The following is a 55,802-nucleotide window of genomic DNA, read 5'->3' on the forward strand; positions in this document are numbered from 1 at the left end:
TTGCCCCTGATAGCGGTGTGCCAGTCACAGCAGTACCAGCTGACACGCCCTCATCGGGGGCAAGTCGAATCGTCGCACCGCACCTCCCACATTTAGAATTATTGTCGGCTTACCTATCCGTTCGGTCAGTAGCGGAAAAAAAACGTTTCAGCGTAGCCTGCTCCCCGTGATCAAAGGAGGAGATTGCTATGTCTGAAGCCCAGGCGATTCGTTATGAGAACACCGTGCCACGCAGCATGGTGCACCGCGCCGCCGTCAGCGAAGTGTTTCTGACAAGTGCGGAACGGGTGAAGGAACGTCACTTTCGTTGCAGCGCACAACTGCCGCGCACCCATAGTTATTTCAGTGAACATACCCACAGCGCCGCGCACTACGACATGTTGTTATTGCTCGAAGTGTTCCGCCAGGCGTCGATCTATATTTCCCATGCGTTCCTGGAGGTGAGTGCCCAAGCCAAGTTTATTTACTTGGACAGTGTCACTCGCATGGCCGACCGTAGTGCGTTGATCGTCGGGGACCGCCCGGCGTCGGCTGAGATCGATGTACATGTGGTAGACGAATATCTGCGCCATGGCCAGCGCAGTGGCGTGACGTTGAATATGTCGTTGCACATCAATGGTGAAGTTGCCGCGCATCACGAACGCATGAGCATCCGATGGATCAGTGCTGCGGCGTGGAACAAGATGCGCGCGCGCGCCCTTGCGGCGATTCTCGCTGATGCCGACCCGTTGGCACAGCGTCCCCCGCCGTTGTGCCCCTCTGTGGTGGGGCGCCAATGGTTGAATAACGTGGTACTCGGTCGCGATCTGGAGCAGGGCGTCACACGCCTGGTGGCGCCGTTGATCGTCGACCTCAATCACCCGGCAATCTTCGATCATCCCCTGGACCATATCCCCGGCATGTTGCTGTTGGAAGGTTTCCGTCAAGCGGCCCTGGTGGTCGCGGACCGGCAGTTGCAGGCCAGCGCCGAGCAGTTGCTGTTGTCCCGTTGCCATGTGGTATTTGCCCGCTTTGGCGAGTTCGGTTTGCCCACGCGGGTGCGCGCCGACTTGGGCTCATTGGCGCGTGAAGAGCACGGCCGTATCAGCCTGAGGCTGGATGTGGAGCAGGGCGGTGCGGTGATCGCCACGGCCGAGCTCGAGTTACTGCCCGTTGCCACCAGTCAGCCGCTGACGCTGGTGGCAGGGGGTGTCCAATGAGCGATTTGAAGTTCGTCTGGTTCGATTTTGGCGGCGTGTTGTCGCCACCCATCCCCGCGCTGTTCGAGCAATACCAGGCCAAGACCGGCCTGGCGCCACGGGTGTTGCAACAGGCCATGCGTGATGTGGCCGATGACCTCGGCGTGCCGATGTTGGCGCCGGTGGAGAGCGCGTTGCTCACCGAACAAGAATGGGGTCAGCGCCTGGAGCAGGCGCTGCGTCGCCGTTATCCGCAGATCGACCTGAGCCGCGCACGCTTGCAAACCTTCGGTGAACAATGGTTCGCCGGCGTGCCGGCCAATGCGCCGTTGGTGGCGGCCGTGCGAGCGCTTAAACGTGCAGGTTGGCGGGTCGGCATCCTGACCAACAACGTGGTGGAGTGGGCGCCGTACTGGCGCGCGATGGTGGGCCTGGACGAGGTGGTCGAGCTGATTGTCGATTCCAGCCAGGAACGCACCCGTAAGCCGCAGGCCGCATTTTTCCAGGTGGCCATTGAGCGTTCCGGCGTGGCTGCCAAGCACAGCCTGTTGATCGACGACGTGCTGGAAAACATTGAAGCCGCCGCCGCGCTGGGCTGGCAAGTGCTGCATTTTACCGACAACCATCAGGCCATCACCCAGTTGCAACGCCTGACGGGCGTCAGCCTGTTGCAGCCTGTAGGGGAGTCTGCCTGATGCCTGTCGCCGTGATTGCCGACCCCCGGGTTACCGTCGCCGGTATTCCCAATCTGGATGCGCCGCCGGCCTATCAACCCGCCAGCCTGGCGGCCAATGGCCTGTCGAGGATATTGCTGCCCAGTGGCCATCTGGCGTATCACCTGACCCGTTACGAACACGTGCAGGCCTTGTTGCTGGATAACCGAGCGAAACGCGGCCCGTGCAACCAAGAGGGCGGCGCGAGTTTCCTGCCGACCATTTCTCCGCCGGAACTGTTGTTGAACAGTGACTTCCCTGAGCACGGGCGTCTGCGCAAAGTGGTCGCCCGGGATTTTAGCCCCAGTGGCGTGGAGGCGCTGCGCAATAAAACCAAGCAGGTCATCCACCAGCGCCTTGACGCGCTGCAACGCCAGGGCGACGGCGCAGACCTGTTTACCCAGGTGCTCGACCACATCCCCTCCATCGTGAGCTGCCATTTGCTCGGTGTTCCCTTGGGCGACCGCGCGTATTTCCGGCCGTTGGGCCATGCCGTGCAAGTGGCCTCGTCTGCCGATGTGCCCGAGTTGCTGAACCAGTTCTGGGGCATCTATGACTACCTGACCGACCTGGTCACCGGCGCGCGCCCGACCTGCCAGGACGGCATGATCCAGCGTTTAGTCGCGGCGCGGGCCGACAGCGAGCCACCGCTCACCGACCAGGAACTGGTGGGCGTCCTGCTGGGGGTACTGATCGGTGGCGACCAAAATGCCCTCTCGGGGCTGAGCAAGGTGGTGTACACCCTGTTGGCGGCGCCGCCGTTATGGCAGCAATTGGTGGACGATCCGGGGTTGATCCCGAATGCCGTCGAAGAGCTGCTGCGGCTCATTCCCCTGGGGACTATTTCGATCTTCCCGCGCTCGGCCAGCGCCGACCTGGAAGGACCCTGGGGGCTGATTCCCGAGGGCAGCAGCATCTACGCCGATGCGTTCGCCGCCAACCGTGACCCGGCAGTGTTCTCAGACCCGTTGACGATTCGCCTGGACCGTAACGAAGCGCGGCATCTGCAGTTTGGCTACGGCCTGCATAACTGCATGGGCGCGGCGTTGGCGCGCATGGAAATCACCACTGTGGTGCAGATCCTCGTGCAACGCTTTCCCAACCTGCGCCTGGCGGTACCGGCCGACCAGGTGCCCTGGGTCAACGGCATCATCCTGCGTCGTCCGTCCGGCTTGCCGGTGCACGATTTCACTTCATCCTGACTCTGCGTTCTGACTGTGGAAGGCCCCATGAAAAACTCGTTTTCCGATACGGCTCTACTCACCATTATCCTGCTGGCGATTTTCGTCGTGCCCAGTTCCATCTCCGGCACGGCGTTGGCCCTGCCGGCGATTGGCGCGGATATCCAGGCGCCGTTGACCAATCTGCAATGGGTGGTCAACGCCTTTAACCTGGCGTTTGCCTGCTTCACTTTGGCGTGGGGCGCGCTGGCGGATCGGCTTGGGCGCAAGCGCTGCTTTGTGGCGGGTGCTTTCTTGTACGTGACGGCCTCGGTGCTGTCGGCGGTAGCCGAGAATGCGTGGCTGCTGGATGCGGCACGAGGGTTGGCCGGGGTTGGCGCCGCGGCAATTTTCTCGTGCGGCATTGCTATTTTGTCCACCCACTTCGATGGCCCGGCACGACTGCGTGCGTTTGCCTTGTTCGGCACCGTGGCAGGGCTGGGCGTGAGCCTGGGTCCGACCTTGTCCGGCCTGTTGCTGGACAGCGTCGGCTGGCGCGCAATTTTCTGGTCCCATGCGGTGACCCTGTTGATCGTGTTGGTGGGCAGTCCCCTGATCACCCGTGACCGTGCATTGGCGGCACGCACCGCGCGGTTTGACGTGCCAGGCGCCACCTTGTTTATCCTCGCGTTATTGGCGTTGATGGTGGCCATCGTGCAGGGCTCGCAATGGGGCTGGACCAGCACGGGCGTATTGGGCCTGGTGGTGTTGGCGGGAGTGTTGTTGGTGGTGTTTACCCGGCAGGAACGACGTCACTTGCAACCGATGCTCGACCTGTCGTTGCTGGCGAGCGGCCCCTTCGTGGGGCTGGCGTTGGTCACTGTGGCTGCGTCGGTTGGCTTTGTGACGTTGCTGACGTACTTGCCGAGTTATTTGTTTGGCGTGCTGCAATTAAGCCCCACCCATGCGGGGCTGGGGATGTTGCTGTTGACGGTGCCGATGCTGTTTTGCCCGATTCTGGCAGGCAAGTGGGCGGCGCGCGGGGTATCGGCCATCGGCATTCTCAAGGCCAGCCTGGTTGCGTTGCTGGTGGGCGTGGTGACACTGGCATTGATCAGCCAGGTCGGCGTGGCATTGTGGCAATTGGCGTTGCCGTTGTTGCTGGTGGGCATCGGCATGGGGCTGTCGGCGGGGCTGGTGGATGGCCTGGCGTTGAAGACCGTGCCCGCACAGAAGGCCGGGATGGCCGCAGGGTTGCTCAACACGTTCCGCCTGGGCAGCGAGGCAATTGCCGTAGCGTTGTATGCCTCACTGCTGGCGACATTGCTCGACAGCCAGCTGCGTGACGCCTTGAGTCACTTGGCGCCCGATTCCGCCACGCTGCAACGCTGGATCGACGACGTGGCAGCCGGCAACCTCACTGGCTCCCTGCAAGCGTTGAGCAGCGAACAGGCCGCCAACGTGCATAGCCTGTTTATCGGCGGGTATGACAGTGCCTTTCACGGCGTGCTCTGGGTGTTGGCGTTTGTTTTGCTGGTGCTCACCGTTGTGGTGAGCTGGCTGGTGCGACCGCTGCGGCAACAAGAGCTTGTCGAGGCGCAATTGGCTACGTGAGTTTGAAATGCGGAGCCTTTGGGAGGGGGCTTGCCCTAATGCCAGTCAGTTAAGAGATGACAGGAGCAACAGAAAGCCGCTCATCTGCTGTTTCCTTAACTGACAGGCATTAGGGCAAGTCCCCCAATCGTTGACCGAGTCGATCAGTAGAGTTGCGGCACGATCAACTCCGGCGGTGTCGGGCTGCGGGAATATTCCTCGTGCCGCACGCGCTGCGGCAGTTCGATCACCGGCAGTTGCACTTCTTCATAGGGCATCTGGTTCAACAGATGGTTGATGCAATTGAGGCGCGCCTTCTTTTTGTCATCGGCCTGCACCACCCACCACGGTGCCTCGGCGATATGGGTACGTTCCAGCATGATCTCCTTGGCCTTGGTGTAGGCCTCCCAGCGCCGACGGGACTCCAGGTCCATGGGGCTGAGTTTCCACTGTTTAAGCGGGTCGTGGATGCGACTGAGAAAGCGCAGGTGTTGTTCCTGGTCGGAGATGGAGAACCAGTACTTGATCAGCTGAATGCCAGAGCGGGCCAGCATGCGTTCGAACTCCGGCACGGTGCGGAAGAACTCTTCGTACTGGTCTTCATTGCAAAACCCCATGACCTGCTCGACACCCGCGCGGTTGTACCAGCTGCGGTCGAACAGCACGATTTCCCCAGCGGCGGGCAAATGCGAGACGTAACGCTGGAAGTACCACTGGGTCTGTTCACGGTCATTCGGCGCGGGCAGGGCGGCCACACGGCACACCCGAGGGTTGAGGCGTTGGGTGATGCGCTTGATGACACCGCCTTTACCGGCGGCATCGCGGCCTTCAAACAGGATCACCACTTTGTGCCCGGTCTTGACCACCCAGCTCTGCAATTTCACCAGCTCACCCTGTAAACGGAACAGCTCGCTGAAATAAATCCTGCGCGCGGCTTTCTCCGGGCTTTCGCCCACATGATCGTCAAACAGTGCGTTGAGGTCGTGCCCGTCTTCGGACAGTTCCAGCTCCAGCTCTTCATCACTGTGATCAAGCAGTTCGCGGTGAATGCGCTGCATCAAGGCGTCTTCTATAGAGGACATGGGCGGAGCTCGCGTGGTGGGGGATGGCAAAGTCTTAGTCGCAATTTGTTACGAACCAATGACATCAAAATGCCCGGTTGTGGCGGTAGAGGGGGACAAACAGGCGTTCTGCCACTGTGCATTCATAAAACCGTAACAAGAATGTTGCAGAGTGCCCGAGCCCGAAATTCACAAGGATTTTCCTGAATGAAACGTCTGATGAAGTCTGCTGCACTCGCCGTCGCGGTTTCTCTTGGTGCCTCCCCGGTGTTTGCTGCCGAAAGCATCCGCCTGACCGGCTCCGGCGCGAGTTTCCCTGCACCGATCTACCTCACCTGGTTCAAAGATTTCAGCAAGAAGACCCCTGGTGTCACCGTTGACTACCAATCCAAGGGCAGTGGCGCAGGTGTACAGGACTTCCTGAACAAGACCGTTGACTTCGCGGCCAGCGACTCGGCCATGAAAGACGAAGAAATTGCCAAGGTGGCCGAAGGCGCACAGTTGCTGCCAATGACCGCTGGTGAAATCGTATTGGCCTACAACCTGCCGGGTAACCCTAAAGGTCTGAAACTGCCACGCGACGTCTACTCCGACATCTTCCTGGGCAAGATCACCAAGTGGAACGATCCAAAGATCGTTGCTGCCAACCCGAACCTGAAACTGGGCGACACGCCGATCACCGTCGTGGTACGTGCCGACTCCAGCGGCACCACCGCGGTGTTCACCAAGCACTTGTCGGCGATCAACGCTGACTTCAAGAAGGACTTGGGCGAAGGCAACACCGTCAACTGGCCTGCCACCGACAAGTTCATCAAGTCGCCGAAAAACGACGGCGTGACCGCCACCGTACGCCAGACCCCCGGCGCTATCGGCTACATCGAGTACGGCTTCGCCAAACTGGCCAAGGTTGACTTCGCCGAGCTGCAAAACAAGGCCGGCCAATACGTGGTGCCGAACGCCGAAAGCGGTGCCGAAGCACTGGCTGCGGTGAACATGCCGGAAAACCTGATCGCCTGGCTGCCAGACCCGGCAGGTGCCAAGTCCTACCCGATCACCACCTACACCTGGATGATCTTCCGCAAGGACAACGGCAACCCGGCCAAGGCCAAGGCCATGCGTGACATGGTTGAGTACAGCCTGACCGAAGGCCAGAAAATCGCTGACTCGATGGGTTACATCCCACTGCCGCCGTCGGTAGTCGATCAGGTTCGCAAAGCGTCCGCCAACATTAAGTAAGGCTCGCCAAGCTTCTCCCGGTGTGGGCTGAGCGCCATGCCGGGAGGGTTTTCCTCCTGTTCTGGAACTCGTCCATGACCACACCCTTTGTCGTACCGGTAAACCCGGATTCTGCCTGCCAGCCACCGTCGACCAAAGACTTCCTGGTTGACCGCACCTTCCGTGCGGTTGCACGCATCGGCGTGGTGCTGGTACTGGCGCTGGTTTTCGCGCTGGTGTTCGAAGTCGGCCGCAAGGCGCTTCCAGGCATGGAAAAACACGGTCTGGACGTGATCTTCGGTAGCGTCTGGGACGTTAACCAAGGCAAGTACGGCATTCTGCCGGCCATTTGGGGCACGCTGTACAGTGCCTTTATCGCGTTGCTGATCGCCGGCGTTTTCGGCGTCAGTATGGCGATCTTCCTCACCCAGGATTTCCTGCCGGCAAAACTGGCGGCGGTGTTTCGCACCATCGTCGAACTGCTCGCAGCCATCCCCAGTGTCGTCTACGGCCTGTGGGGTATTTATGTGGTGATCCCGGCCATTCGCCCGCTGACCGCGTGGCTGAACAGCGAACTGGGCTGGATTCCTTTTTTCGGCACGTCCCTGAGCGGGCCCGGCTTGCTGCCGGCCGCGCTGGTACTGGCCATCATGATTCTGCCGACCATCGCGGCGGTATCCCAGGACGCCCTGACGGCGGTCCCGATGAAAACCAAGCAAGCGGCCTACGGCATGGGCACCACCCACTGGGAAGCGATTCTCAAGGTGATGGTGCCGTCGGCGGCCACTGGCATCTTCGGCTCCCTGGTGCTGGGCCTGGGCCGCGCACTGGGTGAAACCATGGCCCTGGCCATGTTGGTGGGCAACGCGAATACCATCTCGCTGTCGCTGTTTGCCCCGGCCAACACCCTGGCGGCCTTGCTGGCGCTGAACTTCCCCGAAGCCGGCCCGAACGAGGTCGAAGTGCTGATGTATGCCGCCTTGGTGCTGATGTTCATCACGCTGCTGGTGAACGTCTTTGGCTCGATGATCATGCTCTACGCGCAACGGGGTCAAAAATAATGACGAACCTGACTTCCCCTATCAAAGCCATGCCGAGCTTGCAGCGCAGGTTCGAAGGCCGCGCCCTGCGCAGCCTGGTGCTGACCACGCTGGTGTGGGCCGGTGCGGTGGTGGCCAGCGTGCCGCTGATCTCCGTGCTGTACATGCTGATTACCCGGGGCGGTGCGCGCCTGAACCTGGAAGTGTTCACCGAACTGCCGCCCACTGGTTTCGAGACCGGCGGTGGCTTCGGTAACGCCATGGCGGGCACCTTTGTGATGGTCGGCATCGCGGCCGCCATCGCCGTACCGGTGGGCATCATGGCCGCCGTGTTCCTCGCGGAACTGGGGCCGGACAGCAAGTTGGCCAACGCCGCACGCTTCGCCGCCAAGATGCTCACGGGCCTGCCGTCGATCCTGGCCGGTGTCTTCGCCTACGCCCTGGTGGTGATGACCACCGGCACCTACTCGGCACCCGCCGGTGGTGTGGCACTGGCGGTGTTGATGCTGCCGATCGTGGTGCTGACCGCTGAAGAGTCGATGCGCATGGTGCCCAAGATCATGAAAGACGCCGCCTACGGCATGGGCTGCACGCGCTCCCAAGTGATCTGGAAAATCGTCTTGCCCACCGGCCTGCCGGCGATCCTCACCGGTGTGATGCTGGCCGTGGCTCGCGCCGCTGGCGAAACCGCGCCGCTGCTGTTTACCGCGCTGTTCAGCAACTACTGGATCTATCACGACGGCAGCCTGGCGGTGATGAACCCCACGGCCTCCCTGGCGGTGCTGATTTACAACTTCTCCGGCATGCCGTTCGACAACCAACTTGAGCTCGCCTGGGCGGCCTCGTTGGTGCTGGTAATGATCGTGCTGGTCGTGAATATCGTGAGCCGTATCTTCGGCAAGCCAAAGTACTAAGAAAGGGAGCATCTGAATCTTGAACGCCTCTACTGCGCAAATAGCCGCTCCGTTTATCACCGACTCGCCTGTGGTCATGGACTGCAAGCTGGACAAGATTTTCTACGGTAACTTCATGGCCGTGCGTGACAGCCATGTGCCGATTGAAAAGAACAAGATCACCGGGTTTATCGGCCCGTCCGGTTGCGGTAAATCCACCGTGCTGCGCAGCCTCAACCGCATGAACGACCTGGTGAAGGGCTTCCGTTTCGAGGGCCATGTGCACTTCCTCGGCCAGGACGTCTACGGCAAGGGCGTGGACCCGGTGGTGGTGCGCCGCTACATCGGCATGGTGTTCCAGCAGCCCAACCCGTTCTCCATGAGCATCTTCGACAACGTGGCCTTTGGCCTGCGCCTGAACCGCTACAAGGGCGACCTGGGCGACCGCGTCAAGCACGCGCTGCAAGGCGCCGCGTTGTGGGACGAGGTCAAGGACAAGCTCAAGGTCAGCGGCCTGTCGCTGTCCGGCGGCCAGCAGCAACGCCTATGCATCGCCCGCGCCATCGCCACCGAGCCGGAAGTGCTGTTGCTCGACGAACCGTGCTCGGCACTCGACCCCATCGCCACCCGCCGTGTCGAGGAGCTGATGGTCGAGTTGAAAAAGGACTACACCATCGCCCTGGTGACCCACAACATGCAGCAGGCGATCCGTGTGGCCGATACCACGGCGTTTTTCTCGGTGGATATCTCCCAGGGCACCCGTACCGGTTATCTGGTGGAAATGGGCCCAACCACCCAGATTTTCGAGAACCCACGTGAACAAATGACCGGGGACTACATCAGCGGCAAGTTCAGCTGATCCCGCCTTTCATCGTTTTTCAGGAATGCCAATGACTGCAACACGTCGTCTTGATCTGACTGCGATTGAACGCGCACTGCGTGAAGTGCAGGGGCGTTTTGCCGCGCTCAGCCGGGACTTTACCGAGCCCCGTGACCCGTTGACCGACGAGGTGTTGCAGAATGTACTTGAAGGCTATGCCCTGATTGACGACTATGTCGCGCGGGGTGTCGACCTGTTCGATCTGCAGCAGTTGAACCTGATGCTGGAGATCAACGCCACGGTGCTGTGCGGCAAAGACCCGGTACGTCGGCTGGAATACGCCCCGCACCTGGCCGCCACCGAAGAGCGCTTCTTCAACAACGTTGAAGGCGGCATCAAGGACTTGCACAGCTGGTACTGCAGGCACCACAACGAGTCGGTGTGGAAGCGCGCCGCCGGGGTGTATGTGCGGGTACTCAGCAAGCCGCAGTTGTTTATCGAAGGCAATCACCGCAGCGGTTCGCTGATCGTCAGCTACCTGTTGATGCGTGAAGGGCTGCCGCCGTTTGTTCTGACGCTGGACAACGCCGAGGGTTACTTCAATCCGTCCTCGGTCATTCGCAACTCCGCCAAGCATGGTGTGAAAGCTTTGTACGAATTGCCCAAGATCAAGAAAAAATACGCTGCGTTCCTGGAAGATAACGCACCTGACCCGGCGCAGTTTTTCTTGAAACACGCCCCGCTGTCTGTGTATCGGAGTGGTATTTGATGGGAAGTCATTCAGTGCTCGACACGCTGCACAGCACGATCCACCGACCGCGCGTGCGCATCTCGTTCGATATCGATGACACCCTGGCGTGCCAGCCGCACCACAGCGCCGCTGAAGACAGCACGCTGCCCGATTGCGTGCATCGCTGGCTGGGCGAGCCGTTGCGCAATGGCACCCGCGCTTTGATCCGCGAACTGCGTCGCCAGAACTGCAGCATCTGGGTCTACACCTCGTCGGGGCGTACCCCGGTGTATATCCGTCGTTGGCTGATGCTGTATGGCATTCACGTCGATGGCGTGGTCAACAGCGTGCGCCACAGCCAGGCCCTGACGGAACGCGGGCTGGTCAACGCCCCGTCAAAACTGCCGTCGGCGTTTGATATCGACCTGCACGTGGATGACTCCGAAGGTGTGCACCTGGAAGGCCGTGATCACGGTTTCCGCGTGGTGGTGGTGCGCCCGGATGACGAACAGTGGGCGCAGCGCGTGTTGGAGGCGGTGGCTCACGTACAGGCGCAGTTGGCTTGGCAGCAGCAACCGCGCCGTAGCGCACCTTCTACGCTTGGGTGGCATCCGTCAGCTGAGCGCCCGTCAAACCTTGCAGCTCAGCAAAGCTGAGCCCCGGGACCATCTCGATCACTTTCAGGCCGGCGTCGGTCACATCGATCACGCACAGGTCTGAGTAGATACGGTCCACACAGCCCATGCCCGTTACCGGGTAGCTCAACTGCTCGACGATCTTCGCGTCGCCCTGGCGCGTCACGTGTTCAGTCACCACAAACACTTTTTTCGCACCGATGGCCAAGTCCATCGCACCGCCCACGGCCGGGATGGCGTCGGGTTCGCCGGTGTGCCAGTTGGCCAGGTCACCGTTGCTGGCGACTTGGAAGGCACCCAACACGCAGATGTCCAGATGGCCGCCACGCATCATCGCGAACGAGTCGCCGTGGTGGAAAAAACTGCCACCCTTGAGCATCGTCACGAATTCTTTACCGGCATTGATCAGCTCCGGGTCCTCTTCGCCTTTAGGCGGTGGCGGGCCGAAGGCGAGCAGGCCGTTTTCCGAATGCAGGAAAATATCCTTGTCGGCGGGCAGGTAGCTGGCGATTTTGGTCGGCAGGCCGATGCCCAGGTTGACGTAGGCGCCTTCGGGGATGTCCTGGGCCACGCGTTGGGCAATGGCGTCGCGGGTCAGTTTTGTGTAGGTCATGGCTCAAGCCTCCGTCGCTGATTGGGCGGTGTCGACGCGCACCACGTGCTGCACGAAAATGCCAGGGGTGACGATATGTTCCGGGTCCAGCGCGCCGAGTTCGACGATCTCGCTGACCTGGGCGATGGTGGTGCTGGCGGCCATCGCCATGATCGGGCCAAAGTTGCGCGCCGACTTGCGGTACACCAGGTTGCCCCAACGGTCGCCCTGGTAGGCTTTGATCAAGGCAAAGTCGGCCTTGATCGGGTATTCCAGCACATAGTGCTTGCCGTCGATCTCACGGGTTTCCTTGCCCTCGGCGAGCAGGGTGCCGTAGCCGGTGGGCGTGAACACCGCGCCGAGGCCAGAACCGGCGGCCTGGATACGGCAGGCCAGGTTGCCCTGGGGCACCACTTCCAGCTCGATCTTGCCGGCACGGTACAGACCGTCGAAGACCCAGGAGTCGGCCTGGCGCGGGAACGAGCAAATGATCTTGCGCACTTGCCCGGACTTGAGCAGCGCCGCCAGGCCATAGTCGCCGTTGCCCGCATTGTTGCTGACCAGCACCAGGTCGCGGGCACCGTGTTCGATCAGGGCGTCGATCAGTTCGGCAGGCTGACCGGCAGGGCCGAAGCCGCCAATCATGATGGTGGCGCCGTCGTGGATCTGGCTGATGGCGGCCTTTACGGATGTATCGGTTTTATCGAGCACGGGGCCCTCCTGAGCGTGTTCTGGAATCGTTGGTTCAGACCGGCGCAAAGCCGACGGTCATGCCGCCACAGACGTACAAGGTCTGACCGGTAATAAAGCCGCTGCGTTCATCGAGGAAAAACGCGGCGGACTGCGCCACGTCTTCCGGCAGGCCAATACGCTTGAGCGGGATCGAATCGATGATCTTCTGCGTACGCGGCGCACCCGGCGGGTTGGCCTTGTTAAATAGTTCGGTACTGATTGGCCCTGGGCCGATGGCGTTACAGGTGATGCCATGCTCACCCAGTTCCAGCGCCCACACCCGAGTGAAACCCAGCAGCCCGGCCTTGGTGGCCGCATAGGCGCTGCGCAGGTCTTTGCCCAGCGCGGCGCGGGACGACACGTTCAGCACCCGGCCAAAACCGGCGTCCTGCATGCCCGGCAGCACGGCTTGCAGGCATTGCAGGGCGCAGCGCAGGTTCAGCGACACGGCCAGTTCCAGCTCGGCCAGGGTTTGCTTCTCGACGCTGGCGGGTACGACGATGCCGACGTTGTTGACCAGGCGGGTAATCGGCCCGCCCTTGAGGGCTTCCTGCAATGCCTCGGCAGTGGCTTCCGGGGAAGACAGGTCGGCGATGATGCCATCGCCCACACGGTCGATGACCACCGGCTCGTAACCCTCGGCGCGGCAGCGTTCAGCGATGGCGGCACCGATACCCGAGGCGCCGCCGGTGATGAGTACGCGTTGTTGAGTCATGGGGATTCCTTAGGCCAATGCCGATGTCGATTTGCTTGCCGGCGCTTGGACGGCTTCGCTCTCAGTAGGGGACTGCACGCCAATCCGCGAGATCAGCATCAGTGCACAAACAATGGTGATGACGACGTGGGTGACGGCCAGCGCGATCACCGGCACGATGGTGCCCGTCAGGCCAAACAGGAACTGGCCGACAATCGGTGTGGTGCCGGCGAACAACATGCCGCACAGCTGGTAGCACAGCGAGATGCCGGAGTAGCGCACGTTGGCCGGGAACGCCTTGACCAGGATGCCGGCCATCGCCGCGTAGTACATCGAGTGCGGAATGGACGCCAAGGCCATGCCAAACATCGCCCAGCCCACCGAGCCGGTGTCGATCAACCAGAACATGATCGGCATGGCGATGATTTCCGGCAGCAGCATCCACAACACGGCTTTTTTCAGGTCGATGCGGGTGGCGAGCAGGGCGCCGAACGGCTGGATAAAGAACTGCACCAGAATCGCAAAGGAAATCACACCGAGGAAGGCGGTGCGGTCAAAACCGACCGAACTGACCGCCCAGGACAGCGCGAACGTCGTCTTGAAGTAGGTGGCCGACAACGCGATCACACACGCACCCACGCCCATGGCAATGATCGTCTTGTGATTGCGCAGCAACTCGGCAATTGGCAGCTTGACCACTTTATTCTGCTGCTTGAGCGCTTCCATCTCGGGTGATTCTTCCACGTTCATGCGGATAAACAGGCCGACCAGCACCAGCACCGCCGAGAACAGGAACGGCACACGCCAGCCCCAGCTCACAAACTGCTCATCGGGCAGGGTGGAGCAGGCGAGGAACGCCAGGGTCGCCAGCAGGTTACCGGCCGGTGAGCCTTGCTGCGCAAACGCTGCGTAGAAAATCCCCTTGCCCTTGGGCGCATGTTCCGAGGCCAGCACTACGGCACCGCCCCATTCGCCGCCCATGGCGATACCTTGCAGCAAACGCAGGAACACCAGGGCAATAGGCGCCGCGATACCAATGGTCTGGTAAGTGGGTAACAGCCCAATGGCGGTGGTGCACACGCCCATCAGCATCAGGGTGATGACCAGGGTTTTCTTGCGACCGATCTTGTCGCCCATATGGCCGAAAATGATCCCGCCCAATGGGCGCGCCAAAAAGCCGATCCAGAAGGTGGCGAAGGCCGCCAGGGTGCCGGTGAGGGCCGATGTTGCGGGGAAGAACAGCTTGCCCAGCACCAGCGCGGCAGCGGTGCTGTAGGCGTAAAAGTCATACCACTCGACGGTGGTACCAATGAAGGACGCGATGCCGGCTTTCTTGGCTTTTCGCGCTTTTTCTTGCTCTGTGTCGTGATTCACAGTGTGTCTCCGATTATTTTTATGTTGGCGTATTCAGGCAGATGTCACAGGGTGCTGGCAGGCAGTGACGTCTTTGGGTATCAGGGTTTTTGCTCGCGTTCGCGTTTGGCTACGCGCAGGGCCAATAGCTCAGCGTCGCGCCAGCTCACGCGGTCAACCCAGTCTTCCAGGGGCAGCAGGGCGCGGCGTTGGCGAGCGACTTCGGCAACCAGTTCGGCGGACCAGGGGGTAGTGTCGGTGCGCTCTGCGGCCATGTCGGCATAGGCTTGGCCCATGCGTTGTGCATGGTCACTGATGCCGCCGCGGTAATTGAGGTCGGACGTTTCAAAGGGGCCGATCACCGACCAGCGCAGGCCCAGGCCGTGTTTGACCACGGTGTCGATGTCCTCGACGCTGGCGACGCCGTCACTGACCAGGCTGTAGGCCTCACGCAGCACCGCGCCTTGCAGGCGGTTGAAGATGAACCCCTTGATTTCCTTGTTCAGCACCACCGGTTTCAACGCACAGCGCGTGTAGATCTGGCGCGCCAGTTCGACACTGGCCGCAGCGGTGCGCGACGACGGCACGATTTCAATCACTGGGATCAGAAACGGCGGGTTGCCGGGATGGCCGACCAGGCAACGGGGTGCACAGTCGAGATGCTGGCAGAAGTCGGAGGAGGGCAGTGCCGAGGAGGAACTGGCGAACACCGCCGTGAGCGGTGCATGTTGTTCCAGTTGCTGGAAAACGGCTTGTTTGATCGCCAGTGTTTCCAGCACGCACTCTTGTACGAAGATAACGTCTTTAACCGCGCCGGGCAGGCTGTCGTGCAGGCTGACACGGGCGGTTAAATCCTCAACGCTGCATGCCAGGAAACCGCTGCCCGCCAGCAGCGTGGCTTGTTTGGAAAGTTTGTCTTTTGCCAGGTCCAACGCCGTTTCATTACTGTCGTAAAGATTGACGGTATAACCGGCTTGAGCGAATAGAAGTGTAAATGCCAGGCCAATGCTGCCCGCACCGATAACGGCGATTGTTTCGCAAGTTAATGTCACAGCAACCTCGCGGCGCACGAAAGTGCATAAAACGACGGCGTAAAAAGTTATACCCGAGGCAAACTAATGCAAAGCAAGTTAGTTGCGGATATCCACTTTTAGATTGTTATTGTTCGAGCTGTTCTGCTGCTGGCCATCATATCTTTGCGGGGCGTACAGACAAGCGCAGAAAAGGGGAAGTGTTCGATAATCGCCCGGATTGCGGTTTTGGCGGTTGTACAGCCGATGGCGCTGGCCACTCTGTGAAGTGGGCGGCAGCGCCTGATTATGCGGGCAGGGACGTTAGCGATTGACGTTTTTTTGCAGGTGCGCCGGGTAGCGTTCACCCACGATTTTGACCTGCTCAAGTGCGCTGGCAATGGCCTTAAGGTCGGTGTTGCTCAAGACCAGTTCGGCGGCGGCAATGTTCTCTTCCAGGCGATGCAACTTTGTAGTACCTGGAATAGGGACGATCCACGGTTTCTGCGCCAGCAACCACGCCAAGGCGACTTGCGCACGGGTGGCGCCCTTGCCGTCGGCAATGCTGCCCAGCACTTCCACCAACTGTGCATTGGCCTTGCGGTTCTCTTCGGTAAAACGCGGCACCACATTGCGGAAATCATCCGCCGCGAATTGCGTGTTGGCGTCGATGGCTCCCGTCAGGAAACCCTTGCCCAGCGGACTGAACGGTACAAAACCAATGCCGAGCTCTTCCAGCACCGGCAGGATCTGTTCTTCCGGCTCACGCCACCACAACGAGTACTCGCTTTGCAAAGCCGCCACAGGCAGCACGGCGTGGGCACGACGGATCGCATCCGGCCCTGCTTCGGACAGGCCGAAATGCAGCACCTTGCCTTCGTCCACCAACTGCTTGACGGTGCCGGCCACTTCTTCGATAGGCACATTCGGGTCAATACGGTGCTGATAAAGCAACTCGATACGGTCAGTCTTGAGTCGCTTCAACGAAGCTTCGACCACCGCCCTGATGGTTTGCGGACGACTGTCCAGACCTTCCGCCGGCAGGCCGTTCTTGAAGCCGAACTTGGTGGCGATGACCACCTGATCCCGCATCGGCGCCAGCGCTTCACCCAGCAACACTTCGTTGGTATACGGCCCGTACGCCTCGGCGCTGTCAAAGAAAGTGACGCCCTTGTCGAAGGCCTTGCGAATCAATGCAACGGCGGCCTTTTGCTCCAGTGCCGGACCATAGGCGAAGCTCAGGCCCATGCAGCCCAAACCGAGCGAAGACACTTCCAGACCGCTTTTACCCAACTGACGCTTCAACATGTTTCGTCTCCTTCGCAAAGATGAGGTTCACCCGTAGACTCTAGATTCCTGCGCCACCTTCAACAATCGGGTCTGCGCTTCATGGGTAATTGAGGTATTTTCACAAATGATTCGTGCAGGACTCCCCGAACTCACCGCTTTTGTTGCCATCGCCGAACAGCGTAGTTTCAGCGGTGCGGCCAGGATGCTCGGGGTTTCTCCGTCGGCACTCAGCCATTCAATGCGCGGGCTTGAATCGCGCCTGGAACTGCGACTGTTCAACCGCACCACCCGTTCAGTGGCCCTGACCGAAGCGGGCGAGCAACTTTTCCAACGGGTGCAGCCGCTACTGGGTGAACTTGATTGTGCAGTCAATGACGTAACGTCCGAGCGCAATACGCCCTCAGGGCTGATACGCCTGAGTGCTTCGGAGTCGTCGTTCAAACTGTTGATTCGCGACGTCATGCCCAAATTCCTCCAGGACAACCCGCAAATCCATATCGAATGCGTGGTCGACAGCCGACTGGCAGATATCGTCGCGGACGGTTTCGATGCCGGCATCCGCCTATTCGACGATGTACCGCGCGACATGATCGCCGTGCGCTTTGGCCCGGATGTGCGGTTTGCTGCCGTTGCCTCACCCGGCTACCTGAGCCGCCATCCCGCACCGCAGACACCGCAGGACCTAAAGGCACACCGCTGCATCCGTTTTCGCTTTGCCAGCGGCACATTGTTTCGCTGGGACCTGGATCACGAGGGCCGTTCGGCAAGCGTGGATGTGGACGGGCCGATGACCCTGGACAATATCAACCTGATGGTTGAGGCAGCGTTGGCCGGTGTCGGCATTGCGTGGGTGCCGGAGCATCAGGTCGACGAGCATTTGCGGGCGGGGCGTCTGGTGCATGTGCTGCCGGAGTGGGGGCCGTGTTATGCCGGTGCGTGCCTGTATTACCCGGCGAACCGCCATCCGCCGATGGCGTTGCGGATGTTTGTGGAGGCGGTGCGGGAGTGGGTGCGTGGGTGAAACTTTGTGGTGAGCGAATGATTTAGCGATTTTTCTAAAAATGTTTAGAGTTATTTCGAAAATTAGCACTAAAAAGTTACAGGATTCGAACTTATTCGATTGAGTGGGCTTGGCTGTTTGATGGTTTGATTTGTGCGTGGCGAGGATTCATATAGGTGCAATAAAAGATCGCTATAAGTTGGCCGCAACTGTCAGGTGTCACTTTTAGGTGAGGGGGGTAAACATTGAGCTGTCAATGGATGCTGATAATTGCATTTCTATGGGTGTCGGATGTTGCTGCAAACGAAGTGAGCGTTAACGTAATAAATCAGAAGATGCTCAGGCCTAACATTCAGGGCTTCCTCAGTAGCGAGCAGAATGGAGAGCTGGACAAGGCTTTGGCCCGACGAGCTTTTGTTAGAGACGAGGAATATAAGTGTGACAACCTTGCTGGCAAGGAAAAACGTACGGCATGTCAGCTAATTGAGCTGGGCGATGCAGCGGCCAGGCAGGATATGCGCTCATGGGTTGAAAAGTACCGTGCATTTAAACAAGCAATAGCGAAGCATGATATTTCACTGGGACGGTGGAATCCGTATTTTAGCGAGATAAATGACGATAGCCTCGATCAACTCAGTAAAGTTCCCCCGTTGGAGGTAATAGGTGTGCCGACACTTTTTATGCCCTACAGGGACGGCGACCCACGTGTATTCGGTGAAAAGCGCGTAACGATGTTAACCGACACTCAGGGCAGCGAATGGCTTTTGGATACAGGGGCAAGTCATACGTTGATCAATGCCGATGCCGCTAAAAAACTAAACGCACAGCTTTTGCCGGGTATTCAAGCTACGTTGACGTCCTATCATTCTGATGGTCGTCAACAATTACAATTGGCGATCATTGATCGGTTGGACTTTGAAAACCTTTCGCTAAAAAACGTCGTTGTTTATGTCTATTCAGGTGAATCTGTTATTGGTTTGGATCTCCTCAAAAAAGTTGGCCGAGTCGCTGTGGAAAAGCAAGGGCTGTCCAGGTTGAGCGTTGAAGACTTTGATGCACGATTCAGAAAGTGCAAAGCGCCGGTTTATTTGGGCAGCAATATTTTTACCACGCAGCAATTCTTGTTCCTTAGCGTTTCTGTTGCGCAACAAAGGCACTATGCCGTGCTGGATACCGGTATTGGCGGTTACTTAAGGCGCAGGGCCAACCCTGATGGGAATCAGGCAGAATTTAAAAGTTTCGATTACAACAAAGACGGCGTCAATGCTTCCATGGGGTACTACATTACCCGTGTTGTCCCGATGCAAATTGCTGATGTGTCCAAAACCGTACCCATCATGGATGTATTCGATACAAACTATCCCGCGCCCTACCTGCTGGGAACGGGCGTATTGAGTGACTATGACCTCTTGATGGATTACGGCGGTAGACGGGCGTGTCTCTCCGAGCGACTCAATAATGTGAGAGTGGGGAGTGCGAATGAAAACCGAATAAAAGAGGCCAGGGAGGCTCTTCGTAACAAAGACTATTCTGAAGCACTAACGCTAGCTCGTGAGGAAGTAGATGCGAACCATTCGCCCGCTGCTTATAACATTCTAGGGACAATGTATCTTCTAGGGCTAGGTGTTCAAGCCTCCAGAAATCAAGCAATTGATTATTACGGGCGTGCCGCAAGCGGTGGTCTCGTCAGTGCTCAGGCGACTCTGGGAGCCCTATACCTTCAAGACTCCAAAAGCAACGCTGATGTAAAGCGTGCAAAGAAGTGGTTAACCAAGGCTGCAGAAAGTAATTCGGACTCTGCACTCTATAATCTGGGACTTATTCATGAACAAGGGCTAACAGGGGCGAAGGATTTAAACCTGGCGGTGGACTATTTTAAGAAGGCATCTGCGCTAGGATATACCTTGGCCAAGGTCAGGCTGGGGGTGTTGTATCAAAGTGGGTTGGTCAAACCAGAAAAAGAACAAGACGCTATCACACTGTTTCAAGAAGCCAGCGAATCAGGCTCCCCCTCTGGCGCTTTCTTCCTGGCTAAAAGCTACGGCACCGGAGAGGGGGTATCTAAACGTTTCGACTTGGCGGCCAAGTGGTATCTGGTTGCGGCCCAGCGCGGGGTGCCTATGGCACAAGCCAATATCGCCTCCATGTATGAGCAAGGACTAGGGGTCAATAAAGACGCGCTTGCGGCCTATAAGTGGTATTGGCTAGCCAGTTCCAAGATGCCCGCGGTGTTGCCACGACTCGATGTGGTGAAAACACAACTGTCGCCAGCAGATATTGAACGACTGGACTCGTTGAAGAAGACATGGCCCGGCGAGGTTGAAACCTCCGTAGAGAGCTGGCGTATGACAATACGCGAATAGAAACCAGGCCAAGCATGACAGCCTGACTGGCAAACTTCAGGAAACCTTTCAATGACTTGTATGGCGATGATTGTCGGTTTGAGAGTGGTGTTCGTCGGCAGGACGCTGGGGGAGAGGAATTGCGGTGCAAGGTCTAAAATTGCGGAGCAAAAACAAAAAAGGCCTGCATGAGAAACCTCACGCAAGCCTTTGATATCTATGGTGCCCGAACCCGGAATCGAACCGGGACGCCCTTACGAGCGGGGGATTTTAAGTCCCATGCGTCTACCAGTTTCGCCATTCGGGCGGTAGCGCGGTGTTGCAGGGTTGGGAATATATAGACCCGAGCGCTTGGGCGCAAGGTCGAAGAGCAGCTTTCTTCAACCCTTGCTTAGATAAAAAAGCTCGATAGATCAGGCATCTACATAGATACCAAGGCTTTCTAGTAAGCACCCGCCACCGCACTCGCACCACTGACAATCGCAATCCCCGAGCTGCTGCCCAAGCGCGTCGCGCCGGCCTCGATCATCGCCAAGGCAGTCGCCACATCCCGTACGCCCCCGGAGGCCTTCACGCCGATCACCGGGCCGACCACTTCACGCATCAAGCGCACGTCCGCCAAGGTCGCGCCGCCGTGGCCGAAGCCGGTGGAGGTTTTGACGAAGGCAACGTTGAGTTCGCGGCAGATCACGCACGCTTGGGTCTTTTGTTCATCGTTGAGCAAGCCGGTTTCCAAAATCACTTTCAACGGCACCGAGCCGCAGGCCTTGAGTACCTGGGCGATGTCGTCACGCACAAGGTCCAGCAGGCCATCCTTCAACCAGCCGATGTTCAGCACCATATCGATTTCCCGCGCACCGGCCTGGATCGCGAGTGTGGCCTCGTAGGCCTTGGCTTCGCTCAGGCCTGCACCCAGCGGGAAGCCGACAACGGCGCACACCAGTGGGGACGTTCCAGTCAGGCACTCAACTGCCAGCGGCACATTCGCGCTGTTGACGCACACCGACTTGAAACCATAGGTGCGAGCTTCGTCGCACAGCTGGCGAATGCTCACCTGTGAGGCGTCGGCGGCCAATAAGGTGTGATCGATATACGCGGCAAGGGACGTGGCGTCTTGAGACATGGCAGAAGTCCTGTGGCAGAGGGTGCTGGCAAAAGCCGGTTTGTGTTAAGTTGGATGCATTAAATGTGAAATAAATAACATTGTAAATGGATTTTGTGAGCCGTTTTGTCATGCGGTCGCATTCAAGCAGGGTGAAGACGCAGTGGATTCAAAGAAAACCGAACGATTCAAAGCCATGCACAAAGCCTTGCAAGGTGAGGCGGCAGTGCATCTGCGGGATATGGCGGCGTTGCTGGGAGTGTCGGAGATGACCTTGCGCCGCGATTTGGTCGACAACGCTCAGGGCCTGCGCTTGCTGGGTGGCCATATCACCCGCAGCGGCGCACCGGAGCCGGATTATCAGGTGGCCGAGCAAGACCTGCGCAACATCGCCGAGAAACGCCAGATTGGCCAGCGTGCCGCCAGCCTGGTGCGTCCGGGGGATACGATTTTCATCGATTGCGGCACCACCACGCCGTTTATCGTCGATGCATTGCCCGACGATCTGGAGTTCACCGCGCTGTGCAATTCGCTGAACGTGCTGCTCAAGCTCCAGCAAAAGCCGCTGTGCACGGTGATTCTGTGTGGTGGCATGCTCGACCGACGCAACCTGGTGTTCGAGAGCCGCGCCGAGGCGGGCATCATCGATGGCATCCGCGTCGCCTGGGCGTTTATCTCCGCCGCCGGGGTCAGTGCCGCCCATGGCGTGACCTGTTACAACCTCAATGAAGTGGACGTGAAACAGCGGGTGATGGCGCGGGCGCAGACCTGCGTGCTGGTGGCCGACCACACTAAATTCGAGCAGGTGCGTGCGGCGCATTTTGCCGACTTGGCCGACTTCCAGCGGGTGATCAGCGATCCAGGCTTGTCACAAGCCCAACAGCACATTATCCAAGAGGGCGGTGCAACACTGACGGTGTGATTTTTATTTCGTATGTTTGGATTCTAACAAAATAGCCTTGACACCCTCGGGCACAAGGCATAGTTTTTCAAATGTGATCGCGGTTCACATTTGTGAGCACGACTTCCCTGAAGGTCGCGCCCGAATCCAGACAACAATAAAAATAGGAATCACCATGCTACAGATAGCCCGTAAACCTGTTCATGTGCTGTCCCTTGCCCTGGCTGTCGCGGCCTCGGCGCTGGTGTTGAATGCCCAGGCCAAGGACCTGAAAATCGGGTTCAGTCAGGTCACCCTCCAATCTCCGTTCTATGTACAACTGCGTGACGGCGCCAAGGCCGCTGCGGCCAAGGACGGCGACGAGCTGATCTTCCTGGATGCCAACGGCGATATCAGCAAGCAAAACAACGATATCCAGGACCTGCTGACCCGCAAGGTCGACGTACTGATCATCAACGCGGTCAACCCGGATGCAGTTGGCGCTTCACTTGAAGCCGCCAAGCGTTCCAAGGTGCCGGTGATCGCGGTTGACCGCGCCATCAATGCCCCCGTTGCCACCACCATTGGCCGCAACAATGCCCAGATGGGCGAACTGTCCGGCAAGGCACTGGTGGCCGCGCTGAAACAAAAAGGCGTGACCAGCGGCAAGATCATCGAGATCCAGGGCGACGCCGGCGGCACCGTGATGAAGGAACGCCGCAAGGGCTTCCATACCGCCCTGGCCGGCACCGACTTCAAGGTCATCGACGGTCCGTACAGCGAATACATGCGCGCCAACGCGGTCACCGCCATGCAGGACCTGCTGCAAGCCCACCCCGACCTCAAGGCCGTGATCGCCCACAACGATGACATGGCCATGGGAGCGCTCCAGGTGCTCAACGAAAGTGGCAAGAAAGACGTGCTTGTCGCCGGTGTCGATGGCCTGTCCGAAGCCATCAATGCGATCCAGAACGGTGACCAATACGTCGCCACCGCGCTCAACGATCCGCGCTACCTCGGCGAAGTCGCCATCGAGGCGGCACGTGGCCTGATCACCGGCAAGACCATCCCGGCCTTTGTCGATGCGGGCACCAAAGCCGTGACCAAGGCCGACGCGGCCGAGATCAAGCACGACGCCACCTTCGGCGAATACCGCCCCGGCGCCCTCTAAGCGCGCCAACCACCTCATTACCTACTCAACAGGGGATTTCACTGTGAAAGCTGCCGTCATGTACAAACCGGGTGATATCCGGGTCGAAGACGTTCCAAAACCTGCGGTAAAACCTGGCCATGCGTTGGTGCGCGTGGCTGCGTGCGGGGTGTGTGGTTCGGATATTCCACGGATGCTGAGCAAGGGCGCCCATGTGATGCCGCTGATCTGCGGCCATGAGTTCGCCGGGTTTATCGTCGAGATCGGCAGCGGGGTCGAGGGCTATGAAATCGGCGAATTGGTCACCGTGCCGCCGATGATTCCCGATGTGACCAGTGACCAATACGCCCGTGGCTTCCCGTCGCGCTCCGAGCAATACGATTACTTTGGCAGCCGCCGCGACGGCGCCTACGCCGAGTTCGTCAACGTGCCCCTAAGCAACCTGATCAAGGTGCCCAAGGGCATGGACCCGATTGCCGCGTCCCTGGTAGACCCGGCGGCGATTGCCCTGCACGCCATCTGGAAGGCCGAGTTCAAGGCCGGGCAGAGCGGGGCGGTGGTGGGCTGCGGGCCGATTGGCCTGTTTGTGATCCAGTGGCTGCGCATCATGGGCGCCAAGGACATTGTGGCCATCGATATTGCCGAAGAAAAACTCGCCATGGCCCGCCAGGCCGGTGCCACCCACACCTTGCTCAGCGGCGCCTCGGATGCCGACGTGCCGCGCTGCCAATTGGTGATCGAAGCCGCGGGCCACCCCAGCTCGATCAACCAGGCCGTGCAGTTGACCAAGGCCGGCGGGCACGTGGTGTTTATCGGCATTCCCACCGGCGAAGTGCCGATCAGTACCGCGACGTTCTCGCACTTTCTGCGTCAGGAAATCTCCCTGCACGGCGCCTGGAACTCGTTCTCCGCACCGTTCCCTGGCGATGAGTGGACCGCTTCCATCGACAAGCTGGCCTCGGGTGAATTGCAGTGGCAATTCATGATCACCCACGACCTGCCGCTGGATGAATTGCCGTCGATGTTCCAACGTTATGCGGACCGCAGCGAAGTGGCCGCCAAAGTTATCTTCCGCCCGTGATGCAACGCCAGCCCTGCAGCGCTGGTCGTTGCAGGGCTAAAAACAAAAAGCGTCGGCAACCCAAGACGCAGGAGGACTACCGATGACCTTGTTGTTGGGACTGGATTTCGGAACAGGTGGCGTGCGGGCCGGTTTATACGACCTGCACAGCCACAAACTGGTGCAGGTCGCCGAAGCGCCCTACGCCACGCACTACCCGCAGTTGGGTTGGGCCGAGCAGGCGCCGGCCGATTGGTGGTCGGCATTGGGCAAGGCATGCCGGCAGTTGATGAGCCAGGCTGGGCACCCGCAGGTGGCCGCCGTGTGCGTCGCCACCACCGCCTCGACCGTGGTGGCGGCCCAGGCCGATGGGCAACCCTTGGCCCCGGCCTTGTTATGGATGGATTGCCGTGCCGCCATCGAGTCGGCGCGCACCGCACAGGTCAGCCACCCGATGATGAACCAGGGCGGCGACGCGGTGGAGTGGCTGGTGCCCAAGGCGATGTGGCTGGCCGAGCATGAGCCCGAGGTGTATCGGCGTGCCGCGCGTATTTGCGAGGCGGTGGATTGGCTCAACTTCCAGCTCACCGGACGCTGGGTGGCTTCCCAGCTCAATGCCAGCTGCAAATGGAACTACGACACCCAACGTCAACGCTTCCCCGTGGAGTTGTATGCCGAGTTGGGTATCCCTGAGTTGGCGGAAAAACTGCCGCCAGAGGTAATCAAGGTCGGCGGGAGTATCGGCCCATTGACCGCAGACGCCGCCAGTCACCTGGGCCTGAGCCGTGACACGTTGGTCGCCCAAGGCGGCATCGACGCGCACATGGCCATGCTCAGTGCGGGCACCACCGGCGCTGGCGAATTGCTGTTTATCGGCGGCACCTCGGTGGTGCAGCTGATGCACACCCCAAAACGCATCGACGTGCCTGGCATCTGGGGGCCTTACCCCGACGCGTTGCTCGACGGCCAATGGCTGATGGAAGGCGGCCAGGTTTCCGCCGGGTCGATCCTTAACTGGCTGGCACAAAAGATGTTCGGCCTGGACGATGCCGGACACCAGCAACTGATCCGCCAGGCCGCCGCGCTGCAACCGGGCTCCACCGGCCTGTTGGTGCTGGATTACTGGATGGGCAACCGCACACCGTATCGCTCGCCGGACATGCGCGGGGCGATCATGGGTTTGTCTCTCAACCATGACCGGCATGACCTGTACCGCGCCTCGGTAGAAGCCATCGCCCTGGGCTCGGCAAATATCTTTCACACCTGGCGCAGCCAGGGCATCGAGATCACCCGCGTGGTCGCTGCCGGCGGCTTCCAGAAAAACCCGCTGTGGTTGCAGGCCACCGTCGACGCAACCGGTGTGCCGTTTGAGATGGTGCCCCACGACAACCTCACCCTGATCGGCACCGCTGCCGCTGCCGCCTGTGCCCTCGGCGAATTCAGCGACTTGCAGCAAGCCGCGACTGACTTCACCACCACGGGCCGCCTGATCGAGCCTGACCCGTACGCCCACGAACAATACATCGAACTGCTCGACCGTTACCGCGCCGCCACCGACAGCGTGGCACCGATCATTTGCAAGCCGCCGGCGAACCGTGTGCTCGGCGTAAGGCCGGCAGCATGAGCGCCGAATCGCTGTCACCCAAACTCACCGGGGACTCCCAGCGCGACGATTTGATGGTGCAGGTGGCCAAGCTGTATTTCGACCTGGAAAAGACCCAGAGCGAAATCTCCAAGGAGACCGGCCTGACCCGCTGGCAAGTCAGCCGCCTGCTGCGCGAAGCGCGGGATTGCGGCGTGGTGCGCATTGATATCGTCGCCCATTCCGCCCGGGTGCCTGCGCTGGAAGTGGCCTTGCAGCGTCGCTTCGGCCTGCGTGAAGCGCTGGTGCTGGAGGTGGACGATGACGACGCCCTGAACGTGGTTACCCAAGCCGCTGCACGCTACCTGTGCAACTTGCAACCGCAGCCTGCGCTGATTGGCGTGTCCTGGGGCCGCACCCTGACCAAAATGGCCCAATGGTTGGTGCCACGCTGGAACGAAGGGGTGAACGTGGTGCTGCTCAATGGGGCGATCAATACGCGCTCGGCAGGTGAGCCCAACCACAACGTTGCCGAACGTTTTGCCCAGGCCGCACGCGGCCAGGCGACGTTGTTGCCGGTGCCGGCGATTCTCGGCCATGTGCATACCCGTCAAGCGCTGGAGCAAGATCCGGTCATCGCCCAGGTCATGGCGTTGGGGGAGCAGGCACCGGTGGCGGTGTTCAGTCTGGGTGAGCTGTCGGACCACTCGGTATTGATGGAGTCCGGCTACATCGACCGGCCAATGCTCGCCGAACTGGAACGCCTCGGCGCCGTCGGCGACATCATGGGCCGCTTTATCGGCATGGACGGCGAGCCGGTGCTGCCGGAACTGGATGCGCGCACGCTGGGGTTGCGTCTGTCGGCCCTGCGTGAAAAACCCTGGTCGATTGCCGTGTGCGCTGGCGCCCACAAGCACCGCATCGTGCACGCCAGCGTCAAGGCCGGCTACGTCAGCGTACTGGCCACCGAAGCCGCCACCGCCCGCTATTTGCTGGAGCAGGATCATGAATGAGTTGGCCCTGGAAATTCGTCACGTCAGCAAGCGCTTTCCGCCGAATGTGGTGGCGCTGACCGATGCCTCCCTCGACGTGCGCCCCGGCGAAGTGCATTGCCTGCTGGGCGCCAATGGCGCGGGCAAAAGCACCTTGTTGAAGATCGTCGCCGGAGCCCATCGCCCGGACGGCGGTGAAATGTCCATCGCGGGTGCCGCGGTTGAATTGAAGAACCCGCAACAGGCACGCCAGGCAGGGATCGCGATGATCTACCAGGAACTGGACCTGATCCCGCAAATGACCGTCGAAGAAAACCTGATGCTCGGCTATGCACCACGGCGGTTTGGCATGATCGACCGGCGCAAGCGCAGTGCACTGGCCAAGGCCGCACTGTTACGCGTGGGGGCAAACTTCTCCAGTACTGACCGGGTAGGCAGCCTGTCAATTGCCAACCAGCAACTGGCGGCGATTGCCCGGGCGTTGACCTGTGAGGCCAAGGTGGTGGTGATGGATGAGCCGTCCGCCGCGTTGAACGAAACCGAGCTCAAGCAGGTGTTTCAGGTGATCCGCGAGATCACTGCCGACGGGGTGGCGGTGCTGTACGTGAGCCACCGCCTCAATGAAATCCGCGAGATCGGCGACCGTGTGACCGTACTGCGCGCGGGGTGCACGTTGCAACCCCATGAACTGGCGCAAATCGATGATCAGGCGCTGATCGCGGCGGTGGTCGGCGAGCATCGCGATTTGCTGGAGCGCAGCCCGCGTCAACCGCCACGGGAAGCACTGGCGCTGAATATCCGTCGCCTGCAAGGTGCCCAAGGCCTGGACGTCAGCGAATTGCAGGTGCGCCAGGGCGAAATCGTCGGGCTTGCCGGGCTCAACGGCGCGGGACGCAGCACCTTGCTCAAGGCGTTGTTCGGGGTAGGGCGCAATGACAGCGATGTCGAGTTGTTCGGCGAACCCTATCGCCCATTGACCTCACGCCAGGCCATCCGCCAAGGCGTCGGCCTGGTCCCGGAAAACCGCAAGACCGAAGGCCTGCTGCTGGACGCACCGATCTACCGCAATGCGTGCCTGGTGCATGCGCGGCATCTGCGCTGGTTCTCCCATCGCCAGGCCAAGGACCGCGCCGGCCCGGTGCTGCAACGCCTGCAAACCAAGCTCGACAACCTGGAACAGCCGGTGCGTCAGCTCTCCGGTGGCAACCAGCAGAAAGTGGTGATGGCCAAGTGGGTGATCGACGGCGCGCGCCTGTTGCTGCTGGACGAACCCAGCCGTGGCCTCGATGTGGGCGCCAAGGCCGACCTGTATGCCCTGGCCCGCAGCCTGGCGCAAGAAGGCGCGGGCGTGCTGGTGGCCAGCAGTGAGCTGGATGAGTTGTACGTCAATTGTGACCGGATCTGGGTCATGCACGAGGGGCGCAATGCGGTGTGTTTCGACCCGTTGACTGCCAGTCGTGACCAGATCGACCAGGCCATCCTTATTGGTAAAAGAGTGTAGAACCATGACTATCGCCAGTAATCCCACACCCGTGTTCGACAAACCCGTAGCCCTCGCCGCCAGCCGCCGCAGTGCCGTGTTGGAATGGGTGATGCGCTACAACTTCGTGTTTATCTTCCTGTTCGCCGTAGTGGTGGCGACGTTTTTGTCGGATGACTTCCTCACCTTCGGCAACATCGCCAACCTGTTCCAGCAAGGCGCAATTGTCGGGATTGTCGCCATCGGCATGACCTTTGTGATTCTCACCGCGAATATCGACCTGTCGGTCGGCAGCTTGTGTGCGTTCGGCGGCATCCTGGTGGCGGTGCTGTTGCAGAACCAGGTCAGCGGCTGGTTGGCGGTGCCGGCCACGTTGTTGGTGGGCTTGGCGATTGGCACGTTGATGGGCAGCCTTACCGTCTTCGGCAAGGTGCCGAGCTTTATCATCACCCTGGCTGGGTTGGTGTCATTGCGCGGGGCGACATTTCTTGCCTCCGACGGCGCGCCGATTGGTGGCTTGCCGGCGAGTTTCACGGGATTTGGTTCGTCGATGATCGATATCCTGCCAAGCGCCGGCATTGCGTTCCCGGTGCTGGGGTTGATCTTCATCCTGATCACCGTGATTGCCTGGCTGGTGCTGCGCTACACCGTGTTTGGCGAATACGTACTTGCCACCGGCGGCAACCTGGAGGCGGCACGCTTGTCCGGTGTGCCGGTGCGGGCGGTGACCATTGGGGTGTTTGCGATCTGCGGCGGGCTGGCGGCGTTTGCCGGGCTACTGATGACTTCGCGTTTGCACGTCGGCCAACCGACCGCCGCCCAAGGTCTGGAACTGGACGCTATTGCTGCCGTAGTACTCGGCGGCACCAGCCTGTTCGGCGGGCGTGGCAGCGTCGTAGGCACGGCGGTAGCGGTCATGTTGCTGCAAGTGCTGCGCAATATCTTCAATTTGCTGGGGCTGGGTTCGTTTTATCAAATGGCGATTACCGGCGTGATCATCGTGTTGGCCATCCTGCTTAACCGCTTGATCGACCATTACGCCGGACGTACTTGAGGATAACCACGGATGAATGCACCCCACATCAAGGCCGTGATCTTCGATATGGACGGTTTGCTGCTCGACACCGAGGGCGTCTATACCGAGGTCACCCAGATCATTTCCGACCGCTATGGTGGACGAGCGTTTGACTGGCAGTTCAAACAGAACACCATTGGCCTGGGCGCATACGACCTGGCCAGCTACATCGTAGGGGCGCTGGCATTGCCGATCAGCCCCGAGGCGTTTCTGGAATTGCGAACGCCGCTGATGAACGAGCGTTTTCCCCACGCGAATGCGATGGCCGGTGCCGAAGCGTTGGTACGGCATTTGTCCGCCAATGGGGTGCCGATTGCGGTGGGGACCAGTTCTTCGCGGCACTACTTTGACTTGAAGATAAGCCGGCACCGGGAGTGGTTTGGGTTGTTCGATGCGATTGTCACGGCGGACGACCCACAGGTCGGCGCGGCCAAGCCAGCACCGGATATTTTCCTGGTGGCGGCGCAGCGGTTGGGGGTGGCGCCAAAGGACTGCCTGGTGTTCGAGGATTCACCGTTCGGTATCACCGCGGCGAAGGCGGCGGGGATGTTTGCAGTGGCGATTCCTGATCCGGCGATGCCGGATGAGAAATTCAAGCATGCGGACCGACGCCTGCTCAGCCTCGAAGCCTTTAAACCGCAGGCATGGGGTTTGCCCCACTATTAAAAACACATCAAATCCAATGTGGGAGGGGGCTTGCCCCCGATAGCGGTGTATCAGCAAGTACATCTGTAGCTGACACACCCTCATCGGGGGCAAGCCCCCTCCCACATTAGGTACCAATAAGGCCTTCAGACAAACGCCTGTCCGCTAAACCCGCGAGGCAAACGCTGCAACCCTGGCAAGTCAGTCAGGCGTTGAATCCACGCGCTGCGCCAGTCAACGGCGGTATGAACCTTGGCCTTACGGTTAGCCCGTCGCGCCGCATTACGCTGCACACGGCGCGCTTCTTTATACACATCGGTATTACGGCAGGTACGGCACTTGACCCGGTTCAGCTCGGTACTGGAAGGGAGGTTGGTGCCGTGATGGCCGCAGGCCAAGTGGCCGGCGACCTTGAAGTGAATGACCATGAAAGCGTCTCCTTCTTTTGGGGGGAGGACGGGATGGTTTTTCCCGGCGCCTCAGGGTTGTGACCCCACCTGCACAGCCGCGTTCGCTTTAGTTTGTTACCCTGCCACGCACCCAATCATAAAAAAGGAAGCAATGATGAGCGTCGAAACCCTGCCGCAAGAGGGCGGTTGCCGCTGCAACCGCGTACGTTTCAGCGTCAGCCTGGCCCCGGTGATCACCATGGCTTGCCACTGCACCGGTTGCCAGAAGATGTCATCCAGCGCGTTTTCCCTCAGCGCGCTGGTTCCCGCCAGCGGTTTCACCGTGACGCAGGGTTGCCCGGTGATCGGCGGCTTGCACGGTGTAGACCGTCACTACTTTTGCCCGCAGTGCATGAGCTGGCTGTTTACCCGCCCCCATGGCATCGATGAATTCGTCAACGTGCGCGCAACATTGCTGGATAACGCCCAGGACTACGCGCCGTTCATGGAAACCTGGACCAGCGAAAAGCTGGCCTGGGCGTCTACCTCGGCCGTCGAAAGCTTTGCGCAATTGCCTGCACCGCAGGACTTCCCACGGTTGATGCAGGCCTACGCCGAATTCAGTCAATAAGCGCCAGCAGGTCGGTATCGCCCACATCCACCCCCGCCTGGGTCAGCAGGGTTGTCGCCTGGCCCCGGTGGTGGGTCTGGTGATTGAAGAAATGCACCAGCAGGCTGTAAAAATCCTTGTCCGCTGCCGTGCCGCGCATGTTGTGGTAGTGCAGGCGGTGATCCAGATCGGCCACCTGCACGGTCGCCACCCAATCGATCATCAGTTGATCCAGCCAGGCGCGGCGGGCTGTGAGTTCACGGATATGGGCAAAGGCCAGTTGTTTTAAGTCTGCCGGTGCGGCGATGGCATCCAGCGGAGCCAGCGTCGGATAGCCCGCAGGGTGCAGGGCAAAGCGCTTGAGCCAGACCGTATCACCCAATACCAGATGGTTCAGCGTACCGAGGATCGAGCCGAAGAAAGCCTGCCGATCCAAGGCCAATTCGGCGTCAGTCAGCTTGGCGGCCGCGTCGTAGAGCTTGCGGTTCATCCACTGGTTGTAGCTCGCCATCAGCGCGATGTGCTCGGTCCGGTTCACAGGGTTTTTCCTCTAAGGCGCAGTGACACCATGATAGGCCGTGCCCGCCCGGCGGTCATGGTGTTCCGGCAGGCGCGGGCTATGGTTGTTAGACGCCAACGTTGCGCCCTCGGAGGGTGAAGCCATGAACACCAGTGATCTGCTCGAACAACTCTTGCGCGCCGGCCAATCAGGCAGTGCCTCCTCGGGTGGCCTGGGCGGGGTTCTCGGCGGCTTATTGAAAGGCACCAGCACCGGCAATGCCTCTGCCGGTGCTGGTCTGGGTGATCTATTGGGCGGCCTCGGTGGGATGCTGGGCGGTGGCGCGGCGGCGCGTCCGGCACAGGGGCGATCAGGCGGAATGAACTACGCAGCTTTGGCGTCTCTGGGCATGATGGCTTTCCAGGCGTACCAAGCGTGGCAGCGTCAGCAGGCAACCCAGCCGCAGGCAGCCTTCCAGACCGCCGACCAGCTCGACGGTACGCAAGCAGAAGCCCACAGCCACGCGGTATTGCGCGCACTGATCGCAGCGGCCAAGGCGGATGGGCACATCGATGAAAAAGAACAGCAGATGATCTCGGACGAGTTGGCAAAGCACACCGACGACCCGCAGTTGCAACAGTGGCTCGACGCCGAAGTCGCCAAGCCGCTGAATGCTGCGGATTTCGCTGAGTTCGCCCACGACCCGGCCATCGCCGCCGAGGTGTATCTGGCGAGCGTGATGCTGGTGGATGACCAGCAGGAGGCTGAACGCAATTACCTGGATGAATTGGCGGCGCAGCTGCAAATCGACCCGCAATTGCAACTGCACCTGGAGCAACAGGTTCACCCGGCGGTATAGCGCCTGCTCAGTACCACTGCTTGAAGCGGCGGATGTAGAGCGTCTTCATCAGTTGGGCCACGCAGCAGTACGCGAGCAAGGTGCCGACCAGCCATGGGAAGTACGCCAGCGGCAGCGGCTCCAGGCCCACCAGAGTGCCCAGTGGAGAGAACGGCACGTAGATGCCCAGTGCGATCACCACCGCTGTCATCAGCAGCACCGGCCATGCCGCCGTGCTCTGGAAGAACGGAATCTTGCGGGTGCGCAACATGTGCACCACCAGAGTCTGCGAGAGTAGCCCTTCGATAAACCAGCCGGACTGGAACAGGGTCTGCATTTCCACGCTGTTGGCGGAGAACACGTACCACATCAGCGCAAAGGTGGTGATGTCGAAGATCGACGAGGTCGGCCCGATCCAGATCATGAAGCGACCGATGTTCTTCGCATCCCACTTGCGTGGCTTGGCCAGGTACTCCTTGTCCATCTTGTCCCACGGCAAGGCCAGCTGGGAGATGTCGTACATCAGGTTTTGCAGCAGCAGGTGAATCGCCAACATCGGCATGAAGGGAATGAACGCACTGGCCACCAACACCGAGAACACGTTGCCGAAGTTTGAACTGGCGGTCATGTTCAGGTATTTCATGATATTGCCGAAGGTTTCACGGCCTTTGAGCACACCTTCTTCCAGCACCATCAGGCTCTTTTCCAACAGGATGATGTCCGCTGATTCCTTGGCGATATCCGTACCGCTGTCCACCGAGATGCCGACGTCGGCATCGCGCAGCGCCGGCGCGTCGTTGATGCCGTCACCGAGGAACCCAACGGTATGACCGTTGGCTTGCAGGGCCTTGAGCACACGGGACTTTTGCAGCGGCGTGAGCTTGGCAAACACCGTGCGTTCCTCGACGCGGCGCAGCAGGGTGGCGTCGTCCATCGCTTCGATGTCCACACCCAGCAGCGGCTGGCCTGGGTCGAGCCCAACCTGGCGGCAGATTTTACTGGTGACCACCGCGTTGTCGCCGGTCAGCACCTTCACCGCTACGCCAATCTGTTGCAGCGCAGCAATCGCCGGGCCGGCGGTTTCCTTCGGCGGATCAAGGAACGTCAGGAAGCCCTGGATCACCAGGTTGCGCTCATCGGCGGTGGTGTACTGCTGGCGCGCCAACGCTTTGGGAATGTGGCGGGTGCCCACGACCAACACGCGGAAACCGTCTTCGTTGTAATCGTTGGCCAGCGCGAGCAATTCGTTGCGGCGACGGTCATCCAAGGGGACGGCGTCGCCATGGTCCATGACGTGGGTGGAAATGCTCAGCATCTCTTCCACGGCGCCCTTGCACACCAGCAATTGGTCGCCTGCGGCATCCTTGACCACAATCGACAGGCGACGACGCACAAAGTCGAACGGCAATTCATCGACCTTGCTGTAGGCAAAGGGCACCTGGAACCTTGGGTTATGTGTCGAGAACTGCACCACCGCCTGGTCCATCAGGTTCTTCATGCCGCTTTGGTGATAGCTGTTGAGCCAGGCCAGGCGCAGCACTGAGTCATCGCGTTGGCCGAAGGCGTTTACGTGATGTTCGAGAATGATCTTGTCTTGGGTCAGGGTGCCGGTCTTGTCGGTGCATAGCACATCCATCGAACCGAAGTTCTGGATCGCGTTAAGCCGCTTGACCACCACTTTGCGCTTGGCCATGGCCGTGGCGCCCTTGGCCAGGTTGGCGCTGACGATCATCGGCAGCATTTCCGGGGTGAGCCCCACGGCGACGGCGAGGGCAAACAGGAAGGCATCGCCCCAGTCCCCCTTGGAGAAGCCGTTGAGGAAGAACACGATGGGCACCATCACCAGCATGAAACGGATCAACAGCCAACTGACGCTGTTCACGCCGCGGTCAAACGCGGTTTGCACCCGCGACCCAACAATCGCTTTGGCCAGCGAACCAAAGTAAGTGCGTGGCCCCGTGGCGACCACCACGGCTTTGGCACGGCCGCTGACGACATTGGTGCCCATGAAGCAGATGTTGGGCAAATCCAGCAGGTTGCCTTGATCGACGCCTAATGGCGCGGCGGATTTCTGCGTGACGTCGCCGAGGGTGTCGTACTTCTCCACCGGCAAGGCTTCGCCGGTCAGCACGGCCTGGCTGATAAACAAGTCGCGAGATTCGATCAGGCGTATATCGGCGGGGATCATGTCACCCGCCGACAACTGCACGATATCCCCGGCCACCAGGTCGCGCATCGGCACTTCCCGCAGCACTGGCTGGGCGCCCACGTGCTCGCGGCGCAACACGGTAGCAGTGGTGCGCACCATGGCTTTGAGCGCTTCGGCGGACTTGGCCGAACGGTGTTCCTGCCAAAAGCGCAACAGGCTGCTGAGCAGCACCATGGTCATGATAATGATGACCTTGGTCGGGTCGACCTCTTCACCGGCCTGCATCGGCAGCCAGCAATCGGTGACAAAGCTGATGCCGCCCAACGTGAGCAACACATAGATAAACGGGTTGTTCAGCGCTTGCAGGAACTGGATGACGGCGTGTGGCGGCTTGTCATGGGCGACTTCGTTGTAGCCTTCGCGTTGCAGGCGGGCGTTGGCGTCCAGTTCGGTCAGGCCGTCCTGGGTGGCGCGCACATTAGCCAAGGTGGCAGACAAGCCGTTTTGGGCTTCACGGGCGGCACGCATCGACAGTTTAGTGCCATCGTCGCGGGCGATTTTTTTGTGTTGTGGCGTATTTTTCAAGGCGCTCATGGGGTGTACTCCTGTCGCCCATTCTCGACAAAACATGCGTGCAAAGGCACGCCGCGTCGCTAACTAAGCGATCGGTTTAAATAAGGTGCTTATAAAGTTTTGCTCGATCGTTAGTTAACTAACGCGCAGCCAACTACAACTGGATTTGTTCATGGAGAACTCCAGGGTCTTTATTAAGAAGTTGTTGTTTTCAGCGGGTTAGAGGGCGCAAGCGCTCGCGCTGAAAACCTTCGGTCTCTGCGGGTCTTGAGGGGAGGGGACGGTAAAGGCCGAACGCACCGGGAAAAACCCTGTGGGGACACGGCACAGCTTGGCACGCAGGGCCAGGGCCTGCGTACGGACATCAAGTAAAACGTGGGTGATGAAGGTCATAACGCACCTCGGGACCGGACAGGCGACCGGCGAGGCAGTTACGGTGGAGCATCGAGCTCTAGCGCAGCTTACCGGACCTGGAAGGCGAGTCCTGTCATATTCTGGATTTGGCGCCCGATGCCCGCAAACGCGATGCTCGGACAGCGACTAGATACTGTGTCCATTGGCTTCTTTTGTGAGGTTTAAAAAAGGCCCGAGTTGCAGGCACGGGCAATCTACTCAGGCAGTTAGAAAATGTCAACGCGGGATTAATTAAATAAGCCCGCGTTCAGAGTTTATTCAGATAAGAGGTCGACAAAGTTGGGTGGTCAATAACGTCATATGCCTTGGGCGGCCAAAATGGCCAAGTAGATCAATACCACGCCGCACACGCCATGACTGACACGCTGCCAGGCAGGTGATGCATTCTGCCGCAACAGGTTCACCAGCGCGGCGATCAGAAAGCACGACAACACCGACGCCAGCATAAAGCCCGCAAAAAACATCAGCGTCTGCCCATGGCTCGGGGTAGCCCCGACAATGCCTGACAACGCACTGCCCAGCGCGCCCCAATAAACAATGTTCTTCGGGTTGGCCAGGGAAATCGCCGCGCCCACCGCCAGCGCATTCTGGTTGGAACTGGCCGGTGCACTGTCGGCCTGGGGCAAACGCCTGGCGTCGATCAGGCTTTGCACACCGAGCCAGGCCAGGTACAGCGCACAGGCGATGGTCAGGGGCACGCGTACGGTGTCATGTTGGATCAATAGCGCGATGCCTGTGAGGCCGATGACTGCCCATACCGCATCGCCCACCAGCGACCCGATTTGCACCAGCAGCGCCGGGGTGAACCCGTGGAGCAGGCCGCGCCGCAGGGTCTCCGCCAGTACAGCGCCCGGCGAGAGACAAAACACAAAACCAAATACCAGCGCATAAAAGAAGATCGTCAGCATGCCCGCGTTCCTACAAGAGATGGCGGGCATTCTGCGCAGGAAAAGCGCCGTTGTCTCGTCTAAATGCTCAGGCGCAAGGCGAGGGCGGCAAGGGTGATCAACAGCACCGGCAATGTCAGCACGATCCCCACCTTGAAGTAGTAGCCCCAGGTGATGGTGATGCCCTTGCGCGCCAGGATATGCAACCACAACAACGTGGCCAGGCTGCCGATGGGGGTGATTTTCGGGCCAAGGTCACTGCCGATCACGTTGGCGTAGATCATCGCGTCCTTGACCACACCCACCGCATGACTGGACTCGATGGACAACGCGCCGATCAACACCGTTGGCAGGTTGTTCATCACCGACGAGAGCAGGGCCGTCAGCACCCCGGTGCCCATGGCCGCACCCCAGATGCCGTAGGTGGCGAAGGTGTCGAGCCAGGTCGCCAGGTACGCGGTGAGCCCGGCATTGCGCAAGCCGTAGACCACCAGGTACATGCCCAGGGAGAAAATCACGATCTGCCACGGGGCCTCTTTCAACACCTTGCGTGTGGAAATCTTGTGGCCCTTGGCGGCGATCACCAACAGGAGCAGGGCGCATGCGGCGGAAATCGCGCTGATGGGGATGCCTAACGGTTCCAGCGCGAAACAGCCAACCAGCAAAATGCCCAGTACCCACCAGCCGGCCAGGAACGTCGCGCGGTCGTGCACGGCGCTGGCCGGATCATCCAGGTCGGCGGGGTTGTAGGTGTTGGGAATGTCTCGACGAAAAAACCACAGCAGCACCGCCAGCGTGGCGGCAACGCTGATCAGGTTGACCGGCACCATCACGGCGGCATATTCGTTGAAACCGATCTTGAAGTAATCCGCCGAGACGATGTTGACCAGGTTCGACACTACCAGCGGCAGGCTCGCGGTATCGGCAATGAATCCGGCACCCATCACGAAGGCCAGGGTCGCCGCGGGTGAAAAGCGCAACGCCAACAGCATCGACATCACAATCGGTGTGAGGATCAGCGCCGCGCCGTCATTGGCAAACAGCGCCGATACCAGTGCGCCGAGCAAGACCATATACGCAAACAACCGGCGGCCACGCCCGCGCCCCCACCGCGCCACGTGCAGCGCGGCCCACGCGAAGAACCCGGCTTCATCCAGTAGCAGGCTGATGATGATCAGCGCCACAAAGGTCGCGGTGGCATTCCAGATGATGTGCCACACCGCCGGGATGTCGCCAAGGCTGATCACGCCGCAGGCCAGCGCCAAAATCGCGCCCAGACTCGCGCTCCACCCCACACCCAGGCCCTTGGGCTGCCAGATGACCAACACAATGGTGAACAGGAAAATGCCAGCGGCTATCAGCATGAATGTCCCCGGTAAGGCTAAAAAGAACCTAAAGATTGACCTGCGGCAACGTCTATTGATTCAGGCACAAGTGTTTGAAATTAAAATGAAACACGACTGTCCTAAAGTGCCCCACCCTAGGTGATAAAGGAAGTAACCGCGTGACCCGTGCCACTCGCAACCTGCGCAAGACCCTCGATTCCGTCGCGGAAAATAACGAAACCGCGGCGTTTGACCTGATGCGCGCCGTGGAAAAACTCGGCGATGAAGTGCTGCGCCAGCGTTTGCTCAATACCATTCACCGCCTTAATCAGGATGCCCATGAACTGCGCGAAGCGCGGGATTCGGTAGAACTGGTGTCCGTACGACTCGCCTGAGCAAGATCGTTCAAGACAAGCCCCTTATTGCACTGGCATGCTTGTCGACTGTCTGTCGATGAGCCGTCTCCATGCCTACCGCCTTACCTCATTACGCCTTCGCTCGCGGCGCCATTGCCGTTGTTCCGTTGTCCCTGGCCTGTGCGCCTTGGGGCCTGCTGGCCGGTTCCATGGCCATCGATGCGCAATTTACGCCGCTGCAAGCCCAAGGGTTGTCCGCCATTGTGTTTGCCGGTGCGGCGCAATTGGTCGCCATTGGCATGGTCAAGAGCGGTGCCAGCCTGATCTCCATCGTACTGACCACCTTGTTGCTCACGTCCCAGCATTTGCTCTACGGCATGCACATGCGCACAACCCTGTCCTCACTCAATACGCGCTGGCGCATGAGCCTGGGCTTTTTGCTGACCGACGAGTTCTTTGCTTTGGTCAGCCACTATGACCGCCAGACATTCAATCGCTGGTACGCCTTGGGCGTGGGCCTGACGTTTTATATCGCCTGGAACCTGTTTACGCTGGCCGGCATCGTGTTGGGCAAAAGCATTCCTGGGCTTGATCAATTGGGCCTGGAGTTTTCCATCGCGGCCACCTTTATTGCACTGATCACCCCGGTGGTGCGGGATGTGCCGACGGTGGTCTGCGTAGCGGTCTCCCTGCTGTTTTCGGTGTGGCTCAGTTTTCTGCATTGGGAGTCGGCAGTGGTGGTGTCCGGGGTGCTGGGCATGAGCGCAGGGTATGCCTGTAAGCGACTGGGGGTAGGGCAACGATGATCTACATGATGATTGTGCTGATGGGCCTGGTGGTGTTTTTCAACCGCTACCTGTTTATCGAGCCGCGCCTGCCGGTGCGCCTCAACCGTGGTGCGCGGGAGTTTCTGGGGTTCGCAGTGCCTGGAATGCTGACGGCGATTTGCGGGCCGATCATTTTTCTGGCCGATCACCAGCACCTCAACCTCAGTCCGACCAATCCGTATTTGCTCGCGGGTGTCAGCGCCGTGGCGTTGATGTACTGGACGCGCAATGTGCTGCTTACGGTGTTGCTCAGCATGGCGGTGTTTTATCTATTGCGCTGGCTGCTCTGAACGCCAGGCAAAAAAAGGCCCGCGGGAGGGCGGGCTTCAAGGGAGACTTCTAAAAATGAGCCAGGCCACTATAAGCGGCGCATTCTCCCTTCACAGTGAAACTAAATTCATCCAACAGACAGCCAAGCAGCCCCGAGCGGGGCTGCCATGCGACGTCAGCTTTTTGCGTTGAGCTTGCGCAGTTCTTCGTACGTGGCCGACTGGACGAACCAGAAACCGGAAATGATGCACCAAGTCAGAGTGCCGCCCACCAGGACCGCCAGGCCCGACAGGAAACTCGCGCTGAACATCGACACCAGGCCGATCAGCCATACGAAGGCCAGGGCGATGTAGAGAACAGAGTTGTTGACGCTGATGACGAAATCTTTCATGACGCTTCCTTGTAGAGAATATCCCGTGGCCTCCTCAGTGAGACCAACGGCGGCATCATAATGCCATGATGTGACAGACGCCACCCCGAAGGCCTCACGCTCTATAGTGGCAACCCTATCAACTGTGGGAGGGGACTTGCCCTAATGCCAGTCAGTTAAGAAGTAGCCAGTGTAAAAGTAACCTGTGGCGAGGGAGCTTGCTCCCGTTGGACTGCGTAGCAGTCCCAGTCTTTTAAAACAAAGAGCTGGGGCCGCTATGCTGCCCAGCGGGAGCAAGCTCCCTCGCCACAAGTACGGTGTTTGCCCTTAACTGACTGGCAGTAGGGCTTGCCCCCTCCACCCCCCGCTAATGGTAGAGTCGCGTTTTTTCCAAAGGAGCAATGGCATGCACAAAGTGGTTCTGGGCGCATTGGTACTGGCGACATTGGCCGGTTGCGCGGGCTCGAAGATGAAAGAAGCGCGCTCGGGCACGCCCTACAAAACCCTCGCTTCAGACAAGGCCACACTGGTGGTTGCCGAGTGCATCCAGTTCGGTTGGCAGGATGAAAGCGTGTTTGGCGTCGACGCCGGCGGTTTCAAGGAGCCCATCGGCGCGGGCGGTTTTACCGTATACACCACCGGTGGTGACTACTTTGTGGATGTACAAAGTGCGGGCGCAGGTTCCAGCGTCAAGTACTACGCAGCCGAAGACAACATGCCCGCCAAACGCCGCTTGGCAGCCCTCGCGACCTGTCTGTAATCCGTTGCCTTAGTGCTTTTAGGAAATGCCCGGCACGACAGGTACTGAACATTCGCTTATGATGCACCCGCTCGCCCGGCATGATGGCTCTTTACCAGTACACGGATGTCGAGGCTGGACAGTCGGGCGAGCATCCCTTTTCCCTCAGCGAGGCATATACCCCAAGTGCCAGCGCCGTGGGATTTTCAGTGACACCACTCCCAACAAGCCTGCCAACACGCCGCTGACCAACAGCGCCTTAAGCCCCATCTGCTGCTCCAGCAGAGCGCCAATTACAGCGCCAACAAACATCCCCGCCCACGGCACCAGTTGCACCCGCCAACCATTGCGGCGCTCGCCCAGCATCCAGCGCCCCAGGCCACGGCCAAAGCGTGACAGCGCGCCCGTCACGTAGGTCAGTCCTACCGGTAAGCCGTTGACTTCTTCTACCGCCGCATTGAGCATGCCCATCGCAATGATCGCTGCCAGCAGTGCGGGCAATGCGTCGCTACCAGGCAGCAGGGCTGCACCACAGAGCAATGCCGCAATGCACAGCAATAAGGGCAGGGCATGCCGTCGCCCCAGCCGGCTGGCCATCACGCCCAGCGCATTGCCTGCAACGAAGGTGGCTACCAGTAACAGCAAGCGCCCCGTCAGGTCCAAATCCCCCACACTGATCGCCACGGCAAGGCGCGTGGTATTGCCGCTCATGAACGACACAAAGTCGCCGCTGGCCATAAAGCCTATGGCATCGGTCATCCCCGCCAACACCGACAGGCTGGCCACCAACGTCAAGCCCACTCGACCCCGCAAGCGTTGTCGATGGGCGAGTACGGCATTCGCGCTGGGCTTGCGGGGTAAAGGCAGCATGGGGACGGGCTCCTCGGTGAGATTATCCGGCCACTACCGTAGGACGCTTTGCCAGCGCGTGCAATGACCTCAGACACACTCCAGGCGCCAGGCTGCGTTCTCCCAACTCAGCACATGTGTCGGCCTGATGGCCTGGATAAAGCTCTCATCATGGGACACTGCCACCATCGCTCCGGTAAACCCTTGCAGGGCCCGTTCAAAGGCAATCACCGACTCCAGATCCAAGTGGTTGGTCGGCTCGTCCAGCAACAACAATTGCGCGGGTGTCTCGCGCCAAAGGACGACGGCCATTGCTGCTTTCAAGCGCTCGCCGCCGCTGAGCTGGCCTGCCGGTTGGGTCACCCGCAGCGCATCCAACTGCAATAACGCCAAGCGTGTGCGCAGTTCGGCTTCGGCCAGTGGCGTGTCGAGCAGGTTGAGTTGTTCGACGATGGAGCGCTCGTCTTCCAGCAGGGCCAGGTGTTGATCGATATAGGCACAGGGCACATGCACGTGGCACTCACCATTGACCGGCTGCCAGATGCCCGCCAGCACTTTGAGCAGCGTGGACTTGCCGCAGCCATTCGGTCCCTGCACGGCAACGCGTATGGGCCCGGAGAGCTGGATATTGAGGCCGGTGTGCGCCAGCCAGGGCAGTTGAACATCCGCTAGGCTCAGCACCTGCCGGCCATTGGGCACGGTGGAGGCAGGCAATGCCAGCAAGGTTGGGGTTTCGTCGAGGACGCGTTCATAGGCCTGGCGAACCTGGGCGTCGAGTGCGTGCTTATGCTCTGCGTGTGCGCTGCGCACGCTGCTGACGATTTCAGTGGCGGCGCCTTTCCAGCGTGCCTTGGTGAAGCGATCCACGTTGGCGGTGTCGGCGTGCTTGCGTGAACGGGCGGCGTTGCGTTGCAGGGTGTCATGGTCTTTTTGCAGGCGTCGACGTTCGCGGCTGCGCGCCAGGCGTGCGTGTTCCAGTGCGGCCAGCGCCGCCTGCTGTTCGGTATCCCGCTGGGTGCGATAAGCCTCGTAGTTACCGCCATAGACTTGAGCGCCCAGGGGCGAGAGTTCGATGATGCGGCCCAAGGTGTTGAGCAGTTGGCGGTCATGGCTGACCACCACGAGGCCGCCGCGCCAGTTCGCCAAGACCTGCATCAGCCAATCACGGCCCGCGCTGTCGAGATGGTTGGTGGGCTCATCCAGCACCAACAGTTGGGGGGCGGCGAGCAGCGCTCCAATCACCGCCACGCGCGCGAGTTGGCCGCCGCTGAGTTGATCGGCCGCCGTGTCGCTCGCCAAGTGTGCCAGGCCTGCCGCGTCCAACGCGCTGCGCAGGCGTTCGGCCAGGTCCCAGCGTTCGTCGATCAACGCCAGGTCGTCGACTTGGGCGGTGCCGTTGGCCATGCGTTCCAATGCGGCCAGGGGCGCGGCTGTCCCGGTGATATGGGCGACGGTTTCGCCCGGCAGCACCGCGACACTCTGCGCGACGTAAGCCACGCTGGCCGAGCGATTGAGCGAGCCGGAGGAAGGTTGCAGCAGCCCGGCGATCAGTTTCGCCAAAATGCTTTTGCCACAACCATTACGCCCCACGATCCCGGTGGGTGTGTGGTCGATGGACAGGCTCAGGTCGTCCAGCAGGGTTTCGCCATTGGCGAACTGGAAAGACAGGTGTTGCAGGGTAACCAGTACGGGCAGCCGTTTGACGTCAGTCATCAGCACCTCCAAAAAAATGTCGAACAGGCCAACAAGCGCGCCAGGCGGCTCGTTGCAGATACATTTTGGAAGGCTTAGTTGCGCACGTCGGCGGTCATCCTGGATGTCGGAAGGGACGCAGAGCCTAACGCGCCTTGGCGGGCTTCGGCAAGTCTGCTGCCAATTGTTCCAGGAACATGGCCAGCGCCACCTCTTCCGCCTTGAGCCCCTTGCGTGCCCGAGGCTTGGGCAGTTTCGACAGTTCACCCAGGCTGAAATGCTCCAACACGGCAGGGTGGATATAACACTTGCGACACACTGCCGGGGTATTGCCCAGTTGCCGCGCGACGTCCTTGACCATCGCCACCACATGCCGCTTGGCATCGGATTCCGGCTGCCATTCCAGTTCGCGCAACACGGCCAGGGCCAGGGCGGTGCCGGCCCAGGTGCGATAATCCTTGGCGGTGAAGTCCGCGCCGGAGAGGCTGTGCAGGTAGGCGTTTACATCATGGGAGCTGACGGTATGGCGTTCGCCGTCTTCGTCCAGGTACTGGAACAGGTTCTGCCCCGGCAGCTCCAGGCAGCGTTTGACCACTGTCGCCAGGCGTTTGTCCTTGACGGTGACCTGGTGTTCGACGCCGCTCTTGCCACGGAATTGGAACTTGATTTCGCTGCCCTTGACGCCGACATGACGGTTGCGCAGGGTGGTCAGCCCGTAGGATTTGTTATCCCGTGCGTACTGGGTGTTGCCGACGCGGATCAAGGTGGCGTCCAGCAACATCACCACCGTGGCGAGCACCTTTTCCCGAGTAAACCCCGGCACGGCAATCTGGGCTTGCAGTTGTTTGCGCAGCTTTGGCAAGGCATTGCCGAATTCCTGAAGGCGCGAGTACTTGTCGGTATCGCGCACTTCCCGCCAGCGTTCGTGGTAACGATATTGCTTGCGTCCGCGAGCATCGCGCCCGGTGGCCTGTAGATGACCACGGGGATCGGCGCAGATCCACACATCGGTGTAGGCGGGGGGGACGGCCAAGGCGTTGAGGCGCTGGATTTCATCAGCGTCCTGGATGCGCTTGCCCTTGGCATCGAAGTACTGGAATGTGCCCCGTAGCGTCTTGCGGCGAATGCCGGGCTGGGTGTCGTCTACGTAATGCAGGTCACGGGGCAGGTCGGCATCGGGCATGGTCGCAAGTTCCTTGGGGCATGCTTGATTGACCGCAGCGGTGTGCGGTCGTGCCAAAAGGTTTGCTACGCCAGCACGGCAACGGCTTTGATCTGTGCCCACAAGGCCTGGCCGGGGTGCAGTTGCAATTGATCGCGGGAGAATCGGGTGATACGCGCCAGCAACGGCGTGCCGCTGGCATCCAGGCGTACCAGAACGTGGGCGTTGTTGTCTGCCGAGATCTCCTGGGTGACCGTCACCGGCAAACGGTTAAGGATGCTGCTGTGTTCCTCGGCTTGCAGGCTGAGGCTCACATCCCGTGCCTGCACCTTGATGCGCAACGCCTTGCCCACCGCCAGCGGCGCATGGGCGACGCGCATGTGCAACGCGCTGTCGGGCAGTTGCAGGGTCAACAACTGATAGTGCTCGTCGTAGGCGACGACAGTGCCGTTGATCACCACGCCGGCATCGTCCCCCAGCGCCATGGGCAGGTCGAGCCGCGCCAGGGTTTCTCCGATGGGGCCGCTGGCAAGTGCCTTGCCATCGCTGAGCAGTACGATGTGATCGGCCAGCCGCGCCACTTCGTCCTGGGCATGGCTGACGTAGAACACTGGAATATCCAGCTCGTCGTGCAGACGTTCCAGGTACGGCAGGATTTCGCTTTTGCGCTTGCTGTCCAGGGCGGCAAGCGGCTCATCCATCAGTAACAGCTTGGGGCTGGTGAGCAAGGCGCGGGCGATGCCGATGCGCTGACGCTCTCCGCCGGAAAGGTGTTGGGGATGGCGGTCGAGCAGGTGGCCGATGCCCAGCAGTTCGGTAGCCTGGGCCATGTCTACCCGGCGTTGTTGAGCCGGGATGCGCTTGAGGCCGAACTCCAGGTTAGCGCGCACTGACAAGTGCGGGAACAGGCTGGCTTCCTGGAACACATAACCCAGCGCACGCTTATGCGACGGCACGAACAGCCCGTTGCGGCTGTCTTGCCAGACTTCATCGTTGATTTGAATAAAACCGTCCCTGGCGCGTTCCAGACCGGCGATGCAACGCAGGCAAGTGGTCTTGCCCGAGCCCGAATGCCCGTACAGCGCGGTCACGCCACGGCCAGGCAAATGCAGGTCCACATCCAGGTCAAAGCCTGAATAGTTGAGTTGCAGGCGTACATCGATCATCGAATCAGCTCCAGCCCATCTTGGTTTTACGGCTGGAATACAGCGCCAGCAACACGAGGAATGCAAACACCACCATGGAGCCGGCGAGCCAGTGGGCCTGGGCATATTCCATGGCCTCCACGTGGTCGTAGATCTGCACCGAGACCACCCGTGTCTTGTTGGGGATATTGCCGCCGATCATCAGCACCACACCGAACTCACCGACAGTGTGGGCGAAGCCAAGGATTGAGGCGGTGATAAAGCCCGGGCGTGCCAGCGGCAGGATCACCGTGAAAAACGTGTCCCAAGGGTTGGCGCGCAAGGTCGCGGCCACTTCCAGGGGGCGCGTGCCGATGGCGGAGAAGGCGTTCTGCAACGGCTGCACCACAAACGGCATGGAATAGATCACCGAGCCGAGTACCAGCCCGGTGAAGCTGAAGGTGAGGGTGCCCAGGCCCAGCCATTGGGTGAACTGGCCAAAGTAGCCATTGGGGCCCATGGTCAGCAGCAGGTAGAAGCCGATCACCGTCGGTGGCAACACCAACGGCAAGGCGACGATTGCACCAATGGGCCCGCGCCACCAGGATCGGGTGCGCGACAGCCACAGAGCAATCGGAGTGCCGATCACCAGCAGGATCACGGTGGTCAGTGACGCCAGTTTGATGGTCAGCCAAATAGCGGAAAAATCGGCACTCGATAGCGGCATTTAGAGCTCGTAACCGTAGGACTTGATAACGGCAGCGGCTTTTGGCCCCTTGAGGTATTCAACCAGTGCCTTGGCAGCGGCGCTGTCTTTACCTTTGTTGAGGATCACCGCGTCCTGTTTGATCGGGTCATGCATGGACGACGGGACGATCCACGCCGAACCGCTGCTGACTTTGCCGTCTTTGTAGATCTGCGACAAGGCCACGAAACCCAGCTCGGCGTTGCCGGTGGACACGAATTGATAGGCCTGGGTGATGTTCTGGCCTTCAACGATCTTGTCCTTGACCTTATCGGTCAGGCCTTCTTTGGCCAGTACCTGGGTGGCGGCCAAGCCGTATGGGGCGGCTTTGGGGTTGGCGATGGACAAGTGCTTGAACTCATTTTTCTTCAGCACTTCGCCCTTGGCATCCACATAGCCTTCTTTGGCCGACCACAGCGCCAGGGTGCCCACGGCGTAGGTGAAGCGTGAGCCTTTGACGGTGTCGCCTTCGCTCTCGAGTTTTTGCGGGGTGGTGTCGTCGGCGCTCAGGAACACCTCGAACGGCGCGCCGTTCTTGATCTGGGTGTAGAACTGGCCGGTAGCACCGTAGGCCGCGACCAACTTGTGGCCGGTGTCTTTTTCGAAGTCGGCGGCAATGGCTTGGATCGGTGCGGTGAAGTTGGCGGCCACGGCCACTTGGACTTCGTCGGCGTGGGCGGCGGCGCCAGCCAGTGCGATCAATGTCGCCAAAAGAAGGCGAGGGGTCATGTTGCGGGTCATAGAGGGCTCCAAGTGCCTGTGTTGTTAGTCAAGTGCTTTGGGGGCTTTCAGGCGCTGTATGTATATGTATATAGCGAATAAATGGCAAGCGGAAATCGCGCGGTAGACCTGTCGAGCCTTCCATGTGCTGGGTGGCGAGGTGCCTACAGCCACGGCCGAGGCTCACGTGGATAGTAAGTCGTTTCAAGGCCATGGGAAGGTCAGGATGGAAAGTAAGTACGCCTACGTCGATACTGCCGGATTGAGGAGTGACTCATCCGAGCTATATATCCAAGCGTGGATAGATCGAGTTCTGCAACGCTCTCAACTGGATCAGGACGCGAAGAGCCTGATCAACACCTCTACGATGATCCCGGTGAAGTTCTCCGTATCAGTGGATCCTGAGCAGGACCCGCTTATTGTCGAGTGGGAGGAGGTGCCTCTTTGGCACGTTCTCAATAACCACTACCGTTGGGAAAGCTTTCCCGCCAAAGGGCAAACGTCCACCCTGACAGTAGCCCCGAGAATGCCGTCCTTCTTCGGTGAGACGGTCAAACAGATGACCCCGGCGCGTTTTTTCATGGACAGCATCCGTGGCATCGGCCAGTCACGGAGCCTGGCCAGTAATCCCTATCCCCTGGTACTGCCTGATCGAAGCTTGTTGAAAACCGAGATTGTGGTCTGTCATGTCTGGGGGAGGCAGGGTCGTTTGCTGGCGCTATTCTGGTTCGACGTCCCTCCGATTTCACTGAGCGTCACGCAATGGCCGCGACTGATTGGCACAACCTGGTCGGGGTTGCGAATTGGCGCGCGGTCGGGTGGTCATGTGTACTTTTCCGATGACCCGGCAAAAAACCAACTGTGGCTTATGCCATTTGAAGAAACGGTCGGTGATGTCGACTTTTCCATTGTTCCTCGGTGGGTATCGAAGTCATTTGATCTGCCTGGAGATGATTTGGCGGCGGACCAACTCGTCGAAGTGGTCATCAGTCATCTGCCCGGTAAGACCGAGACATTGACCTATTCCGTCACGGTGCCTGAAGCGCATTGGCCGCTTAAACAGTGGCGCTATTACCTCAGCCTTTACATGAATCACCGTTGTCCCTGGGTTAACTGCGGCGTGCAGGATGAGGACGACGGCATCACCGCACGGGACGATCAGGACAACCAATGGTTTATCCGCCATGACGCAAGCCAAGCGTTTATCGAAGTGCGCATCGTGCCAGCCGAACTGGCACAGTGGACGCAACGCCGCCCACTGACAGGGCAACTCCCGAAACTGACGAGGGCGTGGCAAAAATGGGACTCCCTGGCCAATAGTGTGGGGAACGTGGAACTGTGCAAAGACTATGTGGCCAATCTGGTCCGGCGTAGTTTTAGCAAGACCGGTCTTCCGGAGGGGGACTGGCAGCGTTTCTCCCAGGAACGACAGTTCAGGTACAAATACTTGGTGGGATACCCTCCACACACCTCTGGCATGTCGGCCTTCAGCCCACCGCGTTACAAGTATTTCACCTTCGAACAAGTGGTGATCGGAGAGCCGCAGCGAAGCCGGTTTTACCAGGAACAGGTCAGTTCGGTGCACATCAGGGGGGAACCCATTTCCCCCCGTGAGATGAAGGCACTCTCTGGCATCAGGGATACGCTGCTCACGGAGTTTATTGATGACGTAGACAACCTCTCACAAAATGCCGAGTTCAAGACACTGTTTGAAGAAACCTGTATAGCGCTGGCCCGTGTACGTGTCGGGCAGTTTCTCGCCGATCACAACGAAACAGATGCCGGCTTGCGCGGTGCCGCCTTTCGTTACTTGAAATCCGACCTGAAGCCTCGCTTGCTGCTCTTCAAGGAAAAGCTGCTGGCGAACGTTTTTGTGGTGAAGATGGACTCGACGAAAGCGCTCCTGGTGTCACTCAATTTATCGGGGCACAAATGGGCGGTGTGGCAACCGAGCACGGTTAAAGGTCATCCCACTGAGAAGCTAATGGCGTTTATCCGTGCCCACCTGCCATTGGCGGAGCGATTCAGCCTGACGCGTGAAGATTTTGTTCCGCAAAAGAAGCGCTACGGCTATCACTACCGACGCTTTCCGCCGCAGCCTATTACTTTTCAGGAAGTAGCCGACTTGCCGACGCGGTTGCGTGAGATCGCTGTCGCCGAAATCAAGCAGTTGATCAACTACGCCATCTTCTCCTCGGATGAAGAACGACGCCGTGCAAAAACCTCAATGTATAGGCAGGTCATACGAGCCCTGTCTGGGTTGGTGATTGCCGCTATCGGCCCGTTGAGTGGGATGGGGGCCTTGTTGGTGTCGGGTATGGTGCGGTTTGTCACTAATGTGGGGGAGGTTGGTTTCAGCTATGCGCTGGCTCAAAGCGCCGATCGTCCTGAGGAATATGGTACCTACATTCAAGAGTGCAAATTGGGTGTGCTGCTGGGGGTGGTGGATTTGGGCGTGGATGTGAGTACCGTCACGCGTAAACTGCGAGTATTACTCAAGCAGTCGACCGCTGCCGGCAAGACGGTGTTGCCGTTACTGACACCCCAGGCGCCAGACGAAATCCCCCTGCAATTGCCCGTCAAACAAGCGCTTGATCCGGTGTTCATGCCTGTGCCCATCGGTTGGCAGACCCTGCGTGATCGCCTGGTAAAAACATTTCGTGACGATAACAAACTGTCTGAACTCAATGGCTACGCACCGGCATCCACATCTGGTGGTTATACAGCGTGCGTGAAATGCAGCCGGTATTTATCAAGTAAGTCGTGGGGAGTGCAGGCGGTCGGTGTGCTGATCTTCGCAGGCCTGGATGACCAGCACCCGACACAGCATTTTGCAATGTGCCTGCGGCACGAAGACGATATAGCCATCATGGATATCGCCGTGAGCCATTTGGACTCTTCTGCAGAGCGGCGTATCTACTTCGGCTCCGTGTCAGGCTGGGAACAGCACCTGCGCACGCTCCCGACGCTGCAGGAAAAGGTGGTCGTTTATAAGTTCTTCCCCTCGTTTCCCCGCGCGAGTGAGCAGGTTGAGGCGCTCTTTCCACTAGGGGTCAGTTGGGCACGCTTTTTCAGCACGGGTAACTACAGCATTGTTGCCCTGCCACAGCAGTACGCAGAACAAGTTCGCCAGCAGATCCATCGCCTTTGGACTGATGTGTTTTATCAATTGGTGGTCAGTCCGTTTGCACCTGCCGAGCCTACCGAGCATCGAACGAATGACCTCAGTCAAACTGACTTATTCAACCAGATCAGCACCCTGAACAGCCTTGTTCAGGAAACTGAGCAGGTCTTGCGCCGCACGATTGGCGTCGACGCCGTTGGGGAACTCAGAACGCTGTTGCTCAGCTATCTACAGGTTTGGCGCGCGGAGCCGAAGGCTGAGTACATCGCGCTGATGGACAAGGTGATGGCAGAGGAGGCCGCCATGGTGCAATACGCATTGACGCATCTGGAGACGCTACAGTCGGGGCTGCCCCCTGTGCTTGCCTCGGGGCGGGATGCGCTGGTGGACTGTATTGACTGGATCGCCGTGCGGGCTGGACAAGAGGACGACAGCTGGCTGGAGCAATTGAAAGGTCAGCTCGAGCAATATGTCTCTGGTTCCCATGCTGGAGTGGATTTACATTCGATTGCCGTGCTGGACACGCTTTATGAACAGCTCAATACCGCTGGCGCTATACGTGTGCGTCATGCGCGTTCTGTCAGCTATGAACGCTTGTCTCCTGCCAGCGGTCGCGCCCTGTTTGCCAGGGGACTGGAGTCGATTCGTGGGGTAGAGGCCTTGCGTCAGCCCGAGTGTTACTTTGCGTTGATTCTGCGCACCCAGCCCTATGCAGAGCATAACGAACACCTTGCACGGGTTGTCTTTGGTATCAGTGCACTGCGCCAGGGGCGCTTTACGGTATTACCGCCATCCGAAGAGTTTCGCCTCAGTGGGCTTGAACCCACCGAGTCTATGCCGGTTTAACGCGAAAGGCGTTTCAGCGCTTGTGATGCCAACGACTCGGTCAGCTGCCGGGCAGGCAGTTCGCGCCCCAAACCAAAAGCCTGGCCCGCCCATAGGTTGGCGAAGCCGGCTTCGTCCTTGGCCTTGAGCGGCATCAATGCACCGCCCGCGCCAGGAAATGCCGGCGCGGCGGGGTTGATGGCACCGAGTTCGCGCATCACTCGGTTGACAATGCCCCGCGCGGGGCGACCGGTGAACAGGTTGGTCAGCGCGGTCTCGCTGGCCTGGGCATGGCGCAGTGCACGATAGTGGGACGCACTGACGGTGGCTTCAGGGGTAAACAGATAAGCCGTACCTATCTGCACCGCGCAAGCACCCAGGGCGAGCGCCGCAACAATCCCGCGCGCGTCGCCGATGCCGCCGGCTGCAATCACCGGCACACTGACGGCATCAACGATTTGTGGCAGCAAGGCCATCAAACCGATCTGGCTGTTGAGATCGTCGCTCAAAAACATGCCGCGATGTCCGCCCGCCTCAATACCCATGGCGATGATCGCATCGCAACCGTGCTGTTCCAGCCAGACCGCTTCCTCTACGGTGGTGGCAGATGAAAGCACCTTGGCCCCGGTGGCCTTGACGCGATCCAGTAGGGCTTTTTCTGGTAGGCCGAAGTGGAAGCTGACGACTTCGGGGCGAAACGCTTCGACCACTTCGCAGGCAGCATCATTAAAGGGCGCGCGGTTTGAGACCGGGGTTGGCGCGTCAAAATCGGCGCCCAATTCACGGTAGTAAGGCTCCAGCAAATCCTTCCAGCGACGGTCACGCGCCTCATCTGCCTGGGGTGGCTGGTGACAGAAGAAATTGACGTTGATCGGCCGCTGGCTGGCCTGGCGAATGCTGGTCAGTGCTTCGCGCAGTTGCTCGATGCTCAGCGTGGCGGCGGGCAGGGAGCCCAATGCACCAGCCTCGTTCGCGGCTATCACCATGGCAGGCGTCGTGGCACCGGCCATTGGCGCTTGGATGATGGGCACTTCGATGCCCAGCAGATCGAGAAGGCGGGTGTCTGGCCAACTGCTCATAAGGTACGTCTCCAGCGTTATCGGTCTTTGCGCTGTTTTAGCAAGGCGCTGGCGCTCCGGCCAGTCTGTTTTATTCACTGGACGGATGGGCGGTTTCGTGCCGCAGGCAAGCGGTTCAAGTCTTGCGTTCGCGCTCCAGGAGCTCGCGTTTGCGTTCTACGCCCCAGCGATAGCCCGAAAGGTCGCCGTTACTGCGCACTACCCGGTGGCACGGAATCGCCACTGCCAGGCTGTTGGCACCACACGCCTGCGCAACGGCACGGAAAGACTTGGGCGCACCGATGCGTTCGGCAATTTGCGCATAACTGACCGTGCTACCGGGCGGGATATCGCGCAGGGCCTGCCAGACTCGCTCCTGAAACGCGGTGCCCCGCAGGTCCAGGGGTAAATCCAAACCGAGGGCAGGCGCCTCGACAAAGCCCACCACGTGTGCGATCAAGCGTTCGAAGCGGCGGTCTGCGCCGATCAAGTCAGCCTTGGGGAACTGATCCTGAAGGTCCCGCACCAGCTTGGCCGGATCATCCCCCAGCAGAATCGCGCACACGCCACGGGCGCTTTGCGCCACCAGGATGGCCCCCAGCGAACACTGGCCGACCGCAAACAGGATTTGGTTATGGGGGCCGCCGGCCTTGTAGTCAGTGGGTGTCATGCCCAGCAAGTGGTTGGCCGACTCGTAAAAACGGCTATTGGAGTTGAAGCCTGCCTCGTAGAGCGCATCGGTTACCGTGTGCTGGCCCTTGAGCCCATCGCGCACCTTGCGTGAACGATGGGCGCGTGCATAACCCTTGGGCGTCAGGCCGGTGACGGCCTTGAACACGCGATGAAAATGGAAAGGGCTCAGTCCGGCACGCATGGCCAGTGTACTCAGGCTGGGCGGCGTGTCGGCCTGTTCGATATGGCGACACGCATCGGCCACCAGTAGGGTGTGATGCGCAGCCAATTGAGTCTGGTCGCCGGCAGCGCGTTTGCTGGCACGGTAGCCTGCGGCTTCGGCTTGGGCCGGGGTGTCGAAGAACTCGACGTTCTGCGGGAGTGGCAGGCGCGACGCACTGCTGGGGCGGCAATACACCCCGGTGGTTTTTACGCCGTAGACGAACAGCGCATCAGCCTTGGGGTCGCGGGCCAGGATCGCAGCCCAGCGGGGGTCGTGTTCGATGGTCATGGTCGGCACTCTTGACGGGTTTTGGGCAGGATAGGTGTGCCGTAATCGACTGGCACTCCGAACCTTGCGGTCAAATCAACCGGCAGTGCGAAAGGTGAGGTTGATACGCTGCGGCCCCATGATCGGGTGCTGACCTGCCTGGATCGGTAATACCCCATGGAAACGCAGGCGGTCGACGCCGCCCCAGACCACTACATCGCCGTGGAACAATGAGACCTTTTTGGGCCTGTCGCTACGTGTGTGCCCACCAAACAGGAAAATCGCAGGCAAGCCCAGGGAAACCGATACCACGGGTGCACTGTAGCGCCGTTCGTTCTTGTCCTGATGCAGGGACATTTTTGCGCCGGGCACGTAGCGGTTGATCAGGCAGGCGTCAGGTTCGAAGTCGATAAAGCCCGCGTCGGCTGCGGCCAGGATAGCCAGCCGGCGCAAGTCGTTGGGCATGGCGGGCCAGGGTTGCTGGCTGTGGGGGTCGGTCGGGCTGTAGCGGTAGCCGCTGGCATCGGTGGTCCATCCCAATTCGCCGCAACTGCTCAGCGCCGCCGACATGGTAAAACCGCCGGGCGTGACCATCTGGCGAAACGGAGACTGCGCCAGCACTTGCCGCAGCTCTGGAAGCATTCGATCTATCCAGGGCAGGGCAAAGCCTCTTAATACGTAGGACTCTTCGCCGATCTGTTCACGCCCTGCGGGCTGTTGCAGCGCGTCATCGGCAAACAGGTCGGCGGTGGGGCCGGGCATGGTCTTACAGCGCCTTGCTCACGTTGATGTCGGTGATTTCATCACTGGCATCGTGGATTTTTGCCAGGGCTTGCTTGGCTTCTTCCACGCTATTGCTCTGCAACTGGGCGAATTCAAAGCGGCGCTCACCGTTGAGTTTGTACTTGATGACGTATTTGGTAGTGGTAGTCACGGCTATTTCCTGTGGGGTATTCAGCTCAGCTTGGAGCTGGTGCGGCGCACGATGCGGATCTTGTGGGACAGGGTTGGCTTACGGGTCACGCTGATGGCTCGGCGGGTGACTACGTCCAGGGTGATGTTCCAGAACCCGGTGCTGGGGGCGGTGATCTTGGCGGGGAATTTGTCGAAGGCGCCGCCGTGGTAAGTGTGGCGACCACCGTTCTTGAAGCTGCGAAAGTTCGCATCGCTCATCAGGCGGATGTTGCAGGTCTGCGAACATTCGATGACAACAATGTCGCCCTCGTTGAGGTGCTCGCGCTGGTGAATGAATTTCATGGGGTGTCTCCAGAAGGGCTTTTTCTGAAAAATCAGAACGATACGTAGGATAAGATGGAGTTTATCAGCCCCAGCGCGTTTATTATCGCGTCGTCTTCAACGGCATCGACAATTTAAAACAGTTATTTACCGAGTTATCAGGGATAAATCCTACGTGGGCGGGAGAAAATTACCATCCCCGCTGTCGTACGGTCTTTATGGGAGGTTTTGTATGAAATGGAGCGTGTTGGTTCTGGCCTTGGCCATCGGTGGGTGTGCCTCGGTTGCTGATATCAAGCAAACCCCGCCGACATTGGCGGTCATTTCCGGGAAAAAACCACAAGAATACGCGGCCTGCGTGGTGAAAAAATTGTCTGCCACCCGCCGTCCGCCGCAAATCGAACCGCACAAGGACGGGGTGCAAGTGATCGTGCCGCAGAAGTTCTCGACCGATCCGTCGGCGATCTTCGAAATTGAAGAGCGCTCCAGCGGTAGCAGCATCAAGCTTTACGAGAGCATGTCCAACGTGCCGATCCGTCCAGGTGATGTCAAACAGGCGGCGGAAGATTGCATTTCCGGCTGATGCCGTGACGGAAAATCAACGATATGAAGCGTGAACACGTTAAAGCCCGCCATGCCGAGGGGCAAATCTCGGCCACCCATGTCATCCAGAATCCGGCCGACCTTGGCGAATGGATCGTTTTCTTCAAGAAAAGCGGTGGGCGCAGTTTTTTCCTGGTCGACGAGCAGGACGAAGTCGAGTCCTTTTCCAACCTTGATGAACTCACTGAAACCCTGAGGGGCTTGGGGATCAAGTTCGCCGAGATCCATCTATAGCCTGTCGCTATTTGCAGACCACCACGACACTGCGACTTTTGTAGTTGCCCACGTCTTTGCCGAGGGTCTTGTCACTTTCATTAAGTGACGGCGTGCCCTCGGTGCCGACGATGCGATAGCCGGTGCCAGCACACGATGCATCGGCTTTCTCGTAGCAACTGGCCCACGAATTAGCCTCGCCGGAACAGTCGATGGTCAAGCCTTGTTCGCCATCTTTCAAATAAACGTCAGAAGTGGTGGTGCAGCCGGCGAGCGCCAGTACCGCAGTCAGTGCCAGGATTTTGTTCATTGGGAGATCGTCGTCGAGGGTGTTGGAGGGGCGCTGACACTGTCGTGGGGCGTTTGCGAGAGATTATAGCGAACGGCCATCAAGGTATACACAAACACAAAAAAGCCCCGTTTAGCGGGGCTCTTTGTGCAGCGTTCAAGGCTTACTTGCCTTTAGGGCGCTTGCTCGACGCGTGGCCGGCTTCATCTACAAACACTTCAGCTACGGCGATTGCCTGGCTTTCGCTAGGGAAGGCCCCCGCAACGCTGTCACCGTGGAAGTTGATCAAGTGCCAACCGTCCGCACGCTTGGTGATGAGGTAGCCGTTCACGCCTTTTGGTTCTGACATCTATTGAGAATCTCGTGGTCTGGTTCAAGGGCTTAATGATAGCGTCAAACGTGGCCTGGACGCGCAAGTTATTGTAGGCCAGTGTCCCGATTGCAAAAGCGTGCTAAAAAGATTGCAGCCCTTTGAAACTGAGAGGTGCAGGCATTTTTGCCGTGCGGATGGCAACGCTCTTCGTAAGATCAGCGGAACTTACGCCGACATTTTTTCTCTATCATGACATCGCAACGCCAGCAGGACCCATTGTAAGGTGACTGCGGCCTGATTAGACTGCGCCGAATTTCGTACGCACAGCCCTTTGTAAGGACTTATATGATCAAGAAATGCTTGTTCCCAGCAGCCGGTTACGGCACTCGCTTCCTGCCAGCGACCAAAGCCATGCCTAAAGAGA

General features: G+C 59.7%; 57 protein-coding genes and 1 tRNA gene (1 of these 58 running past the window's edge). 30 read left to right on the forward strand and 28 right to left on the reverse strand.

Going from position 1 to position 55,802, the window contains the following annotated elements; genetic code table 11:
* Positions 1–188 precede the first annotated feature (188 nt).
* Genes DYL61_RS09750 through DYL61_RS09765 form a run of 4 tightly spaced genes read left to right on the forward strand, consistent with a single transcriptional unit; the run spans position 189 to position 4,665 of the window.
* The gene (locus tag DYL61_RS09750; protein ID WP_135308164.1) at positions 189–1,199 is read left to right on the forward strand and encodes a ScbA/BarX family gamma-butyrolactone biosynthesis protein; all 1,011 of its coding nucleotides are present in this window, start codon (positions 189–191) and stop codon (positions 1,197–1,199) included.
* On the forward strand, positions 1,196–1,873 hold the full coding sequence (locus tag DYL61_RS09755) for an HAD family hydrolase (protein WP_135308165.1): 678 nt from the start codon (positions 1,196–1,198) through the stop codon (positions 1,871–1,873). Before DYL61_RS09750 ends, DYL61_RS09755 begins: the two co-directional genes overlap by 4 nt.
* Complete coding sequence (locus DYL61_RS09760; protein WP_135308166.1) at positions 1,873–3,093, forward strand: cytochrome P450; 1,221 nt, start codon at positions 1,873–1,875, stop codon at positions 3,091–3,093. Before DYL61_RS09755 ends, DYL61_RS09760 begins: the two co-directional genes overlap by 1 nt.
* 27 nt (positions 3,094–3,120) lie before the next feature.
* Positions 3,121–4,665 (forward strand): MFS transporter, encoded by a 1,545-nt coding sequence (locus tag DYL61_RS09765; protein WP_135308167.1) that lies wholly within the window; start codon positions 3,121–3,123, stop codon positions 4,663–4,665.
* 143 nt (positions 4,666–4,808) lie between these two features.
* Here the strand turns inward: DYL61_RS09765 and ppk2 are convergent, their stop codons facing one another.
* A complete protein-coding gene (gene ppk2, locus DYL61_RS09770; RefSeq protein ID WP_135308168.1) occupies positions 4,809–5,726 on the reverse strand; it encodes a polyphosphate kinase 2 in 918 nt (305 codons plus the stop codon).
* Between the two features lie 186 nt (positions 5,727–5,912).
* Between ppk2 and pstS the strand changes: the two genes are divergently transcribed.
* The 6 genes from pstS (at position 5,913) to DYL61_RS09800 (ending at position 11,059) form a co-directional block, all read left to right on the forward strand.
* On the forward strand, positions 5,913–6,941 hold the full coding sequence (pstS, locus tag DYL61_RS09775) for a phosphate ABC transporter substrate-binding protein PstS (RefSeq protein WP_135308169.1): 1,029 nt from the start codon (positions 5,913–5,915) through the stop codon (positions 6,939–6,941).
* Positions 6,942–7,015: 74 nt separating this feature from the next.
* Positions 7,016–7,981, forward strand: coding sequence for a phosphate ABC transporter permease subunit PstC (gene pstC / locus DYL61_RS09780; RefSeq protein WP_105696892.1), 966 nt, complete (start codon positions 7,016–7,018; stop codon positions 7,979–7,981).
* Positions 7,981–8,874 (forward strand): phosphate ABC transporter permease PstA, encoded by an 894-nt coding sequence (gene pstA, locus DYL61_RS09785; protein WP_135308170.1) that lies wholly within the window; start codon positions 7,981–7,983, stop codon positions 8,872–8,874. Before pstC ends, pstA begins: the two co-directional genes overlap by 1 nt.
* Before the next feature lie 76 nt (positions 8,875–8,950).
* Positions 8,951–9,712, forward strand: a complete 762-nt coding sequence (gene pstB, locus DYL61_RS09790) for a phosphate ABC transporter ATP-binding protein PstB (RefSeq protein ID WP_218187290.1) — start codon at positions 8,951–8,953, stop codon at positions 9,710–9,712.
* A 31-nt stretch (positions 9,713–9,743) separates the two neighbouring features.
* A complete protein-coding gene (locus DYL61_RS09795) occupies positions 9,744–10,442 on the forward strand; it encodes a hypothetical protein (protein WP_135308172.1) in 699 nt (232 codons plus the stop codon).
* Complete coding sequence (locus DYL61_RS09800) at positions 10,442–11,059, forward strand: hypothetical protein (RefSeq protein ID WP_238704553.1); 618 nt, start codon at positions 10,442–10,444, stop codon at positions 11,057–11,059. Before DYL61_RS09795 ends, DYL61_RS09800 begins: the two co-directional genes overlap by 1 nt.
* Here the strand turns inward: DYL61_RS09800 and DYL61_RS09805 are convergent.
* The 6 genes from DYL61_RS09805 to DYL61_RS09830 form a co-directional block, all read right to left on the reverse strand.
* On the reverse strand, positions 10,998–11,651 hold the full coding sequence (locus DYL61_RS09805; protein WP_105696896.1) for a 3-oxoacid CoA-transferase subunit B: 654 nt from the start codon (positions 11,649–11,651) through the stop codon (positions 10,998–11,000). The genes DYL61_RS09800 and DYL61_RS09805 overlap by 62 nt on opposite strands.
* 3 nt (positions 11,652–11,654) lie before the next feature.
* Positions 11,655–12,341: a 3-oxoacid CoA-transferase subunit A gene (locus tag DYL61_RS09810; protein ID WP_135308173.1), complete on the reverse strand. Its 687-nt coding sequence runs from the start codon at positions 12,339–12,341 to the stop codon at positions 11,655–11,657.
* Positions 12,342–12,375: 34 nt separating this feature from the next.
* Positions 12,376–13,077, reverse strand: a complete 702-nt coding sequence (locus tag DYL61_RS09815; protein ID WP_135308174.1) for an SDR family oxidoreductase — start codon at positions 13,075–13,077, stop codon at positions 12,376–12,378.
* A gap of 9 nt (positions 13,078–13,086) precedes the next feature.
* Positions 13,087–14,430, reverse strand: coding sequence for an MFS transporter (locus DYL61_RS09820; protein WP_135308175.1), 1,344 nt, complete (start codon positions 14,428–14,430; stop codon positions 13,087–13,089).
* A gap of 80 nt (positions 14,431–14,510) precedes the next feature.
* Entirely contained in the window at positions 14,511–15,461 is a 951-nt protein-coding gene (locus tag DYL61_RS09825; RefSeq protein WP_135308176.1) for a 3-hydroxyacyl-CoA dehydrogenase, read from the reverse strand.
* A gap of 282 nt (positions 15,462–15,743) precedes the next feature.
* Positions 15,744–16,727 carry an aldo/keto reductase gene (locus DYL61_RS09830; protein ID WP_135308177.1) on the reverse strand — a complete coding sequence of 328 codons (984 nt, stop codon included), beginning with the start codon at positions 16,725–16,727 and terminating at the stop codon, positions 15,744–15,746.
* Positions 16,728–16,833: 106 nt separating this feature from the next.
* On the opposite strand from DYL61_RS09830, the gene DYL61_RS09835 reads away from it, so the two are divergent.
* Both DYL61_RS09835 and DYL61_RS09840 read left to right on the forward strand, forming a co-directional pair.
* Complete coding sequence (locus DYL61_RS09835; protein WP_135308178.1) at positions 16,834–17,730, forward strand: LysR family transcriptional regulator; 897 nt, start codon at positions 16,834–16,836, stop codon at positions 17,728–17,730.
* A 239-nt stretch (positions 17,731–17,969) separates the two neighbouring features.
* Positions 17,970–20,072, forward strand: a complete 2,103-nt coding sequence (locus tag DYL61_RS09840; protein ID WP_135308179.1) for an aspartyl protease family protein — start codon at positions 17,970–17,972, stop codon at positions 20,070–20,072.
* A gap of 199 nt (positions 20,073–20,271) precedes the next feature.
* On the opposite strand, the gene DYL61_RS09845 is transcribed toward DYL61_RS09840, so the two are convergent.
* Together DYL61_RS09845 and deoC are read right to left on the reverse strand one after the other, a co-directional pair.
* Positions 20,272–20,358: transfer RNA gene (locus DYL61_RS09845), tRNA-Leu, on the reverse strand.
* A gap of 135 nt (positions 20,359–20,493) precedes the next feature.
* Positions 20,494–21,174: a deoxyribose-phosphate aldolase gene (gene deoC / locus DYL61_RS09850; protein WP_135308180.1), complete on the reverse strand. Its 681-nt coding sequence runs from the start codon at positions 21,172–21,174 to the stop codon at positions 20,494–20,496.
* Positions 21,175–21,316: 142 nt separating this feature from the next.
* Between deoC and deoR the strand changes: the two genes are divergently transcribed.
* The 8 genes from deoR to DYL61_RS09890 all read left to right on the forward strand — a co-directional run bounded on the left by deoR (position 21,317) and on the right by DYL61_RS09890 (position 30,038).
* Positions 21,317–22,075 carry a DNA-binding transcriptional repressor DeoR gene (deoR, locus tag DYL61_RS09855; protein WP_135308181.1) on the forward strand — a complete coding sequence of 253 codons (759 nt, stop codon included), beginning with the start codon at positions 21,317–21,319 and terminating at the stop codon, positions 22,073–22,075.
* A gap of 154 nt (positions 22,076–22,229) precedes the next feature.
* Complete coding sequence (locus DYL61_RS09860; protein ID WP_135308182.1) at positions 22,230–23,204, forward strand: substrate-binding domain-containing protein; 975 nt, start codon at positions 22,230–22,232, stop codon at positions 23,202–23,204.
* Between the two features lie 43 nt (positions 23,205–23,247).
* The gene (locus tag DYL61_RS09865) at positions 23,248–24,264 is read left to right on the forward strand and encodes a galactitol-1-phosphate 5-dehydrogenase (protein ID WP_238704554.1); all 1,017 of its coding nucleotides are present in this window, start codon (positions 23,248–23,250) and stop codon (positions 24,262–24,264) included.
* 82 nt (positions 24,265–24,346) lie between these two features.
* A complete protein-coding gene (locus DYL61_RS09870; protein WP_135308183.1) occupies positions 24,347–25,867 on the forward strand; it encodes an FGGY-family carbohydrate kinase in 1,521 nt (506 codons plus the stop codon).
* Positions 25,864–26,838, forward strand: a complete 975-nt coding sequence (locus DYL61_RS09875) for a sugar-binding transcriptional regulator (RefSeq protein WP_135308184.1) — start codon at positions 25,864–25,866, stop codon at positions 26,836–26,838. The genes DYL61_RS09870 and DYL61_RS09875 overlap by 4 nt, the downstream gene beginning before the upstream one ends.
* Positions 26,831–28,318 (forward strand): sugar ABC transporter ATP-binding protein, encoded by a 1,488-nt coding sequence (locus DYL61_RS09880; protein WP_135308185.1) that lies wholly within the window; start codon positions 26,831–26,833, stop codon positions 28,316–28,318. The genes DYL61_RS09875 and DYL61_RS09880 overlap by 8 nt, the downstream gene beginning before the upstream one ends.
* Before the next feature lie 4 nt (positions 28,319–28,322).
* Positions 28,323–29,351, forward strand: coding sequence for an ABC transporter permease (locus DYL61_RS09885; RefSeq protein ID WP_105697307.1), 1,029 nt, complete (start codon positions 28,323–28,325; stop codon positions 29,349–29,351).
* 12 nt (positions 29,352–29,363) lie between these two features.
* Positions 29,364–30,038, forward strand: coding sequence for an HAD-IA family hydrolase (locus tag DYL61_RS09890; RefSeq protein ID WP_135308186.1), 675 nt, complete (start codon positions 29,364–29,366; stop codon positions 30,036–30,038).
* Between the two features lie 125 nt (positions 30,039–30,163).
* Here the strand turns inward: DYL61_RS09890 and DYL61_RS09895 are convergent, their stop codons facing one another.
* A complete protein-coding gene (locus DYL61_RS09895; RefSeq protein WP_135308187.1) occupies positions 30,164–30,445 on the reverse strand; it encodes a hypothetical protein in 282 nt (93 codons plus the stop codon).
* A 136-nt stretch (positions 30,446–30,581) separates the two neighbouring features.
* On the opposite strand from DYL61_RS09895, the gene DYL61_RS09900 reads away from it, so the two are divergent.
* The gene (locus DYL61_RS09900; RefSeq protein WP_135308188.1) at positions 30,582–31,037 is read left to right on the forward strand and encodes a GFA family protein; all 456 of its coding nucleotides are present in this window, start codon (positions 30,582–30,584) and stop codon (positions 31,035–31,037) included.
* Here the strand turns inward: DYL61_RS09900 and DYL61_RS09905 are convergent.
* Positions 31,027–31,554, reverse strand: a complete 528-nt coding sequence (locus tag DYL61_RS09905; RefSeq protein WP_135308189.1) for a DinB family protein — start codon at positions 31,552–31,554, stop codon at positions 31,027–31,029. The genes DYL61_RS09900 and DYL61_RS09905 overlap by 11 nt on opposite strands.
* Positions 31,555–31,678: 124 nt before the next feature.
* Between DYL61_RS09905 and DYL61_RS09910 the strand changes: the two genes are divergently transcribed.
* A complete protein-coding gene (locus DYL61_RS09910; protein ID WP_135308190.1) occupies positions 31,679–32,374 on the forward strand; it encodes a tellurite resistance TerB family protein in 696 nt (231 codons plus the stop codon).
* A 7-nt stretch (positions 32,375–32,381) separates the two neighbouring features.
* On the opposite strand, the gene mgtA is transcribed toward DYL61_RS09910, so the two are convergent.
* The 3 genes from mgtA to DYL61_RS09925 all read right to left on the reverse strand — a co-directional run bounded on the left by mgtA (position 32,382) and on the right by DYL61_RS09925 (position 37,740).
* Positions 32,382–35,096, reverse strand: a complete 2,715-nt coding sequence (gene mgtA / locus DYL61_RS09915) for a magnesium-translocating P-type ATPase (protein ID WP_238704555.1) — start codon at positions 35,094–35,096, stop codon at positions 32,382–32,384.
* 689 nt (positions 35,097–35,785) lie between these two features.
* Positions 35,786–36,397 (reverse strand): LysE family transporter, encoded by a 612-nt coding sequence (locus tag DYL61_RS09920; RefSeq protein WP_135308192.1) that lies wholly within the window; start codon positions 36,395–36,397, stop codon positions 35,786–35,788.
* A gap of 59 nt (positions 36,398–36,456) precedes the next feature.
* Positions 36,457–37,740 carry an arsenic transporter gene (locus DYL61_RS09925; RefSeq protein ID WP_135308193.1) on the reverse strand — a complete coding sequence of 428 codons (1,284 nt, stop codon included), beginning with the start codon at positions 37,738–37,740 and terminating at the stop codon, positions 36,457–36,459.
* Between the two features lie 140 nt (positions 37,741–37,880).
* Here DYL61_RS09925 and DYL61_RS09930 point away from each other — a divergent pair, with 140 nt between their 5' ends.
* The 3 genes from DYL61_RS09930 (at position 37,881) to DYL61_RS09940 (ending at position 39,174) form a co-directional block, all read left to right on the forward strand.
* Entirely contained in the window at positions 37,881–38,096 is a 216-nt protein-coding gene (locus DYL61_RS09930; protein ID WP_135308194.1) for a hypothetical protein, read from the forward strand.
* A gap of 71 nt (positions 38,097–38,167) precedes the next feature.
* Positions 38,168–38,863 carry an AzlC family ABC transporter permease gene (locus DYL61_RS09935; RefSeq protein WP_135308195.1) on the forward strand — a complete coding sequence of 232 codons (696 nt, stop codon included), beginning with the start codon at positions 38,168–38,170 and terminating at the stop codon, positions 38,861–38,863.
* Entirely contained in the window at positions 38,860–39,174 is a 315-nt protein-coding gene (locus DYL61_RS09940) for an AzlD domain-containing protein (RefSeq protein ID WP_135308196.1), read from the forward strand. The genes DYL61_RS09935 and DYL61_RS09940 overlap by 4 nt, the downstream gene beginning before the upstream one ends.
* A gap of 155 nt (positions 39,175–39,329) precedes the next feature.
* Here DYL61_RS09940 and DYL61_RS09945 read toward each other — a convergent pair whose 3' ends face one another.
* Positions 39,330–39,545 carry a hypothetical protein gene (locus DYL61_RS09945; RefSeq protein WP_105697316.1) on the reverse strand — a complete coding sequence of 72 codons (216 nt, stop codon included), beginning with the start codon at positions 39,543–39,545 and terminating at the stop codon, positions 39,330–39,332.
* 385 nt (positions 39,546–39,930) lie between these two features.
* On the opposite strand from DYL61_RS09945, the gene DYL61_RS09950 reads away from it, so the two are divergent.
* Positions 39,931–40,284 (forward strand): hypothetical protein, encoded by a 354-nt coding sequence (locus DYL61_RS09950; RefSeq protein WP_135308197.1) that lies wholly within the window; start codon positions 39,931–39,933, stop codon positions 40,282–40,284.
* A gap of 144 nt (positions 40,285–40,428) precedes the next feature.
* Here the strand turns inward: DYL61_RS09950 and DYL61_RS09955 are convergent, their stop codons facing one another.
* The 6 genes from DYL61_RS09955 to modA form a co-directional block, all read right to left on the reverse strand.
* Positions 40,429–41,133, reverse strand: a complete 705-nt coding sequence (locus DYL61_RS09955; RefSeq protein ID WP_135308198.1) for a YoaK family protein — start codon at positions 41,131–41,133, stop codon at positions 40,429–40,431.
* A gap of 69 nt (positions 41,134–41,202) precedes the next feature.
* Positions 41,203–42,825, reverse strand: coding sequence for an ABC-F family ATP-binding cassette domain-containing protein (locus DYL61_RS09960; protein ID WP_135308199.1), 1,623 nt, complete (start codon positions 42,823–42,825; stop codon positions 41,203–41,205).
* 124 nt (positions 42,826–42,949) lie between these two features.
* Positions 42,950–43,987 (reverse strand): DNA topoisomerase IB, encoded by a 1,038-nt coding sequence (locus tag DYL61_RS09965; RefSeq protein ID WP_135308200.1) that lies wholly within the window; start codon positions 43,985–43,987, stop codon positions 42,950–42,952.
* A gap of 65 nt (positions 43,988–44,052) precedes the next feature.
* Positions 44,053–45,132 (reverse strand): molybdenum ABC transporter ATP-binding protein, encoded by a 1,080-nt coding sequence (gene modC, locus DYL61_RS09970; RefSeq protein WP_135308201.1) that lies wholly within the window; start codon positions 45,130–45,132, stop codon positions 44,053–44,055.
* A 4-nt stretch (positions 45,133–45,136) separates the two neighbouring features.
* Complete coding sequence (gene modB, locus DYL61_RS09975) at positions 45,137–45,817, reverse strand: molybdate ABC transporter permease subunit (protein WP_105697322.1); 681 nt, start codon at positions 45,815–45,817, stop codon at positions 45,137–45,139.
* The gene (gene modA, locus DYL61_RS09980; RefSeq protein ID WP_135308202.1) at positions 45,818–46,564 is read right to left on the reverse strand and encodes a molybdate ABC transporter substrate-binding protein; all 747 of its coding nucleotides are present in this window, start codon (positions 46,562–46,564) and stop codon (positions 45,818–45,820) included.
* Positions 46,565–46,781: 217 nt separating this feature from the next.
* On the opposite strand from modA, the gene DYL61_RS09985 reads away from it, so the two are divergent.
* Entirely contained in the window at positions 46,782–50,525 is a 3,744-nt protein-coding gene (locus tag DYL61_RS09985; protein ID WP_135308203.1) for a hypothetical protein, read from the forward strand.
* Here the strand turns inward: DYL61_RS09985 and DYL61_RS09990 are convergent.
* The 5 genes from DYL61_RS09990 to DYL61_RS10005 all read right to left on the reverse strand — a co-directional run bounded on the left by DYL61_RS09990 (position 50,522) and on the right by DYL61_RS10005 (position 53,981).
* A complete protein-coding gene (locus DYL61_RS09990; RefSeq protein ID WP_135308204.1) occupies positions 50,522–51,583 on the reverse strand; it encodes an NAD(P)H-dependent flavin oxidoreductase in 1,062 nt (353 codons plus the stop codon). The two genes, DYL61_RS09985 and DYL61_RS09990, sit on opposite strands and share 4 nt — an antisense overlap.
* 115 nt (positions 51,584–51,698) lie before the next feature.
* The gene (ada, locus tag DYL61_RS09995) at positions 51,699–52,745 is read right to left on the reverse strand and encodes a bifunctional DNA-binding transcriptional regulator/O6-methylguanine-DNA methyltransferase Ada (RefSeq protein ID WP_135308205.1); all 1,047 of its coding nucleotides are present in this window, start codon (positions 52,743–52,745) and stop codon (positions 51,699–51,701) included.
* A gap of 75 nt (positions 52,746–52,820) precedes the next feature.
* Complete coding sequence (alkB, locus tag DYL61_RS10000) at positions 52,821–53,486, reverse strand: DNA oxidative demethylase AlkB (protein WP_135308206.1); 666 nt, start codon at positions 53,484–53,486, stop codon at positions 52,821–52,823.
* Between the two features lie 4 nt (positions 53,487–53,490).
* Positions 53,491–53,658 (reverse strand): hypothetical protein, encoded by a 168-nt coding sequence (locus DYL61_RS31270; protein WP_167496692.1) that lies wholly within the window; start codon positions 53,656–53,658, stop codon positions 53,491–53,493.
* A gap of 20 nt (positions 53,659–53,678) precedes the next feature.
* Positions 53,679–53,981 (reverse strand): DUF1883 domain-containing protein, encoded by a 303-nt coding sequence (locus tag DYL61_RS10005; RefSeq protein ID WP_024075646.1) that lies wholly within the window; start codon positions 53,979–53,981, stop codon positions 53,679–53,681.
* A gap of 211 nt (positions 53,982–54,192) precedes the next feature.
* Here DYL61_RS10005 and DYL61_RS10010 point away from each other — a divergent pair, with 211 nt between their 5' ends.
* Positions 54,193–54,543, forward strand: a complete 351-nt coding sequence (locus DYL61_RS10010; protein ID WP_105697327.1) for a hypothetical protein — start codon at positions 54,193–54,195, stop codon at positions 54,541–54,543.
* A gap of 23 nt (positions 54,544–54,566) precedes the next feature.
* Entirely contained in the window at positions 54,567–54,797 is a 231-nt protein-coding gene (locus DYL61_RS10015) for a hypothetical protein (protein WP_135308207.1), read from the forward strand.
* Between the two features lie 7 nt (positions 54,798–54,804).
* On the opposite strand, the gene DYL61_RS10020 is transcribed toward DYL61_RS10015, so the two are convergent.
* Both DYL61_RS10020 and DYL61_RS10025 read right to left on the reverse strand, forming a co-directional pair.
* The gene (locus DYL61_RS10020) at positions 54,805–55,086 is read right to left on the reverse strand and encodes a hypothetical protein (protein ID WP_105697397.1); all 282 of its coding nucleotides are present in this window, start codon (positions 55,084–55,086) and stop codon (positions 54,805–54,807) included.
* A gap of 142 nt (positions 55,087–55,228) precedes the next feature.
* Positions 55,229–55,414, reverse strand: a complete 186-nt coding sequence (locus DYL61_RS10025; protein WP_105697329.1) for a hypothetical protein — start codon at positions 55,412–55,414, stop codon at positions 55,229–55,231.
* 309 nt (positions 55,415–55,723) lie between these two features.
* On the opposite strand from DYL61_RS10025, the gene galU reads away from it, so the two are divergent.
* Positions 55,724–55,802, forward strand: partial view of a UTP--glucose-1-phosphate uridylyltransferase GalU gene (gene galU / locus DYL61_RS10030; protein WP_105697330.1) — the start only. Its footprint extends 761 nt past the window's final position; the window shows 79 of its 840 coding nt (coding positions 1–79); it begins with the start codon at positions 55,724–55,726; its stop codon lies beyond the right edge, outside the window.

Source organism: Pseudomonas nabeulensis, from assembly GCF_004682045.1.
Classification (GTDB): Bacteria; Pseudomonadota; Gammaproteobacteria; order Pseudomonadales; family Pseudomonadaceae; genus Aquipseudomonas; species Aquipseudomonas nabeulensis.

Excerpts from the sequence above, each read along its gene's own strand:
- pstC (WP_105696892.1), top strand. The coding sequence starts at position 7,016 with ATGACCACACCCTTTGTCGTACCGGTAAACCCGGATTCTGCCTGCCAG.
- DYL61_RS09800 (WP_238704553.1), top strand. The coding sequence starts at position 10,442 with ATGGGAAGTCATTCAGTGCTCGACACGCTGCACAGCACGATCCACCGA.
- DYL61_RS09895 (WP_135308187.1), bottom strand. The coding sequence starts at position 30,445 with ATGGTCATTCACTTCAAGGTCGCCGGCCACTTGGCCTGCGGCCATCAC.
- DYL61_RS09760 (WP_135308166.1), top strand. The coding sequence starts at position 1,873 with ATGCCTGTCGCCGTGATTGCCGACCCCCGGGTTACCGTCGCCGGTATT.
- pstS (WP_135308169.1), top strand. The coding sequence starts at position 5,913 with ATGAAACGTCTGATGAAGTCTGCTGCACTCGCCGTCGCGGTTTCTCTT.
- DYL61_RS09960 (WP_135308199.1), bottom strand. The coding sequence starts at position 42,825 with ATGACTGACGTCAAACGGCTGCCCGTACTGGTTACCCTGCAACACCTG.
- DYL61_RS10015 (WP_135308207.1), top strand. The coding sequence starts at position 54,567 with ATGAAGCGTGAACACGTTAAAGCCCGCCATGCCGAGGGGCAAATCTCG.
- DYL61_RS09965 (WP_135308200.1), bottom strand. The coding sequence starts at position 43,987 with ATGCCCGATGCCGACCTGCCCCGTGACCTGCATTACGTAGACGACACC.
- DYL61_RS09990 (WP_135308204.1), bottom strand. The coding sequence starts at position 51,583 with ATGAGCAGTTGGCCAGACACCCGCCTTCTCGATCTGCTGGGCATCGAA.
- modB (WP_105697322.1), bottom strand. The coding sequence starts at position 45,817 with ATGCCGCTATCGAGTGCCGATTTTTCCGCTATTTGGCTGACCATCAAA.
- DYL61_RS09860 (WP_135308182.1), top strand. The coding sequence starts at position 22,230 with ATGCTACAGATAGCCCGTAAACCTGTTCATGTGCTGTCCCTTGCCCTG.
- DYL61_RS09840 (WP_135308179.1), top strand. The coding sequence starts at position 17,970 with ATGCTGATAATTGCATTTCTATGGGTGTCGGATGTTGCTGCAAACGAA.
- pstA (WP_135308170.1), top strand. The coding sequence starts at position 7,981 with ATGACGAACCTGACTTCCCCTATCAAAGCCATGCCGAGCTTGCAGCGC.
- DYL61_RS10025 (WP_105697329.1), bottom strand. The coding sequence starts at position 55,414 with ATGTCAGAACCAAAAGGCGTGAACGGCTACCTCATCACCAAGCGTGCG.
- alkB (WP_135308206.1), bottom strand. The coding sequence starts at position 53,486 with ATGCCCGGCCCCACCGCCGACCTGTTTGCCGATGACGCGCTGCAACAG.
- DYL61_RS09875 (WP_135308184.1), top strand. The coding sequence starts at position 25,864 with ATGAGCGCCGAATCGCTGTCACCCAAACTCACCGGGGACTCCCAGCGC.
- DYL61_RS09890 (WP_135308186.1), top strand. The coding sequence starts at position 29,364 with ATGAATGCACCCCACATCAAGGCCGTGATCTTCGATATGGACGGTTTG.
- modC (WP_135308201.1), bottom strand. The coding sequence starts at position 45,132 with ATGATCGATGTACGCCTGCAACTCAACTATTCAGGCTTTGACCTGGAT.
- DYL61_RS09885 (WP_105697307.1), top strand. The coding sequence starts at position 28,323 with ATGACTATCGCCAGTAATCCCACACCCGTGTTCGACAAACCCGTAGCC.
- deoC (WP_135308180.1), bottom strand. The coding sequence starts at position 21,174 with ATGTCTCAAGACGCCACGTCCCTTGCCGCGTATATCGATCACACCTTA.
- DYL61_RS09955 (WP_135308198.1), bottom strand. The coding sequence starts at position 41,133 with ATGCTGCCTTTACCCCGCAAGCCCAGCGCGAATGCCGTACTCGCCCAT.
- mgtA (WP_238704555.1), bottom strand. The coding sequence starts at position 35,096 with ATGAGCGCCTTGAAAAATACGCCACAACACAAAAAAATCGCCCGCGAC.
- DYL61_RS09830 (WP_135308177.1), bottom strand. The coding sequence starts at position 16,727 with ATGTTGAAGCGTCAGTTGGGTAAAAGCGGTCTGGAAGTGTCTTCGCTC.
- DYL61_RS09750 (WP_135308164.1), top strand. The coding sequence starts at position 189 with ATGTCTGAAGCCCAGGCGATTCGTTATGAGAACACCGTGCCACGCAGC.
- DYL61_RS10010 (WP_105697327.1), top strand. The coding sequence starts at position 54,193 with ATGAAATGGAGCGTGTTGGTTCTGGCCTTGGCCATCGGTGGGTGTGCC.
- DYL61_RS09950 (WP_135308197.1), top strand. The coding sequence starts at position 39,931 with ATGCACAAAGTGGTTCTGGGCGCATTGGTACTGGCGACATTGGCCGGT.
- DYL61_RS09940 (WP_135308196.1), top strand. The coding sequence starts at position 38,860 with ATGATCTACATGATGATTGTGCTGATGGGCCTGGTGGTGTTTTTCAAC.
- ada (WP_135308205.1), bottom strand. The coding sequence starts at position 52,745 with ATGACCATCGAACACGACCCCCGCTGGGCTGCGATCCTGGCCCGCGAC.
- DYL61_RS09900 (WP_135308188.1), top strand. The coding sequence starts at position 30,582 with ATGAGCGTCGAAACCCTGCCGCAAGAGGGCGGTTGCCGCTGCAACCGC.
- pstB (WP_218187290.1), top strand. The coding sequence starts at position 8,951 with ATGGACTGCAAGCTGGACAAGATTTTCTACGGTAACTTCATGGCCGTG.
- DYL61_RS09945 (WP_105697316.1), bottom strand. The coding sequence starts at position 39,545 with ATGAAAGATTTCGTCATCAGCGTCAACAACTCTGTTCTCTACATCGCC.
- ppk2 (WP_135308168.1), bottom strand. The coding sequence starts at position 5,726 with ATGTCCTCTATAGAAGACGCCTTGATGCAGCGCATTCACCGCGAACTG.
- DYL61_RS10005 (WP_024075646.1), bottom strand. The coding sequence starts at position 53,981 with ATGAAATTCATTCACCAGCGCGAGCACCTCAACGAGGGCGACATTGTT.
- DYL61_RS10020 (WP_105697397.1), bottom strand. The coding sequence starts at position 55,086 with ATGAACAAAATCCTGGCACTGACTGCGGTACTGGCGCTCGCCGGCTGC.
- DYL61_RS09985 (WP_135308203.1), top strand. The coding sequence starts at position 46,782 with ATGGAAAGTAAGTACGCCTACGTCGATACTGCCGGATTGAGGAGTGAC.
- DYL61_RS09765 (WP_135308167.1), top strand. The coding sequence starts at position 3,121 with ATGAAAAACTCGTTTTCCGATACGGCTCTACTCACCATTATCCTGCTG.
- DYL61_RS09835 (WP_135308178.1), top strand. The coding sequence starts at position 16,834 with ATGATTCGTGCAGGACTCCCCGAACTCACCGCTTTTGTTGCCATCGCC.
- DYL61_RS09925 (WP_135308193.1), bottom strand. The coding sequence starts at position 37,740 with ATGCTGATAGCCGCTGGCATTTTCCTGTTCACCATTGTGTTGGTCATC.
- DYL61_RS09805 (WP_105696896.1), bottom strand. The coding sequence starts at position 11,651 with ATGACCTACACAAAACTGACCCGCGACGCCATTGCCCAACGCGTGGCC.
- DYL61_RS09870 (WP_135308183.1), top strand. The coding sequence starts at position 24,347 with ATGACCTTGTTGTTGGGACTGGATTTCGGAACAGGTGGCGTGCGGGCC.
- DYL61_RS09910 (WP_135308190.1), top strand. The coding sequence starts at position 31,679 with ATGAACACCAGTGATCTGCTCGAACAACTCTTGCGCGCCGGCCAATCA.
- DYL61_RS09755 (WP_135308165.1), top strand. The coding sequence starts at position 1,196 with ATGAGCGATTTGAAGTTCGTCTGGTTCGATTTTGGCGGCGTGTTGTCG.
- DYL61_RS09880 (WP_135308185.1), top strand. The coding sequence starts at position 26,831 with ATGAATGAGTTGGCCCTGGAAATTCGTCACGTCAGCAAGCGCTTTCCG.
- modA (WP_135308202.1), bottom strand. The coding sequence starts at position 46,564 with ATGACCCCTCGCCTTCTTTTGGCGACATTGATCGCACTGGCTGGCGCC.
- DYL61_RS09815 (WP_135308174.1), bottom strand. The coding sequence starts at position 13,077 with ATGACTCAACAACGCGTACTCATCACCGGCGGCGCCTCGGGTATCGGT.
- DYL61_RS09920 (WP_135308192.1), bottom strand. The coding sequence starts at position 36,397 with ATGCTGACGATCTTCTTTTATGCGCTGGTATTTGGTTTTGTGTTTTGT.
- DYL61_RS09935 (WP_135308195.1), top strand. The coding sequence starts at position 38,168 with ATGCCTACCGCCTTACCTCATTACGCCTTCGCTCGCGGCGCCATTGCC.
- DYL61_RS09795 (WP_135308172.1), top strand. The coding sequence starts at position 9,744 with ATGACTGCAACACGTCGTCTTGATCTGACTGCGATTGAACGCGCACTG.